The organism is Embleya sp. L77, assembly GCF_055557415.1.
Genome location: NZ_CM145709.1, coordinates 4,565,687 through 4,623,066, shown reverse-complemented (window position 1 = coordinate 4,623,066; position 57,380 = coordinate 4,565,687). Strand labels below are relative to the sequence as shown.

The following is a 57,380-nucleotide window of genomic DNA, read 5'->3' as shown; positions in this document are numbered from 1 at the left end:
TCTGCCGCGCGTCGCTGGCCGAGGCGTTCGACCACGAGGAGATCTTCGAGGTCACCCGGCAGGGCCTGGACCTGTTCCACGACCGGTTCGACTTCCCCTATCCGTTCGGGAAGTACGACCAGCTCTTCGTGCCCGAGTACAACCTCGGCGCGATGGAGAACCCGGGTGCGGTCACCTTCACCGAGGACTTCGTCTTCCGCTCCAAGGTCACCGACTCGGCGTACGAGAACCGCGCCAACGTGATCCTGCACGAGATGGCGCACATGTGGTTCGGCGACCTGGTCACCCCGCGCTGGTGGGACGACCTGTGGCTGAAGGAGTCCTTCGCGGACTTCATGGGCTCCTACTCGCAGGGCGCGGCGACCCGCTGGACCGACGCCTGGACCAGCTTCGCCGCCCGCCGCAAGGACTGGGCGTACCGCCAGGACCAGTTGCCCACCACCCACCCGATCGTGGCGGTGATCAACGACCTGGAGGACGCCAAGCTCAACTTCGACGGGATCACCTACGCCAAGGGCGCCTCGGTGCTCAAGCAACTGGTCGCCTACGTGGGTGAGGACGAGTTCTTCGCGGGTGCCAGGTCGTACTTCAGGAAGCACGCGTGGGGCAACACCACCCTCGCCGACTTCCTCTCCGCCCTGGAGGAGGCCTCCGGCCGCGACCTCAAGTCCTGGTCGGCGGACTGGCTGGAGACCTCCGGCGTGAACACGCTGCGACCGGCGATCGAGACCGACGCGGCCGGCGTGATCACCTCGTTCGCGGTGCTCCAGGAGGCCCCGCCCGCGTTCCCGACGCTGCGTCCGCACCGGATCGCGATCGGCCTGTACGACGGCGCCGAGCGGGTCGCCCGGGTCGAGGTGGACGTGGTCGGCGCCCGCACCGAGGTGCCCGAGCTGGTCGGCCGGGTGCGCACGCCGCTGATCCTGCTCAACGACGACGACCTCACCTACGCGAAGGTGCGCTTCGACCCGCGGTCCTGGCAGGCGGTGCTCGACTCGCTCGGCGAGCTGGACTCCTCGCTCGCCCGCGCGCTGTGCTGGGGCGCGGCGTGGGACATGACCCGGGACGGCGAACTGCCCGCGCGCGAGTACCTGGCCCTGGTGCTGCGGCACGCGGGTCGGGAGAGCGACGTGGGCGTGGTGCAAAAGCTCCAGGTACAGGTCAAGACCGGCCTGGACCGCTACACCGACCCGGCCTTCCGGTCCGAGGGCCTGCGACTGCTCGCGGCCGGCTCGCTGGCCGAGCTGCGGGCCGCGGCCCCGGGCGGCGACCACCAGCTGGCCTGGGCCCGCTGCCTGGCCTCGGCCTCCGCCACGGCCGAGGAACTCGCCTTCCTGCGCGACCTGTTGACCGGTGCCCAGGAGGTCGCCGGGCTGACCGTGGACACCGAGCTGCGCTGGGCGATGTTGCGCGCGCTGTGCACGGGCGGAGCCGCCGACGAGCCCGACATCACCGCCGAGCTGGAGCGCGACGGCACCGCGGCGGGTCGTCGGCACGCGATCGAGTGCCGCGCCGCGCGCCCCACGCCCGAGGCCAAGGCCGAGGCATGGCGCCTGGTGGTGGAGACCGACGAACTGCCCAACGCGATGCTCAACGCGGTCATCGCGGGCTTCTCCACACCCGGTCAGGAGGACCTGACCGACCCGTACACCGACCGCTACTTCGCCGCACTCGCACCGGTGTGGCGGGACCGCTCGATCGAGATCGCCCGCCGGATCGTGGTCGGCCTGTACCCGTCCGGTCGGATCGACGCGGACACGCTGCGTCGCACCGACGACTGGCTGGCCGCGACCGAGCCGGTGCCGGCGCTGCGCCGGCTGGTCCTGGAATGCCGCGACGACGTGGCCCGCGCGCTCCAGGCCCGCGCACGCGACCAGCGGAACTGACCCACCCTCCCGGACCCCGCCGCCATCGCGGGCGGGGTCCAAACCGTCGGCCGCCCTTCCCCGGCGGCGCCCATCCCACAAGGAGCGCAGCGTGCCCGGAACCAACCTGACGCGTGACGAAGCCCGCGAGCGGGCCCGGATCCTGTCCGTCGACTCGTACGACATCACCCTCGACCTGACCGGCACCGGTGCGACGTTCCCGTCCACGACCGTGCTGAAGTTCGGTTGTACCGAACCGGGCGCGACCACGTTCGTCGATCTGATCGCCCCCGAGGTGCACGAGATCACCCTCAACGGCAAGGCGCTCGACGTCGCCTCGGTGTACGCGGACAGCCGGATCGCGCTGACCGACCTCGCCGAGCACAACGAGCTGCGGGTGGTCGCGTCCTGCGCGTACATGAACACCGGCGAGGGCCTGCACCGCTTCGTCGACCCCGTCGACGGCAAGACCTACCTCTACACCCAGTTCGAGGTGGCCGACGCACGCCGGGTCTTCGCCAACTTCGAACAGCCGGACCTCAAGGCCACGTTCGCCTTCACAGTCAGTGCGCCCAGCGAGTGGCACGTGGTCTCCTGCTCGCCCACCCCCGAGCCCTCGGCCGGCGCCGACGGCACCTCGGTGTGGGCGTTCGAGCCGACGCCCAGGATCTCCACCTACATCACCGCGCTGGTGGCCGGCCACTACCACGCGGTGCAGGACAGCTACACCGCCGCGGACGGCACGGTCGTCCCGCTCGGTGTGTACTGCCGGTCCTCGCTCGCGCCGTTCCTGGACGCGGACAACATCCTCGACGTCACCAAGCAGGGCTTCGACTACTTCCTGAAGCAGTTCGACTTCGCGTACCCGTTCGCCAAGTACGACCAGCTCTTCGTGCCGGAGTACAACGCGGGCGCGATGGAGAACGCGGGCTGCGTGACGATCCTGGAGGACTACGTCTTCCGCTCGAAGGTCACCGACACGTCGTACGAGACGCGTGCGGAGACCATCCTGCACGAGCTCGCGCACATGTGGTTCGGCGACCTGGTCACCATGCAGTGGTGGGACGACCTGTGGCTGAACGAGTCGTTCGCCACCTACGCGTCGGTGCGCTGCCAGGCCGAGGTGACCCGCTGGTCGCACGCGTGGGCCACGTTCGGCAACCGGATGAAGACCTGGGCCTACCGGCAGGACCAACTGCCCTCCACGCACCCGATCTTCGCCGACATCCGGGACCTGGAGGACGTCGAGGTCAACTTCGACGGCATCACCTACGCCAAGGGCGCCTCGGTGCTCAAGCAATTGGTCGCCTACGTGGGCAGCGAGAACTTCTTCGCGGGCGTGCGGGCGTACTTCAAGAAGCACGCGTGGGGCAACAGCCGGCTGGCCGACCTGCTCGGCGCACTGGAGGAGACCTCCGGCCGGGACCTGAAGGCGTGGTCGCGCGAGTGGCTGGAGACCGCGGGCGTGAACACGCTGCGGCCCGCGATCGAGACCTCCTCGGACGGGGTGATCGCCTCCTTCGCGGTGCTCCAGGAGGCCCCCGAGGCGTGGCCGACGCTGCGCTCGCACCGGATCGCGATCGGCTTCTACAACCGCACCGACGCGGGCCTGGTCCGCACCCACCGGCTGGAGCTGGACATCACCGGCGCGCGGACCGAGGTCGCGGACCTGGTCGGGCTTGCCCGGCCGGACGTGGTGCTGCTCAACGACGACGACCTGACCTACACCAAGATCCGACTCGACCAGGACTCGCTCGCCTTCGTCACCGACGGGATCGGCGAGTTCGTCGACCCGCTGCCGCGGGCGCTGTGCTGGGCCGCGGCGTGGGACATGACGCGCGATGCGGAGATGGCGGCGAGCGACTACCTCAAGCTCGTGCTGGCCGGCGCGGGCGGCGAGAAGGACATCAACATCGTCCAGTCGCTGCAGCGGCAGGTCACCAGCGCGCTGGAGCTGTACAGCGACCCGGCGCACCGCGAGCGTTCGCTGGCCGAACTGGCCGTGGCGGCCGAGCGCTTCCTGCGCGCGGCCGAGCCGGGCAGCGACCACCAGCTGGCCTGGGTGCGCTGCCTGGCCTCGGTGGCGGCCCGGCCGGACCACCTGGCGATCCTGCGCGGTCTGCTCGACGGCTCGGAGCAGATCGAGGGCCTGGCCGTGGACGCGGACCTGCGCTGGGCGCTGCTGCTCCGGTTGTCCGCGACCGGGGTGGCCGGCGACGCCGACGTGGAAGCCGAACTGGAGCGCGACTCCACCGCGGCCGGCCGTCGGCACGCGGCGGCGGCTCGTGCGGCGCGGCCGACGGCCGCGGCCAAGGACGAGGCGTGGGCGTCGGTGGTGGAGTCCGACGCGCTGCCCAACGCGATCCAGGCGGCGGTGATCGGCGGCTTCGTCCAGCCGGCCCAGCGCGACCTGCTCGCGGCCTACACCGAGCGCTACTTCGCCGCGATCGCGGACGTCTGGGCGACCCGCACCAACGAGATCGCCCAGCAGATCGTGATCGGCCTGTACCCGACCCTCCAGGTCACCCAGGACACCCTGGACCGCACCGACGCGTGGCTCGCGAGCGCCGAGCACCCGGCGGGCCTGCGGCGCCTGGTGGTCGAGAGCCGGGACGGGGTGGCCCGAGCGCTTCGGGCCCAGGCGCGAGACGCGCGGTAGCGCGCGGGGTCGGCCGGCCCGCGGCCCGGCCGGCCCCGAACGCCGGACGGGCCGATCGGCCTCGGACACCGGCCGGGCCGTCGATCGGCCCGGCCGGTGATTCGAGCCACCGGCCGGTGTTCGAGGCCGCCGGTGGTGCCGAGGCCCCGGCCGGGAGACGGTTCGCACGGAAGGGTCAACCCGGTGCGTGGGTTCGTCCACCGGCCCGGTAGCGTGGGTTTCGTGGTGAACAGGAATGCACTTCGCGCCGGGGCCGTGTCGGCCGTTGTCACGCTCATGTCGCTGATCTCGGCGCCGGCCTTCGCGAACATCCGCGACGACGGCGACGACCCGGCTCCGAGCATCGGTATCGGCCAGACCCTCGGGATCTTCGTCGGCCTCCCGATCCTGGCCTTCGTGATCATCGCGGGTCTCGTGATGCTTCCGGACATCATCAAGAAGAAGCACTGACTTTCCCCGAAGCCGCCGACCGGGTCCACACCCGCTCGGCGGCTTCGGCGCGTCCCTCCGCCGACCTCGGCGCTACCGACCGCGGAAGGCCCTGGCCAGCGACACCGCACGCGGATTGACCGGCAGGTCCTCCAGGTAGACGTGCCGCCCCTCGGCGTCGGCGACCGGCAGCAGCCAGTTCGGATACTGGTTCCAGGTGCCGGGCAGGTTCTGCGGGCGACGATCGCCCACCCCGTCCGGCAGCCATACCCCGAGCATCCGGCACGGCGTCGCGGCGAGCAGCCGGTGCAGCGCCTCGACCGTCTCCCGCTCGCCCGCGCCGGGCCGCAGGTAGCCGCGCCGGCGCAGCAGTTCGAGCCACTGCTCGCGATCGGCGAGGTCCTCGGCCCGTTCGGTGTCCACGTCGCGCACCAGCAGGTTCAGCCGCTCCCACAGGTCGATGTGCTCACCCGCGAGCCGGGCCGCGGTGGGGGGCAGGTCGTGCGTGGTCACCGTGGCCAGCGAACCGGCCCGCCACTGCTCGGGCGGCAGCGGCCGGCCCTTGTCGTCGCGCTCGAACCACAACACCGACGTGCCCAAAATGCCGCGCTCGGCCAGGTAGACGCGCACCCACGGCTCCACCGTGCCCAGGTCCTCGCCGATCACCACCGCACCCGCCCGGTGCGCCTCCAGGGCCAGGATGCCGACCATCGCCTCGTGGTCGTAGCGCACGTACGCGCCTTCGGCGGGGCTGTTGCCCTTGGGCACCCACCAGAACCGGAACAGCCCGAGCACGTGGTCCACCCGCACCGCGCCGGCGTGCCGAAAGACCGCGCGCAGCAGCTCCCGGTACGGCGCGTAGCCCGTCTCGGCCAGCCGCAGCGGATGCCACGGCGGCTGGTTCCAGTCCTGTCCGATCTGGTTCATCGCGTCCGGCGGCGCGCCGCCCGTGGCGCCGAGCGCGAGCACCCGGCCGCCGCGCTCCGAGCCGAGCACCCACGCGTCCGCGCCGTCGGGGTGCACGCCGACCGCGAGGTCGTGCACGATGCCCACCGGCATGCCCGCGTGCGTCGCCGCGTCCTGCGCGGCCTGCAACTGGTCGGCCAGCACCCACTGGGTCCACCGGTGGAAGTCGAGCGCGCCTGCGAGCCGTTCGCGCTCGGCGGCGACCTCGGCCGAGTCCGGGTCGTGCAGTTGCGCGGGCCAGTTCCGCCAGGACGGGCCGTACTCCTCGACCAGCGCACACCACGTGGCGAAGTCGGTCAGCCACCGGCCCTCGTGCGCGACGAAGGCGCGGTAGTCCGCGTCCCGGCCCAGGCTGCGCGGCACCTTGTGGACCAGCGCGAGCGCCTGCCGTTTGGCCACCCGCACCGCGTCCCGATCCAGGTGCTCGGCGCCGTCGTGCCCGTCCCCCGCCGCGGCCCGAAGCTCCTCGGCGACCGCCCGCTCGACCGGGGTCAGGTAGGCGAACTCCGGGATGGCCTCGACCCGGACGTACATCGGGTCCGGAAAGCGCCGGCTGACCGGCAGATACGGCGACGCCTCCACCGGCGGCACCGGCGAGGCCGCATGCAGCGGGTTGACCAGCACGAAGCCGGCGCCCTGGGTACGCGCCGACCACACCGCCAGGTCGGCCAGGTCGGCCAGGTCGCCGATCCCCCACGAACGGCGTGAGGGCAGCGAATACAACTGCACCATGTACCCCCACGTGCGCTCCGCGGGCGTGGGCAGCACCGCCGGGGTGATCGCGACCGGGCACGACGCGCGGGTGCCCTCGCCGGTCGCGCCCGGCACCCCGCCCGAGCCCAGCGATTCCTCGGGTTCGGGCGAGCAGCGGGCGTGCAGGGTGTGCCAGCCCAGCGGCAGATCGGCGGGAATCCGGTGTGCGCCGACCGGGTCGCCGAGCGGCCCGAGGTCGGGTCCCGGGCCGAGGTCGCGGCGGATCCCGCCGTCCTCCAACTCGATCCACAACTCGACCCGATGGCCGGCCGGCACGTTGACGGTGAAGCCGGACGCCCGGCCCGAGCGCAGCACCAGCACCGGCGGCAACAGCCGGGTCCGGCGCAGTTCCTCGTGCGCGGCGAGCGCGGCCCGGGCGGCCTCGGGTGTCGACGCGTCCACGCCGAGTGCCCCGAGCACCGCCGTCACCGTCGCCGGGGCGGCATGCACGGGCTCGCCGCGCCACCCCCGATACTCCGTGGCCACTCCGAACGCGGAGGCGAGCCGGACCAATTCGGGAGACAACTGCGATACGCGTGGTTCCTCCATGCCCGCGAGCATCGCACCCGAACGGTCCCGGTGTCGGCGTGTCCGACCGACACGCGAGCAGGTGTGTCGGGTTCCGGACCGCTGCTCCGGAGAACCCGCCGAAACAAAAACGGCGACGGGCTCCCCGGAGGAATCCGCCGCCTTCTAGGCGCTCGCGACCTGCTCGAAATGGTCGAAGCCCGCCTCCTGCGCACCGTACGGCGCCAGGTATGGCTCCCAGCGTGGATCGCGGAACCCGGTGCCCAGGATCCGCCACGCCAGGCCGGTGGGTTGGGATGGGGTGCGCGGCATTCGCCAGCCCAGCTCGGCGATGTACCGGTCGCTCTTGACGTGATTGCAGCGACGACACGCCGAGACCACGTTGTCCCACGTGTGCTGCCCACCCCGGCTGCGCGGGACGACGTGGTCGACGCTGGTGGCGGCGCTTCCGCAGTAGACACAACGCCCTCCGTCGCGAGCGAACAGCGCACGACGGGTGAGCGGCACTTGGCCCCGAAAGGGGATACGGACGAAACGGGTCAGTCTGATCACACTGGGTACGGGAATCTCGGTGGTGGCGCTGTGCAGGATGGTGCCTGTTTCTTCCAGGCACATTGCCTTGTCGTTCAGCACGAGGATCAGTGCGCGGCGAACGGGCACCACGCACAGGGGCTCGTACGACGCGTTGAGGACCAGCGAATGCGGCACGTATGCCTCCCTGTGACGCCGACAGCGCGTGGCTCGCGCCGGGGACGATCGGCCTCCAGTGTCCATGCCGGGATACCCCCTGCGCTACCAGGAATCGACAAGGTCACAGAGCGTTCACCTGCACGAGTGGCCCCGCGTGGTCGACCGGTGACGGTGCGCACCGATGGGCTCGGGCGTCTAGGGTGCGCCCATGACGCGCTCTGTGCAGCCCGCGGAACACGCCCCCCACGAGACCCCGCGCGCCCCCGCCGCCGCCCGTGGCGACACGGTCGACGTGCTCTTCGGCCGCCCCGTGCCGGACCCCTATCGGGCCCTGGAGGACCCGGACGCGCCGGCCACCCGGGCCTGGTCCGCCGCGCAGGACGAGTGGTTCCACGCCCATGTGGACCATCTGGCCGGACGCGATCGGCTGCGCGCGCGACTGGCCGATCTGCTCGCCACCGGCCTGACCGGGCTGCCCTGCTGGCGCGGTGACCGGCACTTCCTGATTCGCCGCGACCCCGGTCGTGAGCACGCGGTGTTGTTCGTGGTCGAGCCGGACGGGGCCGAGCGCGCACTGGTGGATCCGGTCGCGATCGACCCGAGCGGCACCACCACGCTGGATCAGTGGATCCCCTCGGACGAGGGCGATCGGCTCGCCTACCTGCTTTCCACCGGTGGCGACGAGGAATCGCGCCTGTACGTGCTGGACGTGCGCACCGGCGAGCGCGTCGAGGGCCCGATCGAGCGGGTGCGCGACACCTCGATCGCCTGGTTGCCCGGCGGCGACGCGTTCTACCTGGTGCGCCGGCTGCCGCCGGAGGCGGTGCCCGCGGGCGAGGAACAACACCACCGCCGGGTGTATCTGCATCGGGTCGGCACCGACCCGGCGACGGACGTCGAGGTGTTCGGCGCGGGCAGCGAACCGGCCACCTACTTCGGCGTCGGAGTCAGCCGGGACGGCCACTGGCTCACCGTGTCCGCGTCCGCGGGCACCGCGCCGCGCAACGACCTGTGGCTGGCCGACCTGCGCGCGAGTGCGCCGGACCGGCCGCGGTTGCGCCCGGTGGCGGTGGGCCTGGATGCGCTCACCGGCGTGCGGGTGGGCCGGGACGGGCGGCTGTACGTGTTCACCGACCTGGACGCGCCACGCGGACGGCTGTGCGTGGCCGACCCGGCGGCGCCGGGGCCCGAGGGCTGGCGCGACCTGGTGCCCGAGGAGCCGGACGCGGTACTCACCGGCTACGCGATCCTGGACGGCCCGCACGCGCCGCGGCCGACGCTGCTGCTCACCCGGACCCGGCACGCGGTGGGCGAGCTGACCGCGTGCGACCTGGCCACCGGGGAGGTGCTGGCCCGGCCGGCGACGCCCGGCGGCTCGCCCGGTTCGATCGGCGGTCTGGCCGAGCACCCCGAGGGCGGGCACGAGGCGTGGTTCGGCTGGTCGGACTACACCGCGCCGTCGGCGGTGCTGCGCTACGACGCGCGCACCGGCGCGATCGAGACCTGGGCCGACGCACCCGGCACCGCACGGCTGCCGCGCGTGCACGTGCGCCAGGAGTCCTACCGCTCGGCGGACGGCACCACGGTCCGGATGTTCGTGATCGCGCCGACCGCCGAACCGGACCGGCCCAGGCCCGCCGTGTTGTACGGCTACGGCGGCTTCGGCATCGCGCTCGGCCCCGCCTACTCGGCGGGCGTGCTCGCGTGGGTGGAGGCCGGCGGCGTGTACGCGATCGCGAACCTGCGCGGCGGTTCGGAAGAGGGCGAGGAGTGGCATCGAGCGGGCATGCGCGGGCACAAGCAACGCGTGTTCGAGGATTTCCACGCCGCCGCGGAGCACCTGACCGCCCGGGGCTGGAGCACGCCCGAGCGGCTGGCCGCGTCCGGCGGCTCCAACGGCGGGCTGCTCGTGGGCGCCGCGCTGACCCAGCGGCCCGAGCTGTACGCGGCGGTGGCCTGCTCGATGCCGCTCCTGGACATGGTCCGCTACGAGCGGTTCGGGCTGGGCCGGTTGTGGTCCGACGAGTACGGCAGCGCCGAGGTGGCCGAGGAACTGGACTGGCTGCTGGGCTACTCGCCGTATCACCACGTGCGGGCGGGGGTGGCCTACCCGGCGGTGCTGTTCACCGTGTTCGACGGGGACAGCCGGGTGGACCCGCTGCACGCGCGCAAGATGTGCGCGGCCCTACAGGACGCGACTTCGAGCGGGCGCCCGGTGCTGCTGCGTGCCGAGGCCGAGGTCGGCCACGCGGCCCGCTCGGTGTCGCGCACCGTCGAACTCACCGTGGACACCCTGTCCTTCCTGGCCGACCGCACCGGGCTGGACCTGGCCACGCCGCACCTCGACGCGCTCGAAGGCGAGGACGGCGAGGACGGCGGCCACGACGAAGGTGGGGATCGGTGACATAGCGGTGATCAGCGACAGAAGGTACGAACCAGAGGTATCGCACGAGGCCCACCGCACTCGTGACTACTGTGGGGAACCGATCCCCCGCCGCAGGGGGAGGCTCCTCCGCTCGTCGTCCGAAAGGTCTCGTACGTGTCCGCGCCCGTCCCCGGAATCCTGCTGTCGTTCGACGTCGCCAAGGGCGACGGCAAGGTGTCGTCCTGGTTCGACCGACACGGCGAGGCCCTCGTGGTGACGCCGATCCGGATCCTCGTGATCATCCTGGTCGCGCTCATCCTGCGGGCGGTGACCCGGAAGCTGATCACGCAGTTGGTCGGCCGGATGGCCAACAGCGGCACGGACAGCAGCGGGCGGCCGGTGACCGGCTTCCTGCTGAACGCCGAACGGCGCCGTCAGCGCGCCGAGACGGTCGGTTCGGTGCTGCGCAGCACCGCCTCGTTCGTGATCCTGGGCATCGCCGGACTGATGGTGCTCGGCGAGTTCAAGGTCAATCTCGCCCCGCTGCTGGCCAGCGCGGGTATCGCCGGCATCGCGCTGGGCTTCGGCGCACGCAACCTGGTCACCGACTTCCTGTCCGGGATGTTCATGATCCTGGAGGACCAGTACGGCGTGGGCGACCTGGTCGACGCGGGTGCCGCGACCGGCACGGTGGTCGAGGTGGGCCTGCGGATCACCAAGCTGCGTGACGTGGACGGCACCGTCTGGTACATCCGCAACGGCGAGATCAAGCGGATCGGCAACAGGAGCCAGGGCTGGGGCACCGCCAAGGTGGACGTCCAGGTCGGCTACCACGAGGACCTGGACAAGGTGCGCGCGGTGATCGCCTCGACCGCCGAGGCGCTGGCCGAGATCGAGCCGTGGAACGAGCGCATGTGGGGTTCGGCGACCGTGGTCGGGATGGAATCGGTGACCCCGGACGCGGTGGTCCTCCAGGTGCAGATCAAGACCATGCCGGGTCAGGAGCTGCCGGTGGCGCGCGAGTTGCGCGGTCGACTCAAGCGGGCGTTCGACGACGCGGGCATCCGGATCAGCGAGCCGATCGCGAGCGCGACCGGGCCGGCCGGCGACGAGGGGCCCGCGCCGGCTCCGGCCGAGCCCGCACCGGTCCCGGTGAACCCGCCGCCGACCCCGCCGACACCGCAGGCCCCCGGGGCACCGGGCGTCTGAGTCGGGACCGAACGGGTCATCGCCGGGCGCGCCCGCACCGGATCCGTCCCGGGTGTCGCCGACACTGGGTCGGGTGGACTCTCCCCTGTGTCTGGTCACCGGTGCCACCGGCTACCTCGGCGGCCGGCTCGTACCCGAACTGCTCGCGGCCGGCTATCGCGTGCGCTGCATGGCCCGGACTCCGAACAAGCTGCGCGACCACCCGTGGGCGGACCGCGTCGAGATCGTCCGCGCCGACGCGCTCGACTCGGGCGAGGTCCGCCGCGCCCTCGACGGCGTGGACGTCGCCTACTACCTGATCCACGCACTCGGCAGCGGCCCGCGCTTCGCCGACACCGACCGCGAGACCGCACGCACCTTCGCCGCCGCGGCCGCGGACGCGGGCGTCGGCCGGCTGGTCTACCTGGGCGGTCTGGGCCCGGCCGCGGGCTCCACCGCGCGCGACTCCTCCCCACACCTGCGCTCGCGCGCCGAGGTCGGCGAGATCCTGCTCGCCAGTGCGGTGCCCACCGCCGTGCTGCGTGCCGCGGTGATCATCGGCTCGGGGTCGGCCTCCTTCGAGATGTTGCGCTACCTGACCGAGCGGCTGCCGGTGATGGTCACGCCCCGCTGGGTCACCTCGCGAATCCAGCCGATCGCGGTCCGGGACGTGCTGCACTACCTGGTGGGCTGCGTCGCGCTGCCCCCGGAGGTCGACCGCGCCTTCGACATCGGTGGACCCGACGTGCTCACCTACGAGCGGATGATGCAGCGCTACGCGGCGGTGGCGGGCCTGCGCCGGCGCCGAGTGCTGCCGGTACCGATGCTCACGCCGTCGTTGTCCAGCCACTGGGTGGGCCTGATCACCCCGGTGCCCGGCGGCCTGGCCCGACCGCTGGTGGAGTCGCTGCGCAGCGAGGTGGTCTGCCACGAGCACGACATCGCCCGCTGGATCCCGGACCCGCCGGAGGGCCTGACCGGCTTCGACCGCGCGCTCGAATTGGCCCTCAAGCGCATCCGGGAGACGGATGTGGCCACCCGCTGGTCCTCGGCCTCCCTGCCCGGCGCCCCCAGCGACCCGCTGCCCACCGACCCGGACTGGTCCGGCGGCTCGCTGTACGAGGACGTCCGCGAGGCGCAGCCGGCCGCGACCCCGGCGCAGGTGTGGCGGGTGATCGAGGGCATCGGCGGCGACAACGGCTGGCACTCGTGGCCGCTGGCCTGGTCGGTACGCGGCGCGCTGGACCGGATCATGGGCGGCGTCGGACTGCGCCGCGGCCGCCGGGACCCGCACCGCCTGCGGGTCGGCGACTCGCTCGACTTCTGGCGGGTCGAGGAGGTGGTGCCCGGCGAGCTGCTCCGGCTGCGCGCGGAAATGCGGCTGCCGGGCCTGGCCTGGCTGGAGTTCACCGTCTCGTCCGCGCACGGCAGGACGTACTACCGCCAACGGGCGCTGTTCCACCCGCGAGGGCTGCTCGGGCACGCGTACTGGTGGGCCGTGTTCCCCTTCCACGGCATCGTCTTCGGCGGCATGCGCCGGGGCATCACCCGAGCCGCGGAGCAATCGGGCTGAGCCGCTCGCTCGGCCGGCGGCCCGACTCGAACGATCGGGCCGAGCATCCCCGGGTCGACGGGCCATCTGGGAGGATGGGACGGTGACCCAGATGCGAGAGCCGGAACCGAGTCTCTACGAAGCCGTGGGCGGCGAGGAGACGTTCGTCAAGCTCGTGCACCGCTTCTACCAGGGCGTGCGCGAGGATCCTCTGCTGCGCCCGATGTATCCGGAGGAGGACCTCGCCGGGGCCGAGGACCGCCTGCGGATGTTCCTGGTGCAGTACTGGGGCGGGCCGCGCACCTACAGCGATCAGCGCGGACACCCTCGGCTGCGGATGCGGCACGCGCCGTTCGCGGTGACCGAGGAGGCCCGGGACGCCTGGCTGCGGCACATGCGCGCGGCGGTCGACGACATCGCGTTGCCCGCCGAGCAGGAGAACACCCTGTGGGACTACCTGGTCTACGCGGCGCAGTCGATGGTGAACCGACTCGACTGACGCGGCGGCGGCCACATCCGCGATCCGCCGGAGGCGGGAGCGAACTCGGCGTCACCGCGGCCGACTTGGGTCGGCGGGCTGCCGGCCGGCGTGCTCGGGTTCACCCGTGAGCCGCGGTGCGCATGCGTCGTGGACCCGACCGACGGCCCGGTGCCGATCCCGGTGCCCTCGGGCAGGCTGCTGCCGGCCTCGGGTCCGCTGGATCGGGTGGACCGGGTGGATCGGGTGGATCGGTCGAATACAGTCGCCGGCGATCGACTCGTCGTGCCGTCGGATACGACCGTGTGGTGGTCGAGCGGGGATCGGCTCAGCGGGTGAAGAGCAGGCCGGGGGCATCGGGGCGACGGACCGAGACCGAGCCGTAGCGGGCTTCGAGGCGCAGCCAGGCCCCGGCGGTCAGCACCTCGGCTCGGCCCTCGGGATCCGGCGGGCCGAGGAAGCCGAAGGATTGGGCGGCGTGTGCGGCCCGCAGCGGGAGTCGGCCCGGCAGCGGTCGGGTCCAGATCTCGGCGGCGATCCGGTCGAACTCCGCGCGCGGCATGCCGGGTTCGGTCCGGGAGCGGAACTCGGCGACGCCGGCGGCCACTTCCCGGCCGAGGTCGAGCACGCCCAGCTCGGCGACCCGTTCCCAGCCGGTGCGCGGCGGCAACATGCCGGCCCAGCCCGGACCGGTCACCGACGCCGGCAGGGTCACGCTCGCGTCGTCCGCGATCGCGTCCAGGAGCTGCCCGGCGGACACGGTCACGTCCGCGGTCGCGGGCACGGCCAACCCACTGGCCCGCAGCGTGATCACCCCCGACGCGGCCTCCCCGAACGGCGGGTGGCCGAACGTACCGAGCACCGACCCCTCGGCGCGCATCCGCACCACCGCGCGACGGTCGTAGCGCAGCAGTCGGGTCAGGTAGCCGCCCAGGTCCGCGGCGGCGGCCGCATCGGCGAGTCGCAGCACGGTCATGGCCGGACCGGCCGCCCCGCCGGCTCGTCCTGCGGCTCGACGAAGCGCTCCAGGTAGGCCCGCTCGTCCTCGTTCAGCCGCCGGGGACGCTGCTCGTCGAGCGAATACGGCACCAGCACGGACAGCGCCGTCGCGTACACCTGCTCGTCGTCCTTGATCTCGTAGGCCAGCGTGAATCGGGCGGCACCGATCCGGGTCACCCAGGTCTCCACCCGCACCGGCTCGGCGCGCCAGACCAGCGGTCGCTTGTAGTCGATCTCGTGCCGGGCGATCACCACGCCCTCGGAGAGCGTCTTGGCCCCCTCGCGCTGCCCGAGGGTGAACATCATGTCCACGCGCGCCTCCTCCAGGTAACGGAGGTACTGCACATTGTTGATGTGCCGGTAGGCGTCCATGTCGGACCACCGAAGCGTCGCCTGGTAGATGTGCCTGGCCACGTGCCCAGTCCTCTTCTCTGTTCCCCGTCGGTCTTCCCCGTCGATGCGACCGCGTGCCGCCGGGTGATGCCGGTGGCCTGCCGTATGCGGGCATACGACAGGCCACCGGTCACGCCGTGCCGACCGGGTCGGTCAGTTGCGCTTGAGCTTCTTGTACGTCGCCCGGTGCGGCCGGGCCGCGTCCGCGCCCAGGCGCTCGACCTTGTTCTTCTCGTACGACTCGAAGTTGCCCTCGAACCAGAACCACTTCGACTCGCCCTCGTAGGCGAGGATGTGCGTGGTCACCCGGTCCAGGAACCAGCGGTCGTGCGAGACGACCACGGCGCAGCCCGGGAACTCCAGGAGCGCGTTCTCCAGGCTGGACAGGGTCTCGACGTCGAGGTCGTTGGTCGGTTCGTCGAGCAGCAGCAGGTTGCCGCCCTGCTTGAGCGTCAACGCCAGGTTGAGCCGGTTGCGCTCACCGCCGGACAGCACGCCGGTCGGCTTCTGCTGGTCCGGGCCCTTGAACCCGAACGCGCTGACGTAGGCCCGCGACGGCACCTCGACGTTGCCGACCTTGATGTAGTCCAGGCCGTCGGAGACGACCTCCCACAGGTTCTTCTTCGGGTCCAGGCCGCCACGCGACTGGTCGACGTAGGAGACCTTGACCGTCTCGCCGACCTTGATGTTGCCCGCGTCCGGCGTCTCGGCGTCGATCAGCATCTTGAACAGCGTGGTCTTGCCCGCGCCGTTGGGACCGATGATGCCGACGATGCCGTTGCGCGGCAGCGTGAAGGACAGGTCGTCGATCAGCAGCTTCTCGTCGAAGCCCTTGGTGAGGTGGTCCACCTCGACCACGACGTTGCCCAGGCGCGGACCCGGCGGGATCTGGATCTCCTCGAAGTCCAGCTTCCGCATCTTGTCCGCCTCGGCGGCCATCTCCTCGTAGCGGGCCAGTCGCGCCTTGCTCTTGACCTGGCGGCCCTTCGCGTTGGAGCGGACCCATTCGAGCTCGTCCTTGAGGCGCTTCTGCCGCTTGGCGTCCTTCTGCCCTTCGACCTTCAGGCGGGTGGCCTTGGTGTCCAGGTAGGTGGAGTAGTTGCCCTCGTAGGGGTGCAGCCGACCGCGGTCGACCTCACAGATCCACTGGGCGACGTTGTTCAGGAAGTACCGGTCGTGAGTGACCGCGACGACGGTGCCGGCGTACTTCTCCAGGTGCTGCTCCAGCCACTGCACGCTCTCCGCGTCGAGGTGGTTGGTCGGCTCGTCCAGGAGGAGCAGGTCGGGCGCCTCCAGGAGCAGCTTGCACAGCGCCACGCGACGCTTCTCGCCACCGGAGAGGTTCACGATGGGCCAGTCGCCGGGCGGGCAGCCCAGCGCGTCCATGGCCTGTTCGAGCTGTGAGTCGAGCTCCCAGGCGTTGGCGTGGTCGAGCTGGTCCTGCAGCTCGCCCATCTCGGCCATCAGCTCGTCGGTGTAGTTGGTCGCCATCTCCTCGGCGATGGCGTTGAACCGGTCCAGCTTGCCCTTGATCTCCTTGACGCCGTCCTCGACGTTCTCCAGGACGGTCTTGGACTCGTCCAGCGGAGGTTCCTGGAGCAGGATGCCGACGGTGTAGCCGGGGGACAGAAAAGCGTCGCCGTTGGACGGCTGCTCCAGCCCGGCCATGATCTTCAGAACGGTCGACTTACCCGCGCCGTTCGGGCCGACGACGCCGATCTTGGCTCCCGGCAGGAAGCTGAGCGTCACGTCGTCGAGGATCACCTTGTCGCCGTGCGCTTTACGCGCCTTGCGCATGGTGTAGATGTACTCAGCCATGCGTCCAAGCCTATGGTCTGCCGAGCAGTGCCCGTGCATGGGTGCCCGGAGGGCGCGGGATTGGCCTGCTTGCAAGGTGCCCTGTGGGGGCCGGCGGATTGGCCTGCTTGCAAGGTGGCCGGCCGGCGCGTGATGACCTGTGTCGGCTCGACGGCCTGCGGCCCGCTTGTCCTCAAACGCCGGACGGGCTGGAGATGGCCGAGTTTTGGGCCTGGAGTGGCGCGATTCGGGCCTGGAGTGGGTGGTGCGGGCCTGGGGTGGCGCTATTCGGGCCCACGGGTGTGGTGCGGGCTTTGGGGTGGGGGTGACGTCGGGCCCCGGCGCACGTGGGGTGCGCCGGGGCCCGGCTGTCAGCGTGGTTCGAGCGGTGGTGCCTCTATCAGGCAGCGGCGCCGTTCGAGCCGTTGTTGCGGCGGCGCATGTAGAACACCAGACCGCCACCCGCGAGGAGGAGCGCACCGGCGCCGCCCAGGATCGCGGGGGTGTTGCTGCCGTCGCTACCGGTCGCGGCCAGGTCCGGACCCTTCGGGTTCACCGGAGCCGGCGTCCCACCGGTGCTGCCACCCGAGGTACCACCCGTCACACCTTCGGTGGCACCGGCGGTCTTGCAGTCGAGCGTGCCGGTGAACTCCTTGGCGGTCTTGCCGTCGGGGCCCAGGATGGTGATCTTGTACGCCTGGTCCTCGGCGACCTTGACGACCTGGTCGACCGACTTGCCGGGCTGGACGGTGGTTTCCTTGCCGTCGAGCTTGAACTTGTACGACTCGTCGCCGCTGTTCTTGACGGTGACCTTCACGCCGCCGTCGACGCAGTCCTTGGTGGCGTTGATCTCCGGGAGCGGGCCCTTGCCGGGGTTGCCCCACTTGGCGATCGCCTTGTCGGAGGTCTGCACCTTCTGCTTGTCCGCGACGATCAGCAGCTGGCTGGTCGACCCGTCCTTGTTGACGCCCTGGAAGACCCGACCCGCCTGCACGGTCGACTCGCCGGAGACCTCGAGGGACTGGCTGCCCGCCTTGGTGGCCTTGGAGGCGTCCACGTAGAGCTTGTCGCCGTTGCCGACCTTGGCGACCGGCTTGCCGTCGGCGTCCACCAGGGTGGCCTTGGCGTCGGTGTCGCCGGCGAGCAGCTTGGCGTTGATCGACTTGCCCTCGGCGTTGGTCTTGACCTCGAACGGGCCGATGCCGGGCTTGTCGTTGATCTTGCCGGCCTTCTCGCCCGGGGTCACCGAGAGCGAGACGGGGGGCTCGGTGACGTCGCCCTTGTTGGCGTCGCCGACCAGGTACTTGTAGAGCTTGACGACATCGCCGTCGTTCTTGTCTTTGCCGTCCTTGTCTTTGCCGTCGTCCAGGTTCTGGCCGTCGGTGAAGTGCCAGATGGCGGCCTGCGTGGCGGCGGCGGCCTCGCCCTCGGTCAGCTCCGCCGTGCCGACCGCCTTGCGCACGCCCGCCAGGTCCACGGTCGGGAAGGAGTTCAGCAGAACCCACTTGACCTTGGCCTTGTCGGCCTTCGTGCCGAAGGAGGTCTCCTTCCAGCCCGACTCGTCGTACTTCGCCTCGTCGTGCACCAGGGTGTGGAAGTCGATGCAGTAGGTGCGCAGGATCTTGCCGTCGACCTCGAGCTTCAGGATCGAGGCGCGCTGCGAATCCGCCTTGCCCTTCAGGTAGATGTTGGCACCGACATCGCCGCCCTTGTAGACGCCCTTGGCGCCTTCCGCACTGGCCGCACCCGCGAAACCGATCACGCCGGCCGCCGCCAAGCCGCCGGCAATGACCATGGCCGACAAGCGGGTGGCCGTCCGTCCCGGTGTACGGAACATGTGGTGGTCCCCTCGAAAAATGTAAGCCGACTCGCGCGGCGCATGGTTCCCCCGAGCGGGGCGCGAGTAAAGAACCGTTGAATGGTATGAGCAGCCGGGCCACCTCTCGCGACCCGGGGTAGTCATTTGTTTCACGTTCTTTACCTCGGGAGAAGATCCACGTCGAGGATGTCTTTTCGGATATCGCGAAGTCGACATGTCTTCGACGGATATAGCCGCCTATGGGGCGCGGCAAGCCGCATAAGCGCCGATCATGGCGATCTCATTCACTATTGATTTGTCAAGGTGCAAATCTGCGCGAATCGGTCCTACGGTGATCAATGCCTTGACTCGGGCGCTATTCACCTCCAAGATCCGACTCTTTACGACCCTCCATCCCGACGGTTGAGCGACATGCGGCTATTGGCCCGATTGGGACGCATCGTACCGCCGTCGGCGTCGTCACAATTCTGTTTCAGATTCGTCCCAGAAATCGACTTGAATTATCGCCGGTATCGCCAATGAATGGCTTTCGCGAACACGCGATCGGCCGTTCGCGCAATTCATGCGGCCTCCTCTTCGCCGACGGATCCGATGTCGGCCCCGATCGCGAGGGCGCCCTGTTCGGCCATCGGCCCGGCCACCCCGTCGCCCGCCACGACGGACAGGCGCGCCGGCCGACCCACCCGGCGGAACTCCGCGACCCCCCGGGCCAGGTCGTGTCCCACCGAGGAGGCGTCGATCTCGGTGACGGTCCACCACCTCCCCTCCCGCTCCCACTCGCGCACCCGCAGCCGTCCGGTCACCACCAGCGGGTCGCCCTTGTCGATCGAACTCGTCACGTTTTCCGCCAGCCCGCGAAAGCACACGATCGTGTAGAAGGACGCGTCCCCCGAGACCCACGTGCCCGTCTCACGGTCGAAGCGCCTGGGCGACACGGCCATCCGAAAGCGCGCCAAGGGCACGCCGGCCTGGGTCATCTGGACCCGGACATCGCTCGCGGCGTTGCCGACCACCGTCACGTACGTGTCCACGCTTGCCTCCGTGTGTCTCCGGCGTGCCCCGCAACATCGCCGTCCGCCCTCGACGATCCGGCATCCGGCGGTCGCCCGGCGAAGGCATCGGCGGGCTGTGCACAACTCGGTCCCTGTGCATCACGCGAGGTCGCCCACGTGAGGGACGCCCCGGCCGTCCGTCACTCACGTGGGTGACCTTCCCGCCGCCCCCCTCACCCACGTAGGCGACCCCCGGCCGCGCCCCGCACTCCCTCACCCCCGCCGCATCGGCTCCCGAGCCGCCACGAAATACGCGTGCGCCTCCCGATACCGCGCCAACTCCGCCTCCGCCGGCCCCACCACCAACCGATCCGCCGCCTCCGCCACCCGCGCCCGCAGCACCGCCGCCACCTCCGCCGTCCGCCGCTCCACGGCCGATCCCGTCACCCGCCGCCCGAACCACACCCCCGCCATCCCCACGACCAGCCCCGCCACCACCACCCACCACGGCCCCGGCACCCCGAACCAACGCACCACCGGCACCCCCGTCCAGGCCAGTCCGACCCCCACCAACCCGGCCGGCACCGCAACCACCCCGACCCACTGCGCACCCACCGCCGCCCGCGCCGCGACCGTCGGCGCCGCGGCCTCCGGCACCGCACCCGCGGGCATCGCGTCCAACTCGTCCGGCAATCCCCGCAGTCCCTCGGCCAGCACCCGATGCACCCCGCCGGCCCAGTGCGCCGGCAAGCCCCGCGTCAGCCTCGTCCCCGCCTGCCGGATCGCCTGCTCGGCGCGATGCGCCTGCACCGGCTCGGGCCGCACCCCAGGCCGCCGTACCCGACGCCCCGACAGCGGCCCCCGCGGAGTCCGCAGCCCCGCGCCCGCGGCCGCCGCGACGACCCCCACCCCCGCCGCGTCGCACAGACCGTCCACCAGTACACCGCGGTCCTCGGCGGTGAACGCGTCCCCGCCCGGCACCACCCCGGCGAAATAGGGATCCAGGCGTTCGGTCAGCGCATCCAGGTCCGCGGCCAGCCTGATCACCGACGCCTCGCCGGACCCGGCCGCGGCCACCACCACCCGGCGCAGTTCGGCGATCCCCAGCCCGGTCTCCGGCGACGTCGCCAACACCCGTACACCGGCGAGCCCTTCCGCCGCCAGCAGCGCCCGCACATCGGTCAGGCACGCCGCGAGGTCCCCGGCCGGCAACCGGTCCGCGTGGTTGAGCACGACCGTCATGCTGTGGCCGTGGTGCCGCAACGGCCGCAGATAGCGGTCGTGCACGATCGCGTCCGCGTACTTCTGCGGATCGAGCACCCACACGATGTGGTCGGCGACCGCCACCACCGCGTCCACCTCCGCCCGGTGCGCGAGGTCGAGCGAGTCGTGGTCGGGCAGATCGAGCAGGACCAGACCGGAGGGCATCCCGCCGCCTCGGCGCGCGTCCAGCGATCCGTGCCGGGCCACCCGGCGCACCGGTTCGATGCCGAGCAGGTCCAGCAACGGCGCCGCGCCCTCGGGGTCCCACGCGCACGCCAGGGTGGTTCGGGTGGTCGGCCGCCGCGCGCCGGTATCCGCCAGCCGCAGCCCGGTGAGCACATTGAACAACGACGACTTGCCGCCGCCGGTGGCACCCGCGAGCGCGACCACGGTGTGCCAGGTGGCGGTACCCAGCCGGGTCTCGGCGTGGCCGAGCAGGTCGTGGATCAAGGCGAGATCGGCGTCGGGCAGCCGATCCCGGGCCAGCGTCGCGGTGCGATCGAGCGCGGCCAACCGAGCCATCAGCCGCCCGTACTCCTCGGTCCCACTCGCATGCCGGGCCCGTCGCACGGCGAACCGATCGACATACTGCCCACCGGCGGTCATCCGCGCGTCCACAACACGTCGCACCACACGCCACACACCCGGGAACGCGCGCCGGCGAACCCACCGCACCCCACATCACCCCGGGCCCGACACGACACAGCCATCTCGCCCCGGCCCCCGGGCCCCACGCGCACCCGTCCACCGCCCGCGCCGCGACCCCTCCCCCGCCCGTCGGGCAAGGCGCGCTCCGCGCCGCCCGCGCCCGTGGCCCGCGCGCTCACGCGCTCCTCCGCACCGTGTCGAGCGCCTCGATCAACCCCGTCCCGTCCTGCGCGGGCAGCGGGGTCATCGCCGCCACCCGGCGTGCCCGCTCGCCATCCAGTGCCGTCGCGACGACGCCGCGCAGTCGCCGGTGGACGTCCAGGATCAGTCGCGCGGCCGGCTCGGATCCGATCCGGGTGCCGAGCCGGCCGGCCGCCTCCCGACCGATGCCGGGCCCCGACACGGGGCCGCCGACCGCCGCGATCAACGCGAGCGGCTCGGCATCGCCCGGCCAGCCGAGCGGTTCCGGCGCCGACCGGCGCACCGCGCCCGGCGGCAGGCATCCCGCCGAGCGCTCGGCGCCCCGCGCGAACGCGTCCGCCACCAACGCGTCCAGGCTCTCCCGGACCGCCCGCGCGGCTGCCGCGACGTCACCGTCGGACCAACGCCCCGCCGCCGCGCCGCACAACAACGACCCGTCGTCGAGCGCCCGGAGCGCCCACTGCGAGGTCGCCGCGTAGGCCGTGTCCACACAGGCCCGCGCCCGATCGACCGCCTCGTACTGTCGTCCCGCCGCCTGCGCGAGCGGCGGCACCCGCCGATCCAGGCTGTGCAGCAGCCCGCCGAAGGTGCGCCGGACCACCGCGGCCCGCGCGTCGGGATCCGCGCCGCGCTCCGCGAGCCAGGTGCGAATCGGCACCACGTTGCGCTCGGGCAGCCCGTCCCCCGGCTCGGTCTCCACGATCGGATACAGCGGCACGTCGCCCAGCCCCGCCTGCCGCAACAGCCGCACGAGGTCGGCCCGGACCCCGTCGAGCACCTCCGCCGGCACCCGGTTCAGCACGATCGCCAGACGCGTGTTGCGCTCGCGTGCGAGCCGGAGCAGATGCCACGGCGCGGCGTCCGCGTAGCGCGACGCGGTGGTGACGAAGATCCACAGGTCGGCGGCGCCGAGCAGACGGACCGCCACCCGCCGGTTGTCGGCGGAGACCGAGTCGATGTCCGGTACGTCGAGCAGCGCCATCCCGGGCGGCACCCGCTCGTCCAACCGCAGCCCGATCCCGGCTTCCGCGGCGAACCAGTGCCGATCCCCCGAGCGGCACACCAGCACCGGCACCCGCGTGGTCGGCCGCAGCGGCCCGGCCGGCGTGACCTCGCGCCCGACCAACGCGTTCACCAGGGTGGACCGGCCCGCACCGGTGGACCCGCCGACCACCGCCAGCAGCGGCGCACGCGGCACCGCGAGGCGGGGCAGCAGGTAGTCGTCGAGCTGTTCGATCAACTCGCGGCGGGCCAGCCGCGCCTGCACGGCGCCGGGCAGGTCGAGCGGGAAGCACGTCGCCGCGACCCTGTCCCGTAGGTCGGCGAGGGCTGCGGACAAGGTGTCGCTTCCCATGATCACCACGGGCGACCACTGCCCGAATTGTCCGCATTCCCAACGCACCGCCGCCGTTACAGCGTGACGGTCACTCCGTCGGCGGAGGATCGCTGCGCCGCCTCGATCGTCTCCAGTACGGCCAGCGCCTCGTCGAACGACACCGGCGGCTCACCCTCGTCGCGCACCGCACGCGCGAACGCGGCGTAGTAGTCCTGGTAGGCGCCCGGCTCGGTCTCCACCGGCACGGTGTCGCCGGGCGTACCGAGCACTCCCCACGCCGCCGGCGGCTCGGTCCCCCACCCGGGCGTACCGACGTCGGCCCCGGCGCGCAGCAGTTCCTCCTGCGGGTCCATCCCGAACTTCACGTACGACGCCTTCGACCCGAGCACCCGAACACGCGGTCCGAGGTCGGCCGCCGTCGCGCTCATCCACAGGTGCGACCGCACGCCACCCGCGTGGGTGAGTGCCACGAAGCTGTCGTCGTCCACGAGCGCCCCCGGCCGCCGGGTGCCCAACTCCGCGTACACGTGCGTGGGTCGCCCGAACAGCGCGACCGCCTGATCGATCAGGTGCGTCCCCAGGTCGTACAGGATCCCGCCCAGCGCCGCCGGATCGGCCTGCTCCTTCCACACGGAGGTCCGCACCTGTGGACGCCACCGCTCGAACCGCGACTCGAACCGGTACACCTCGCCGAGTCGCCCCTCCTCGACCAGACGCCGCACGGTCCGGAAGTCACCGTCGAACCGACGGTTCTGGTAGACCCCCAGCCTGCGATGGTGGCGGGTCGCCGTCGAAACGAGCTCCCGACCCTCGGCAACGGTCCCGGCGAACGGCTTGTCCACCACCACATGCAGCCCGGCTTCCAACGCACGGGTCGCCAGCGGGACATGGAAGCGGTTCGGCACGGTGATCACCACGAGGTCGAAGTCACCCGCGCGAGCGAACATCTCGTCGGTCGTCCCGATCACCTCGGCCTGCGGATGCCGCTTGCGCACCTGCGCCCCGCGCTCGGGATTCCCGGTCACCACGGCAACCAGTTCCAGCCCGTCCACGGCCTCGATGACCGGCGCGTGGAAGGCCGAGCCCCCCACGCCATAGCCGACAAGTACAGTCCTTGTGGGACCCACTGCGCCTCCCTCTGCCCGTTTCGGCCCTTCTCTGATCACATTCTGGCCGCCAACTGCGTCTGATCAGGTAACGGTGACCACGGGAACGCCGGTGAGGCATGCACACGGCCCTATTCTGTTGTGCCGCGACCGGATCCGGTGCAAGATCCTGATTCGCCCACGCCCTCGTAGCTCAGTGGACAGAGCAGGTGCCTTCTAAGCACTTGGTCGCAGGTTCGAGTCCTGCCGGGGGCACCGCCACGCCGCCGTCCGCCGCCCGCACCCCCGGGCGGCGTCCGCGCAGGTCAGCGCAGGTGTGCACGTGCAGGCCCGGCGGCCGTACCGGTGGGCCGTCGGGTGCTCGCGGGACGGTCGGCACCCGACCGTGACCGGGCTTGCGCAGGCGGTGACGGCGCGCCGCCTTGTCGTCGCCCGGATCCGCGATGTGCCCCCTTCGTGTCGTTTGCGCAATGGGATGTGCCGGCCGGAAACATACGGGTCCCGCGGCACGGAGGGCCGGGCTCGGAAGCATGGAGGAGCCGGCTCGCAAGGTCGCCGCTCGGCCGGTTGCGCGAGCCGGGCGGGACCGGGGCGGGACGGTCGTGGGGTTCGGCGGTGGTCTCCTCGGTGGTGCTCGGTCGTGGCGGTCGGCGGTCATCGGCCGGTCTTCGGGTCCCGGACGAGGCACGCGATCCTGCGGTCGTCGAGTGCCGCGCGGATGCCTTCGCTGTCGAGCCATCGGCCGAGGCGGGTGTGCAGCTCGGCGACCTGGTCGATGGTGAGGCCGGTGACCGGTGTCGGGTCCAGGCACAGCTTCGGCTCGGGTGGCGCGGCGGTGGGGACCAGGTCGGGGCGACGGCGGATGAGGTCGTCGAGCAGGACGCCGCGGTGGTGCTCCTCGACGTGGGCGACCAGGCCCGGTTCGTCGGCGACGGGGTCGACGAGGATGCGCAGCAGCAGGCCGTGGCCGTCGCGCACGAGGCGGGCCCGCCCCGGCTTCGGGCCTTGGCTGCGCCGGGGCCGGAGCAGCGTCTCGGCGAGTGTGGCCACCTCGGCGTCGGTCAGGTGGGCGGCTGCGCGGTCGAGTTGCACGGCCGGGGGATGGAGCCCGGCGGAGACGACGAGGAGACGCCACGGTCGCGGGTGGTGGACGGGCACGAGGTGAATGGTCCAGGCGGGCAACGTCACGGTCGCGACGACCGCCTCGGATTCGGTCACGAGGACTCCATGGTGCGTGTGTGGGGTGGTTGCTGCGGACGGGGGCGGTGCCGCCGCCGGGACGGCACGGGGGAGACCTCCTCCGACCCCTGCCGCCCCCGCCCCGCGGGTGACCCGGTCCGACCGTGTGGGCAATGACCGTCGGACCGGGGCGGTGGCCGCTCGGCACGGCGCGGTTCGGCGACGCCGAGCGGTGGTCGAGCGATCAGGCGTTGCGACGCATGATCGGGCTGCTGCCTTGCTGGATCAGGTAGGCGCCGAGTTGGCGGTACAGGGCTGCGCCCTCGGCGTCGGTGATATCGGGCAGCTCGCGGCCGGGGATCTGTATCCGCACCGGCTCGGAGGCGTTCCCGCTGGGTACAACACGCACGATGTCGTCGAGGGTCGTCTCGTCGCTCATCTCGCTCCCTGTGTCGTGGTCCGACCAGCATGTCGCGAGCATGGCGACGGACCGGGTACGCCTCGTACCCGGTCCGCCAATGCTCGGCAAATCTGTTGTGGTCAGACCCCGATACGACGCGCCATCCGCATTACCGGCTCGCGTGAGGCAAGAAGGTTCCGCCGTTTCGCGGTGGTGACCATGTCACGGACGAGTGGATGCGCGTGCACATACTCGGGCGCGATCCGGTCTGCGTCCAAGAGCGCGCGCATGCTCGCCTCGTCGTCCGAATCCTGAGCATGGGCACGGCCGATGTCGATGTACCGGCGCGCCCTTCGTTCCTTCGGAAGACGAGACAGGTCAATGCCTCGCGCCGCCTCCAACGCCGCGCGGCCGTCGCCGAGTTCGAGCCTGGCCGAGACTCCGAGGAGCGCAACGTTGCCGGGGCCGAACGCGGTCTGGAAGTCGTCCCGCTCTCCCGTTCGCGCCGCTGCCCTTCGGGCCTCGGCCAAGTGGCTTTCGGCGTCCCGCCGTTCGCACCATTGCGCCGCGCCGACTGCCGCGACCAGGTGCAGTGTGCCCCACAGGGACCATGCGGCCATGTCATCGCCAAGCATGCCGTCGAGTTGGTCGAGAGCCGTTCGGATGATGGCGCTTGCCTCGGAGGTGGCGCCTGCCGACATGCACACCTCGGCCTGGGTCCACGCGGCTGCGAGCGACAACAACGGGCTTCCGGCCTCGGCTGCGGCATCGGCCGCCTGCCGAGCCGCAACGGTGGCAAGGTCGATCGCACCGAGCTTCTTGGCCATCATCGCCGCATCGGCGAGTCCTGCCGAGAGGAACCCGGAAGCGGCGAGTCGATCGTCTCCCTCCAGACCCGCAGCCGCCGTCGATGCATCGTCGATCAACGCCGGTAGGAGAAGGCCCAGTTCGCCGAACCGGGCATTCGCCCGGTATCGATGTGCGGTCAGGGTGTCGATGTGGATATCCGCGAGATCCCGCGGAACCCCGGTCACCTGGCCGAGTTGATGCCGAAGGAGCGCACGCCGCAGCGTTGGCATCGCATCGAGGCCCCGAGGTCCGTCGTCGTCGCCGGCCTTCCGCGGCGGCGTGCCGACGAGATCGAGCAGCGAGACGCCGAGCAGGTCGGCGATCGTCAGGATCGTGCTGAATCGGTCGAGTTGCCGGCGCCCGTCCTCGACGCTACGCATCCAGTCGGGTGATCTGTCGAGGGCCGCCGCCATCGCGCGACGGTCGATGCCTCGCTCTTTGCGGAGCGCTTTCACACGCTGTCCGATGCTGAGATCGTGGTCGTCAACCACGGTTCTTCACCTGCCTGCCTGTCGAGCAGGAGCCTCCGGAGGCATGGCCTGCCAGTTGGAAGGTTGCCTTCGTCACGGTACGCCGAGCAGGGATACATCCGGCCTGGCGTAAGCCCTTCGGCCTGCCCTGCGCCGATCTTTTGCCGGTGGATGGGCGATCGGGTACACCCGGTACCAAGGCGCGAGGGTCGATGTTGGTGATTTGCGACCGGCCGTCGTCGCGGATAACCGGTGGACACCACCCGGCGGCAGATGCCCCCAGAGATCAGGCCGACTGCCTGGAGACGATGTCCGAGCGGAGCCGGCGGCGGAGGGAACGCGAGGTGACACCCGTGAGGGTCGCGGGGGACCTTGGGCATCACCGCCGGCCTCCGGTCCCCGACCGCGGATCGGGCGGCCGTACGACCGTGATGGTCGTTCGGCCGCCCGAGGGTGGTGCTGTCGGGCCCGATGTGGAGTCGGGCCCGGGGTCGGTCAGGATTCGCGGCGTGCGCCCGCCGACGGCACCGCCTGGAAGAACCGCGGTGCGGTGAAGCCGCGGGCCGCGAAGGCCTTTTCGACCGCCTCCTCGACCGCCGCGCAGCGGTCCGCGTCGACCAGCGCGATGGCCGAGCCGCCGAAGCCGCCGCCGACCAGCCGGGCGCCCAGCGCGCCCGCCGCCAGCGCGGTGTCCACGGCGGTGTCCAGTTCGGCGCAGGAAATCGTGTAGTCGTCCCGCATCGACGCATGCGACGCGGTCAACTCGGGCCCGATCGCCCGGACATCGCCGGCCTCCAACGCCTCGACCACACGCAGCACACGCGCGTTCTCGGTGAGCACGTGCCGCACCCGACGGCGCAACGGCCCGTCCGGCAGCGCCGCGAGGGCCGCGTCCGGATCGGCCACCTCGCGCAGCGACGGCACCCCGAGCAGTCGCGCCGCCTCCTCGCAGGAGGCCCGGCGCTCCGCGTACCCGCCGTCCACGAGCGCGTGCCGGGCCCGGGTGTCGATCACCAGCAGCCGCAACCCCGCGCTCGCGCAGTCGAACGGGACGTGACTGCCGGTCAGGTCGCGGCAATCGAGGAAGAACGCGTGGCCCGCGACGCAGCCGAGCGAGGCCATCTGGTCCAGCATGCCGACCGGGACGCCCACGAAGTCGGTCTCCACGCGCTGCGCGATCCGGGCCGACTCGACGCGATCCAGGCCCAGTTCGTACAGGTCGTCGAGCGCCAGCACGACCGCGCAGGACAGTGCCGCCGACGAGGACAGCCCCGCTCCCACCGGCACGTCGCTGTCGATCCTGATGTCGGCTCCGCCGATCTCGTGCCCTGCCGCGCGCAGCGCCCACACCACACCCGCCGGGTACGCGGCCCATCCGTCCGGTACGCCGGGCGCCAGGTCGGCGATCGCCAGGTCGACCGATTCGCTCCCGGCGTGCCCGGATGCCAGCCGCAGCCGGCCGTCCGTACGCCGCCCGACGGCGGCACGCGCGGTGTGCGGGATCGCGATCGGCAATACGAACCCGTTGTTGTAGTCGGTGTGTTCGCCGATCACGTTGACCCGGCCCGGCGCCGCCCAGACGCCTTCGACGCGGAACTCGCTCACCACGCCGCCTCGCCGTCCCGCAGGAACGTCCACGCGTCCGCCACGATGTCCTCCAGCGAGGTCCGGGTCGGCCGCCAGCCCAGCACGTCGCGCGCCCGGTCGGCGGCGGCCACCAGCACCGGCGGATCGCCCGCCCGGCGCGGCGCCTCGTGCGCCGGTACCGCGCAGCCGGTCACCGTGCGGACCGCGTCCACCACGTCCCGGACCGAGAAGCCGGTCCCGTTGCCGAGGTTGCAGATCAGGTGCCCGGTCGCGGCGCCGCCCTCGCCGGTCGCGGCGAGCGCGAGCAGGTGCGCGTCGGCCAGGTCGGCGACGTGGATGTAGTCGCGCACGCACGTCCCGTCCGGCGTCGGGTAGTCGGTGCCGTATAGCGCGACCGAGCCGCGGGTGCCGTTGGGCACCTGGAGGGCCAGCGGGATCAGGTGGGTCTCGGTCGCATGCCGCTCGCCGTACCGGCCGTACGCGCCCGCGACGTTGAAGTAGCGCAGACTCACCGCCCGCAGGCCGTACGCGGCGCAGTACGAGGTGATCAGGTGATCGACCGTCAGTTTCGAGGCGCCGTACGGGTTCGTCGGCGCGCACGGCGCGTCCTCGGTGATCGGCGAGACCTCGGGAGCGCCGTAGACGGCCGCGGTGGAGGAGAACACGAAGCGGGTGACGCCGTGCGTACGCAGCGCGTCCAGCAGCGCGAGCGAGCCGCCCACATTGTTGTGCCAGTACCCGGCCGGCCCGGTGACGGACTCGCCGACCAGGGAGGACGCGGCGAAGTGCAGGACCGCGTCGAACGACGGGTCCAGGTGCCGGGCGGCGTCCTGGACCCGGCCCTCGACGAACACCGCCTTGTCCGGGACCGCGTCGCGATGCCCGGTGGACAGGTCGTCGAGCACCACCACGTCGTGCCCGGCCGCGACCAGGTGGGCGGCGACGACGCTGCCCACGTAGCCCGCGCCGCCGGTGACCATGAGCCTCATTCGCCGACCTCCCGCAGTCGTGCCGCCGCGGTCTCCGGCGGTACGTCGCTGATGAACACACCCATCCCCGATTCGCTCCCGGCAAGGTACTTCAGCTTGCCCGGTGCCCGTCGAATCGAGAAAAGCTCCAGGTGGAGCGCGAAGTCGACCCGGCCCGAGCGGACCGGTGCCTGCTGCCATGCGGCGATGTACGGCGCGGGCTCGCCGTCGAAGAGGCGGTCGAAGCGGCCGAGCAGATCCAGGTACATCGGGCCGAACTCGGCGCGCGCGGCCTCCTCCAGCGCGAGCAGGTCCGGCACGCGGCGGTTCGGGTACAGGTGCACCTCGTACGGCCAGCGCGCGGCGGCGGGCACGAACGCGGTCCAGTGCTCGCCCTCGGCCACGATCCGCGATCCGTCGGCCCGCTCCGCGGCGAGCACGTCCTCGAACAGGTTGCGACCGGTGCGGTGCCGGTGCGCGGCCGTGCTCGCGATCATCGTGGCCGTGCGCGGGGTGACGAACGGGTAGGCGTAGATCTGCCCGTGCGAGTGCGGCAGCGTGACGCCGATCTCCCGGCCGCGGTTCTCGAAGCAGTACACCTGCTCGACGCCGGGCAACGCGGACAATTCGGCGGTGCGGTCGGTCCACGCGTCCAGTACCAGGCGCGCCCGCTCGGGGGTGAGGTCCTTGAAGGACGCGTCGTGCTCGGGGGTGAAGCACATCACCTCGCACCGTCCGCCGGACGGCCGGCTCGGGAACGGGTCGTGGTCCCAGCCGGGCTCGGGCCGCCCGGCCGCGGCACCGCCGGCGACGGGATTCGAGGGGTCCTGGCCTGCCTGGGCTGCCTGGGCTGCCTGGCCGGAGGTCGAGGACCCGGACATCGACGGGAAGCGGTTCTCGAAGACGACGACCTCGTAGTCGGCTTCGGCGACCTCGGTGGCCCGCTCGGGCGTGGACGGGCACAGCGGGCACGCGTCGGCGGCGGGCAGGTGGGTCCTGGTCTGCCGGTGCGAGGCGACCACGACCCACTCGTCGAGCAGTCGGTCGTAGCGCATCTCGGAGCCGCTGACCACGGGGGCGAGATCACGCGTGTCGACGGCGGTGCGGACCGCGTCGTCCCGCGTGTCGTAGTAGACGATCTCGCGACCGTCGGCCATGACGGCCTGCGTCTTCTTCATGTATTCAATCTTGCAAAGCTTTCCAAAACTTGTCAATGAGAAAGTCATGACAGCCAGGATGCTTGCCGTTGTCGCGATCCCGCCGCCATCCGCCCGGCCCCACCTGCGGTTTGACAAGTTTCGGAAGGTGTCCGCAAGATGGCGCCCATGCCTGACGACGACACCGACGGTCTGCCCGCCGAAGGCCGCCGCGCCCGGATGGCCGCGACGATCGCGGATCGAGGCTTCGCCAAGGTCACCGACCTGGCCGAGGCGTTCGGCATCTCGCGCGTGACGGTCCGGGCCGACCTGGAGGTGTTGGAGCGCCAGGGCCGGCTGCGCCGGGTCCGCGGCGGCGCCATGTTCACCGGCCGCGATCCCCGGGTCGAGCCGTCCTTCGAGGAGGCGCTGACCTCGGCATCACCCGCGAAGACGCTGATCGGGCAGGCCGCCGCGGCGCTGGTGTCGCCGGCCGAGAGCGTGGTCCTGGACGTGGGTACGACCACCACGTTCGTGGCCCGGGCCCTGGTGGACCGCGACGACCTGCGCGACCTCGTGGTGTTCACCAACGGGCTGACCATCGCCCTGGAGCTGGAGCGGGCCATCCCCCGGTTCTCGGTCGTGGTCACCGGCGGCACCCTGCGGCCGTTGCAGCACTCCCTGATCAATCCGCTCGGCGACCACATCCTGGAGCGCATCCACGCCGACACGGTCTTCCTCGGCTGCAACGGCGTGCACCCCACGGGCGGCATCACCAACGTGAACCTGCCCGAGGCCGAGGCCAAGCGGGCGATGTTGCGGGCGGCCGGGCGTCGGGTCGTGGTCGCCGACGGGTCGAAACTGGGCCGGGTCGAACTCGCCGAGGTGTGCCCGCTGGCGGACATCGACCTGCTGATCACCAGCGGACCGGCCGACCCGGACACGCTCGACGCGCTGCGCGACGTGGGGCTGGAGATCCTGGTCGCCGAGTAGCGGCCGAAGCAACGGGCGGCGCCGCGGGCTCCGGGCGACTCGGTCGGCCGACCTCACCCGGGCCGACCTCGCGCGGATCGGCCCGACCCGAACCGCCTCGACCGCCGACCCGCGTCGGGCCGATCCGCGCCCGGCTGACCCGTGCTTGCGGCGACCCGCGCAGCCCCCTCGCTCGGCCGCCGAATCGACCATGGTTAGGCTGCCCTTGCGAACGGTTCACCCGGCTTCGACCGATTCCGGGTGTCGCAAGAGGGAATCCGGTGCGAATCCGGAACTGCCCCGCAGCGGTAAGTGGGAACGAAAGTCGCCATCACGCACTGGGCCCGGTGATACGGGATCCGGGAAGCGGCGACCGGTAGGAAATCCGGCCACACCCGTGGCGATCGGAACCCGCCCACGAGTCCGAAGACCTGCCGTCGCCCGCGTTCGCCTCGCGCACGCGGACTTCCGGGACCTCGCGGGCGGGTCCGTCGGACGACGGCGCCGCACGGTGTCCGGCGCCGCGCTCCCTCCCGAGTTCCCCGACGAGGACTCGCAAGGGAGAGCTTCGACGATGCCGACACGAATGTTGACACGGACCCCGAAACCGGGGCGGATACCGACACCGAAACCGGGGCGGACACCTGGGCGGATACGGACACCGATACGTGGGCGGATGCCGACGCCGATGGCCCGCACCCGCCCGTGGGCCGCCGCAGTCGCCGCACTCGCGCTGTTCGCGACCGCATGCGGCGGTGCGGTGCAGGACAAGAAGCCGAGCACGCCCGCGCCCGTCGCCTACAAGCCGTACACCGACGCGGACAACTGCGGCGTCACCACGACCTACGACCGGCCGCCGCAACGCGCCGCCACGCTGACCTCCAACGCCACCGAGCTGATGCTCGAACTGGGCCTGGCCGACCGGATGGTGGGCACCGCGTACCTCAAGGGCCGCACCATCGGCGACAGGTACAAGGACGCGTACGCGCGCATCCCGGTGCTCGCCGACGCGCAGCCCTCACTGGAGAAACTGCTCGAAGCCACACCCGACTTCGTCTACTCGGGCTACCCCGACGGCTTCTCGGAGTCGTCCGGCCACACCCGCGCCCGGCTCGGCGAAGTGAACGTCAGGACCCACCTCAACCCCGAGGGCTGCGCCAAGGCGCCGGTCACCTTCGACCGGCTCTACGACGAACTCCGCTCCATCGGCGGCATCTTCGGCGTCCCCGAGCGTGCCGAACGCTCGGTCGCCGAACTGCGCCGACGGCTCGACGCGGTCACCGCGCGGCTCGCGGGCACGACGCCGGTCAAGGTGTTCGTGTACAACTCGGGCGCCGACGCCGCGCAGACCACGGGCGGCAACTCGATGCTCGACGAGATCATCACCCGCGCCGGCGGCACCAACGTGTTCGCCGATCTGAACGAGCGCTGGACCAAGGTCTCCTGGGAGCAGGTCGCCGAACGCAAGCCGGACGTGGTGCTGATCTACGACTACGTGACGCCGTCGGTGGACGCCAAGATCACCACGCTCAGGGCCGTTCCCGTACTCGCCGACGTACCCGCACTGCGCGCGAACGCCTTTCCGGTGATCTCGCTGTCCGTCGCCCAGCCCGGACCGCGCTCCGTGGACGCGGTCGAGGAACTCGCGAAGCAGCTGCACCCCGACCGGTCATGACGATCGATCAGGACCCGACGACGGTACGGGTCGCCATCCTGCGCGGCGGCGGCCCGCCGGCGGTGCCGGACCCGCGCCGCCCGGTCCACGTGCCGGGCGGCCGGGTACGGCTCCCGCTGGTGGTCGGCGCCCTGCTCGTGGCGCTGTTCGCGGCGGCGACGGCCGGGCTGCTGGTGGGATCGGTGCCCGTGCCGTGGTCGGAGACGTGGCGCATCCTCGCGCACCGGATCGGCGGCGACGCGTGGGTGCAACCGTCCTGGAGCCGTGCCCACGACCTGATCATCGCCGACACCCGACTGCCCAGGGTGTTGCTCGCGGCGGTCGTCGGCGCGACGCTGGCCGTGGTGGGCATGGTGATCCAGGCGATCGTGCGCAACCCGCTGGCCGGGCCGGACGTGCTCGGCGTCTCCGCCGGCGCGGCCGGCGGCGCGGTCCTGGTGATGCGCTGGGGCGTGGCGTCGGTCGGCGGCCTGTCGCTCGGCGCGCTCACCCTCAACGCGGCCGCGTTCGCCGGCGGCCTGCTCACCCTGCTCGTGGTGTTCTCGGTGGCCCGCTCCGGCGGCCGGGTCACCGCGGTACGGCTGGTCCTGGCCGGGGTCGCGGTCAGCGCCGTGTTGTCCTCGCTGACCAGCCTGCTCGTGCTCACCTCACCGGATCCGCAACTCGCCGCCCAGGTGCTGTTCTGGACGCTGGGCGGCTTCGGCTCGGCCCGCTGGACGCTGCTGCTCGTACCGGCCCTCGCGCTCGCGATCGGCCTGGTCGTACTGCTCCTCCAGGCGCGCAACCTCAACCTGCTCCTGGCCGGCGAGGAGAGCGCCGCCGCGCTCGGCCTGGACGTCCAGCGGTTCCGACAGGGGATGTTCCTGCTCGCCGCGGTGCTCACCGGGGTCGTGGTCGCGGTCAGCGGGGTGATCGGCTTCGTCGGCCTGATGTTGCCGCACGTGGTCCGGCTGCTGGTCGGCGCCGACCATCGGCGGGCGCTGCCGGTGGCCGCGCTGCTCGGCGCGGTGTTCGCGATCTGCGCGGACCTGGTGGCGCGTACGGTGCTCGCCCCGCAGGAGTTGCCGGTGGGCATCGTGACCTCGCTGGTGGGCGGCCCGTTCTTCGTCTGGCTGCTGCGCCGGGACGCGCGCCGGGAAGCGGGCGCGCGATGAGCGGACCCGCAGCGCGCCTGGTCCTGGACGAGGTCACCTTCGCCATCGGCGACCGAACTCTGGTGGACGCGGTGTCGCTGACCGTGCGGCCCGGCGAGGTGGTCGGCCTGCTCGGTCCCAACGGCAGTGGCAAATCGACCCTGTTGCGCAGCGTGTACCGGGTGAACCGACCGACCTCGGGCCGGGTGCTCCTGGACGACGCGGACGTGTGGACCCATTCGGCGCGCTGGGCCGCGCGGCGGATCGGCACGGTGCTCCAGGACATGCCGACCGACTTCCCGCTGACCGTGCGGGACGTGGTCGCGATGGGCCGCTCGGCACACAAGGGCCTGCTCGATCCGGACGACGCGGCCGACCGGGCGATCGTGACGGCCGCGGTCGAGCTGCTCGAACTCGCCGACCTGACCGAGCGGCCGTTCGCGCTGCTCTCCGGCGGTGAGCGGCAACGGGCGCTGGTGGCACGGGCGTTGGTGCAGCAGCCGGGCCTGCTGGTGATGGACGAGCCGACCAACCACCTCGACATCCACCACCAGCTCGGGTTGTTGCGGTTGGTCCGCCGACTGGGCGTGAGTGTGCTGGTGGCACTGCACGACCTCAACCTGGCGGCGATGTTCTGCGACCGGATCTGCCTGCTGGCCGACGGCCGGCAGGTGGCGAGCGGCACACCGGCGGAGGTCCTGACGGCGCCGACGATCGAGCGGGTGTACCGCATCGACACGGAGATCCGGACGCACCCGCGGACGGGGACGCCGTTGGTGGTGGTGCTGTAGGGACGGGCGCGCATCGAGCGGGTGCGCCGGGTACGCATCGGCGCTGCTTCGGCACCGCTCCGGTGGGCCGACGCGGACGTGCGGAAAGTGAGTACTTGTACGGATGCCCGCGTCGGACCCGCCGCCTAGCGTGACCCGCATGACCTACCCGCCTCCCACCTCGGGCAGCAACGGCGACGGCTTCGCCCGTGCGGCGGCGTTCGTCGTCGGCCTGTTCGCGTTCGTCGTGGTCGCCGTGACCGACCTGTTCGTCCTGATCGGCTTCGGCGGCGCCACCGAATCCTGCGCCAACCAGGCGTGCCGCGACTGGTACGAAACCCGACTGCCCTGGGTCTTCGGCCTGTTCGCGATCAGCTTCGTGACCGCCCTGATCGCGCTGGTGCGGCCCTCCCGCCGACCCGGCGGCCGCCGCGCCACGATCACCCTCCCCTTGGTCCTCGCCGCCATCGCCCTCCAGGCCACCGCGTTCGCCCTGAGCCAGAACGGCCCGGCGGCCTGACGCGGGCTATCCGGCGGCCAGCAGCGGTCGGACCTCCCGGGCCGTGCGGCGCATCGCGGGCAGCAGTTCGGCCGCGGACAGCCGAGCGGGCTGGGTGTGGCACAGGAGATCGGTGGCGTGGGGGTAGCCGGGGTCGGCCAGCAGGGAACGGGCCACGGATTCCGGGGTACCGGTGTACATGTTGCCGATTGCCAGGTAGTCGGCCGGCGTGAAATCGACCGGGAAGCGGCCGGCGGCGTGGGCCTGGGTGATCCACGGGAGCAGGTGCTCGGCCAGGGCGTCCGGCGGGCCGGGGTGGACCGGGCGGGACAGGGCCACCCTGCCCGGGGTGTGGCGGGCCAGGTGTTCCGCCGCCTCGCGGTCGCCCGGCAGCGGGCCGGCGGGGCCACTGGAGCGGCGGCCGGAGAGAATGCCGAGGTCGCGGTCGACCGCCCAGGCGATGCCGTCCGGGCTGCCGGTGCCGAGCCATATCCGGTCGCGCAGCGTGGGTGCGGGTGGGACCAGGTCGGCGCCGGTCAACAGGTCGAGCACGCTGTCCACGGTCTCCCGGAGGCGGGCGTGGCGGCTCTCGTGCGCGATGCCGAACCGTTCGGATGTGGCCGGGTCGGAGCCCGCGCCCAGGCCCAGTTCGAGCCGGCCGCCGCTGAGCGTGTCCAGTACGGCGGCGTCCTCGGCGAGGCGGATCGGGTGCTCGGTCGGGCCCACCACGACCGCCGTGCCCAGGCGGATCCGGGTGGTGCGTTCGGCGATCGCGGCGAGCAGTACGAACGGTGACGGCGACAACGCGCCCTGTGCACCCAGGTGGTGCTGTGCGACCCAGAACGAGTCGTAGCCGAACTCCTCGGCGGCCACCGCGAGTTCGATGGTCTCCCGGTAGACCGTACGGGCGCCGCCGGCGCCGGCCACATGGGTGAGGAAGCCGAGCCGCACGCGTGTCGTCCCTCCGGGCCGGGAGAAGTCCCGGGGGAATTCGCGGGATCGTCCGTTTCCTGCCGATCCTAGAACCCACCCTCGGACCGGCCCGCGCGGGGCCGGACACACGGCCCCGGACACACGTCCCCGGTCGCGCAGCGCCGGATACGCAGGTCCGGACGCGCAGCCCCGGCCACGCGGCGCCGAATGCGCCCTCTCCCGGTCCGCGTACCGTTGGCGCCATGAGCAATCTCGATACCCGACCGACCCTGACCACGTGCGGAGGCCGAGCCGATGTGCCCGGCCAACCCGTCCGCGAGTTGCTGAAGTCGCGCGATGTACAGCTGGGCGAGAGCACCATGGTCCGCCGGTTGTTGCCGAGCCTGGGTCGACGGATGATCGGCGCGTGGTGCTTCGTGGACCACTACGGGCCGGACGACATCGCGGACGAGCCCGGCATGCAGGTGCCGCCGCATCCGCACCTGGGACTCCAGACGGTGAGTTGGCTGCGCGAGGGCAGCGTGCTCCACCGGGACAGCCTGGGCAGCCTCGCCACCGTGCGGCCGGGCGAACTGGGGCTGATGACCTCGGGCCGGGCGATCTCGCACTCCGAGGAGTCGCCGCGCGAGCACGCCCGGTTGTTGCACGGCGCGCAGTTGTGGGTCGCGCTGCCGGACGCGCACCGGCACGTGGACCCGCACTTCGAGCACCACGCCGAACTGCCCTTGGTCACCGGCGGTGGACTGACCGCGACGGTGATCATGGGCACGCTGGACGGGTCCACCTCGCCGGGCACCGCCTACAGCCCACTCGTCGGCGCGGATCTGACCCTGGCGCCGGGCACCGATGTCCGGCCGCCGCTGGAGCCGGACTTCGAGTACGCGGTGATGTCGATGTCGGGCGAGGCCGAGGTGGACGGCGTGCCGCTCACCCCCGGCGGGTTGCTGTATCTGGGCTGCGGGCGGACCTCGCTGTCGATCCGGTCGGCGAACGGGGCCGATCTGATGCTGCTCGGCGGCGAGCCGTTCGCCGAGGAGATCGTGATGTGGTGGAACTTCGTCGCGCGCACCGGCGAGGAGATCACCGCCGCGCGCACGGCGTGGGCGGATGCGTCCGACTTCGGCACGGTGACCGGCTACGACGGGCCTCGGATGGACGCGCCGGCCTTGCCGTCCGTACCCCTGCGGGCCCGGGGCCGGGTGCGCTGAGTCGAGGGCGGGGCGGCGCCGGGCGCACCGAGCCGAAGCGGAGGCCGAGGCCGGGGTCGGCCCTCGATCGCGAGATCGCGAGATCGGCACTCGTCCGGGACGATCCCGCCCCGGGCCGCGCCGCCCACCCGGATCAGCCCGTCGGCGTGGCAAACACCCCCGCCGGGAACGCGCCATTGGCCAGTGCCGTACCGGTCAACATCGCGGCCAGGTCGGTGAGGCGGGCCGTGGCGGTGTCGCCGAGGTGGTCGAACGGGGCGCGGCCGAGGCGGTCGGTGTGTTCCTCGACGGAGCGCCGCAGCGCCCGGCCCGCGTCGGTGAGGGCGCCGGTCGGGTCGACCAGGCCGCGGCCGGCCAGCCGGTCGCGGGCCGCCTCCCACTGCTCGGCGGTCCAGCCGCGGCTGCCCACCGCGAACTCCGGGACGAACCCGCGTCCGGTCGCGGTGTGCGTGAACAGCGCCTCGATGCCGTCCAGTTCGGCCTCGACCAGGGCCATCAGATGCCCGTCGCCACGATATTCCCGGATCAGCGTGGCGGCGTGCCACAGCGCCTGGTGCGGGTGTTCCGCCGGGTCGGGCGGGTCGAGTTCGGCGTATGCCGCGTACAGCACCCGGCCCTCCGGCCTGCCCGCCCGCGCGCAGGACAGGGCCAGGTCGGCCGCCTCGCGCAATTCCGCCGAGCGGATCACGTCCTCGCCCAGGATCCGACGCAGCGCCCGGTCGACCACCCGCATCCGGGCCGCGTGCACCGCCTCCGGGGCAGCCAGTTCCCAGGCGGCCGGGATGTGCCTGCCGATCAGGTCCGGGCCGAAGTTGTAGAAGGTCGCCCGCACGGTGGCCGCGCCGACCGCTCCCATCGGCGCGGCCCGGGACGCGAAGTAGCCCATCCGCCCCTTCTTCAGCCCGATGGCGGCGAACTCGACGTCGCCTTCGGGCGCGAAGTAGACGAGCGAATGCAGCGGGTTCAGTACGTTGTGGCAGCGCCTGCCGGTGCGAGCGTCCATGCCCCGACCGTAACCATCAGCGGATGCTCGCGACAGTACGCCGGGCCGCCTCCACGATCTCGTCCAGGTGACCCCCGTGCGCGCCGTGCCAGTACACCCGGTCGCACGCAAGGCAGCGGGCGAACGAGTCCACCTTGTCCAGCGTGCCCGCCTCGACCTCGGACTCGACCTCCTCGCGCGTCGCCGCCCGCAGCTCGCCGTTGCACGCCGTACAGCGCGTCCAGGGCGCGAGCGGCAGCGCGAACCGGCGCAGCAGGTCGTCGAGTTGGCCGTCCGCGCGGATCCCGTAGACGTATGCGCCGAACCACAGGTTCTTGCGCCGGAGCAGGCCACGGTCCTGGGTGAGCAGCACCCGGCGTTCGGCGTTGGCCTGGATCACCAGGGTCGGGTCGTCGCAGTCGTTGTGGTAGGCCGTATCGATCCCGACCAGGCGCATCCGGCGGGCCAGTGCGCCCAGGTGCACGTCGAGCAGGAAACGCGGCGGCGTGTCGGCGTACTCCGGGATGGCCTGCGGGCGCCGGATCGGCAGCACGTCCACCACCTCGCCGCCGACCGGTCGGTGTCCCGGCCCGACCTCCCGGCCGTTCACCAGCAGGCCGCCGACCTCGGGCAGCGGCGGTCCGGCCGACTCCACCAGGTGTCCGATCGTCGAATCACCGTCGGCGGGGATGCTCACCGGCAGGCCGCGCAGCCTCGGCGGCAGGAACTGTTGCAACTCGGCGGGGATCTGAAGCAGCACATCCGATCGATTCACCCGGTCAGCATCCCATCGGGGACCCGCGCCGCGCCCGGAGTTTCCGGGCCCGTCGATCACGGGGCGGGGCCGGCCCGCCGATCCCGGGAAACGCCGAGCACGCCCCGTCGGGTGTCGAATCGGCCGGGTCCGGGGCGACGGAATATCCGCACGCCCGGGCGCCTTGAAGCAGCATCGGGACAAGACTTCGAAACTCCGGGAGGCGTGCATGGCTCGCAACGAGCTTCGTCCGATCGTGAAGCTTCGGTCCACGGCCGGGACCGGTTTCACCTATGTGACCAGAAAGAACCGGCGCAACGATCCGGACCGGATGACGCTGCGCAAGTACGACCCGGCCGCCGGAAAGCACGTGCTCTTCCGTGAGGAACGCTAAGCGGACCGAGAAACGGTCGATAAGCGGACCGATGAACCGAGCCGCACGAACGATGAGGCGAGAGACGGACGGGCAGTAGGGCACCCGTGAAACGGGCACCCGTGAAACGCGACGGACACACCGCCGCCGAACCGCCCGAACCACCGGGGCCGCGCACCGAAAATGGTACGCGGCCCCTGGTCGTGCCCGATTCGCTACCCGCGCGCCCCCGGTTCGCCCCTCGCGTGCGGACCGCCTTCCACCAGGTCGTCCCACAGGCCCAGGGTGCGCAGCACCTCCGCCCCCCGCGGCCCGGAGGCGGCAAGGCCGGCGACGATCGACTTCCGCAGTTGATTGCGCTCGAAGTCATCGGCGCCGCCGAGCAAGGCAAGCAATTCCGTGCTCAAGGTGAGATCCGCGCCCGCGGCCGAGTCGTGGCGGTCAAGATGATCCACCACCGCCTTGATCTGATCGGGAAATCGGGTCAGCCAGTACGCGACCAGCGCCTCCGGACCCTCTCGAATCAGCGCCCGGTGAAATTCCAACCGCATCCGGGTGAGCCGCTGTTGCTCCTTTTCCAGCGGCACCGCCCAGCGCGCCTGGTCCAGCGCCGCGCGGACACTGTCCGGAATTCCCTCGGCGTGCAGGAACGCACCCACCGGGCGATAGCTGAGCCCGTATTCCGCCAGCACCATCGGGTGGGCCAATGCGGCGTCGAGTTCGTCCTGGAGTCGACCCTCGTCGGCGTCGTGCACTCCGGCCGTCGCCTTGCGGATGCGATTCTCCACGTCGCGGCAAATGAAGGAGAAGGCGTCGACGGGGCGATGCAGCGCAACCGCCTTGGCGTCGTGTACCCACCAGTGCAGCTGCACCTGCACTCGACAAACGCGCTCCCCGTCCGGTCCGACCCGCAGTTCGAAGTCACGGATGTCGGCGAACTCGCGCGCCGCCACCCACCACAGCTCGGGGGCCCTGCGCACCTCCGCGAAGGTCGGCGTCGGGCGCGCGCTCGACGGCACCACCAGCACGTGATCGGCATGCAGCCCCAGCCGATGGCGAAGCCAGGTCAGGCCGCGCGAGCCGGTGGCGGGCCGGACCAGGAAGGTGTGGTGGTCGGTCATGCGCTTGCTCCCCCGTTCGTCGGGACCGGCGGCTCCTCGAACGCGTTGATGGCGGGTTCGAGCACCGCGATGTCGATCACGTCGCCGTTGGGCAGGCCCTCGTGGGCCAGCCGGGTCAGGTCGTACGCGAGGCGTTCCAGGCCGTAGCCGCGCCCGGGCCGAAACAGCAGCGCGAAGGTCTCCCGCAGGGCCGCGGCGCGCTCCCGGTCACCGCGGGTGGAGCCGAGGAGCGTGGTGAACATCCGGGCCACCACGGCGTATCCGTCCCGATCGCGGACCGCGAGCCGGATCACCGCGAGGAACCGCTCACCGGTCAGCAGTTCGCCGTCGGCGTCCTCGCCGACCAGCGCGGCCGCCATCTCGGCGGCGGCCGTCGCCTCTTCCCAGTCCTCCACCCGCTCCAGCACCGACTCCGCGCGCATGCCGTCCCGGCACAGCGCCACGATCCCCTCCCGAGCCGCCGCCGCCACCGCACGATCCCCGGTCCGGGCGAGGCGGAGCAGGTCGGTCAACGTGCGGCCGGGATAGACCGACGCCAGCCCCGGGTACGCCCGGGCCGCCATCAGCCGCAGCCCCGAGCGGGTGGTGTCCCGGCTCCAACTCGTCAGCAGGTGCTGCACCTGGGTGGCCACGACCGCGTCCTGAGCCGCCGTCTTCAACGCCGGCACCGCCATCGCGCGCTTGGCGTCGTCGTCCCGGACCCAGCGCAGCACCGGCGCCAACGGCCGGTGCCCGCGGCCGGTGGCGATGAAGTCGCCGGCCGCCCGGGCGGCGACCCGGTGGACGTCCAGCGGATGCCGTGGGGTCGCGGCCAACCAGTCCAGGAGCGGGTCGCGCAGGTCCGGATACACGTCCCAGATGTGCGCCCGCACCGACGCCGCCCAGTGCGGCCGGTTGAAGCCGACCACGTCGAGCCGGTAGCGGGCGCCGCCCCGGGTCGCGTCGGCGGGCGCCGAGGTCGCGTTGATCGACTCCAGCCGGGCCGCGCGGTCCCGAGGCGGCCAGCCGTCGAGCGGTTCGCCGTCCGCGATCGGCAGGTGCTCGGCCAACGTCTCGCGCAGCGCCGTCGCCCGCTCGGTGACGATGCCGTAGTCCTGCCCCTCGAAGACCGCCGCCGCGATCATCAGCGCCCAGTCCGCGCGCCCGGGATTGGCGCGCAGCCAGCCGGCCACGGCCGCGTGGTCGCGATCGCGCAGCGCGGTCAACACCTCGGTCCTGGTGAACCTGCCGTCGGCCAGATCGGCCAGGTCGCCGGCGATGGTCGCGGCCCGGTCCGGCCGGCCGCCGTCGGCGCGCACCAGTTCGGCGATGTCCTCGTCGACCAGGTCCAGATGCCGGCGCTCCCAATCCCGACCCAGGTGGTGGGCGAGGTGGCTGTGCAGCACCTGGAGCGGATCGGGCCGTTCGCACGGCACGTGCCAGGGCGCCCAGAGCGCGAGCACCGGCGCGGTGGCGACCGCCGTCACCACCAGCACGCTGTCCCGCTCGGCCAGACGGCGGCGCAACATTTCGAGGTCGTGGCGGGTGTAGCCGGCCAGCAGGTCCGCGGCGGCGGAGTCGATCACGTAGCCCCGGCCGCGCTGGATCCGGCGGGTCATCAGGTCCTCTTCGGGGTCGAGCGCGATCACCTTCTCGACGTACTGGTCCTGCATCAGGTGCAGGGCCAGCGTGCGCTTTCCCGACTCCGCCTCGCCGGTCAGCAGGATCAGATGCCGCGCCATCATGCTGCGGGCGCGCAGGTATCCCTTCGGCGGCACGAACGTGCGGCAGACCAGATCGCTCTCCTCCTTCCAGATCGGACCCTCCCGCGCCTGCCGCGGCCGGCTCGCGGTGCCGGGGCCGCCGGCGGCGGTCATGTCCCCGAACATCCGCGATCCGAAGACGTGGTTCCCGGTCGTGCCGTTGAAGTTGACGATCACCGTCGTGGCCGCGTCCAGGAGCGCGAACTCCTCGTCGGCCCACGCTTCGTCGCTCTGCTCCGGGTCGAACTGCCGCCGATCCCCGCCGACTTCGTCGCCCTCGCGCGGTGGTCCGCCGTCGCCCGAGGCGACCGGGTCGAGCGGTCGCTCGTCGGAGACGCCCATCTCACACACTCCGCGGCGGTCCGCCGAAGCGCGGCTCATGCTTGTCCCGGTCCGGAGCGGCCTGCGCGAACGCCTCCGGAGGCGCCGCGCCGACGGCCTCGCGAACCTTGGGTGACGGCACGTCCCGGTGGTGCATGAACTTCTCGGCGTCCACGGCGAACAACGCCCGGATCGACGGCACATCGGACACGGATTCCCCCTCGGTGAGTGTGTGACCACGCTGGGCTCGACTGGTCCACCGTGCCGCAGCACCTGCTGCGGCGCGGCGTACTTTTGCCCTCCGCTCAGGATTCGCCGGCTCGATCCGCCGCCAGGAGAGCCAACAATTCGGCATCTACGCTGACGAATCGGCGCGCGACGTCGTCGGAGCCCGCGCCCACCTCGCGCAACCGGACCACGGACTCGACCGCCGGCGCGGCCGTGGCCGAGGCCCCGAGTCGGGCGGCTCGGTCGCGGCGGGCGGCTCGGAAATGGTTCGACAACGGCCCGGTGGCTGTGGCGATAGTCGCGGGTGTCGAACCGCCTTCGGCTGCCCTCGTGGGCAAGCCGCACCTACCTGCTGCAGACCGGGGCCACCTTCATCACCGGCCTGGGCAATTCCGGATCGTTGATCGCGGCGGCGTTCGCGGTGCTGGCCGCCGGTGGCAGCGGGACCGGCGTCGGGTTCGTGGCCGCCGCGCGGACCCTGCCGCTGGTGGGGTTCCTGTTGCTGGGCGGGGTGATCGCGGATCGTTTCCCCAGGCATCACGTCATGGTGCTCGCCAACGTCGCGAATGCGCTGTCCCAGGGGGCCTTCGGGATCTATGTGCTCACCGGCGGCACCGAACTGTGGGTGATGATGGTGCTCTCCGGCATCGGCGGTGCTGCGCACGCGCTGTATCTGCCCGCCGCGCAGGGATTGTTGTTCGCCTCGATGGAGGCCGAGCACGCCGGTCCGGCGCTGGCCGCGTACCGGGTCGCGGTGAGCAGTTCGCAGATCGGCGGGGCAGCCCTCGGCGGGGTGCTGATCACCGCGATCGGGCCCGGGGCGGTGCTCGTGCTGGACGCCGTCGGCTTCGTACTGGCCGCCCTGCTCCGCACCTTCATGCGGCTGCCCGCGGCCCAGCCGGCCGAGGACGATCCGATGCTGCGCCAACTCGCGGACGGCTGGCGGGTGTTCGTGGCCCGACGCTGGTTGTGGGGGATCGTCCTGCAGTTCGCGCTGCTCAACGGCATGATGACGGCCGGCGAGACGGTGTACGGGCCACTGGTGGCCGAGGAGCACTGGGGTGCGGCCTGGCCGTGGGGCGTGGCGCTGAGCGCGCTGGGCGTGGGCACCCTGCTCGGCGGCCTCGTCCTGGTCCGCTACCGGCCACGCCGGCTGCTCCGGGCGGGCAACTGGGGGTTGCTGCCGCTCGCGCTCACCTTCGCCGCACTCGCGGTTCCCACGCCGTGGCCGCTGCTCGCCCTGTCGATGTTCGTGTGCGGTGTGGGCATGGAGGTGTTCGGCGTGTGCTGGATACTCACCCTGCGCCAGGAGATCCCGCCCGAGTACGTGGCCCGCGTCTCCGCATACGACTGGCTCGGCTCGATGGCCCTGGCCCCGGCGTGCACCGCCCTGGCGGGCCCCGCGGGCAGCGCCTTCGGCAACGCGAACATGTTGTGGGCCTGCGCCGCGGCGTGCGTCGTGCTCATCCTGGGCGCGTTCGTGATCCCCGAGGTCAGGACGCTGTCCTGGGCGCCGACCGATCAGCGGGTCACCGAGCCGGCGGCCGAGGCCGAGGTGTCCTGAGCCGGCGCCCGCAGCACGACGTCGGCGCCCGGTCACGACCGCCCGACCCTCCCGGTGCACGAACCGGTGTCGGCGGCGCCCCCGGCACTACGCTCGCGGGCATGGTGATCACCATCGATCCGACCTCCGCCGTCGCGCCGTTCGAACAAATCCGGGCCCAGTTGGCCGATCAGGCCCGGGCCGGCACGCTGCCTGCCGGCACCCGGCTGCCCACCGTGCGCGGGCTGGCCGGCGAACTCGGACTCGCGCCCAACACCGTCGCCCGCGCCTACCGAGAGTTGGAGGCGGACGGTGTGATCGAGACCCGGGGTCGCTCCGGGAGCTTCGTCGCCGCCGTCGGCGACACCACACAGCGGGCCGCGAGCGAGGCCGCCCTCGAATACGCGCACCGCGCGCACCGGCTCGGCCTGACCCGCGACGAGGCGATCACGACCGCGCTCGCCGCGTTCGACGCGGTCTACGAGGGCTAGGGTCCGTCTTCCATCCCGCGCCGAGCACCGCGCGGGATCGAAGCCGGGCCCCGGGCCTGTGGTGCCGTCCGAACCCGAGCCGATGACGCCGAACCGGGCCCGGTCGAGCCGTCGAACGCCTGTCCCGCCCGGGCGCCCGGCCCCGCGCGGCGACCCGGAACGGTCACCGTATGTCGCCGGCCGGCACCGGGCGGGCCGGGAAACCGCTACCCGAAAACCTCTGTACGGACGGCCCGAGGCACCGGATCATCGAAATCATGTCGATGCCTCGCCAGACGCCCCGCCCACCGGATGGGGCGCCGAGTTCAGCCGGTGACGACCCCTCAATGCTGCTGCCCTTCGTATTCGGGCTCGATGACGCGGACACCCCGTACGACGCCGTGGACGGACTCGCCCTCGCCGCCTTCCTGACCGGCGCCCAGCCGTGGGCCCGGACCACCCGCCTGGACCGGGTCAAACCCGGCGCCCGACTCGTGCCCCGCGGTGCCAGGGTGGTGCGCGCCGTCGAGGAGGACGACCGCTCCTCCCAACTCGCCGTCGGCGACGGCTGGACCCTGCGCTCGGTCCGCTGGCGCAGCGGCGGCGGCGAGGTGACCGTGACCGCCGTCGACGAGAAGGTCGGCCGCGCGGTGTTGAAGAAGGCGGTCAAGGGTGCGGTGGCCGATCCGCCGCCCAAGGACGAGGCCGTCGCGATGGGCTTTTGGTACTTCTCCGCCCGGCGCGGGCCGTATCGCACCACCAGGGCGATCACCGCCGCGCCGTGGGAGGACATCCGCCGCAACTACACCGCGCCGACCGCCGGCGCCTTCGATCGGCTGATGAAGATCACTCCGGACGACGTGTCCGGCCGGCTGATCCTGCTGCACGGCCCGCCCGGCACCGGCAAGACGACGGCGCTGCGTGCGCTGGCCCGCTCGTGGCAGGACTGGTGCCGGATGGACTGCGTGCTCGACCCGGAGGCGCTGTTCGGTGACACCGGCTATCTGATGGACGTCGCGATCGGGCGCGGCGACGAGGACGAGGAGTCGCACGACAAGTCCAAGAAGCAGCGGTGGCGGCTGCTGGTCCTGGAGGACTGCGACGAACTGATCCGGGGCGAGGCCAAGCGCTCGGCCGGTCAGGCGTTGTCCCGGTTGCTGAACCTGACCGACGGGCTGCTCGGGCAGGGCCGCAACGTGATGGTCGCGATCACCACCAACGAGAACCTCGGCCGGTTGCATCCGGCGGTGGTCCGCCCGGGTCGGTGCCTGGCCCAGATCGACGTCGGCCCGCTGGACTTCACCGAGGCGCGCGAGTGGCTGGGCACCGCCGACGGCATCGGCACCCAGGCCACCCTCGCCGAGTTGTACGCGCTGCGCAACGGCGCGGCACCGGTGGAGGTCGAACGACCGCAGCACGGCGGCGAGGGGTTGTACCTGTAGCGCGCCCGACCCGTCGCCCGCCCGAGCCGCGGCGCACCCGCGCCCGAACGCGCCCGCTCTCGGAGCCCACCGACGGCCTCCGAGAGCGGGCGAGCCGATCCCGGGCCCTGTCCGGCGGATCTCGGCGGGCCGCGCGGATCCGCCGGGCAGGCCCTAGACGTCCAGGTCCACCACGACCGGCGCGTGGTCGCTGGTGCCCTTGCCCTTGCGGGCCTCGCGGTCGACGTACGCGTCGGTGACCGAGGTGGTGAACGGCGCGTTGCCGTAGACCAAGTCGATCCGCATGCCCTTGTTCTTCGGGAAGCCCAGTTCGCGGTAGTCCCAGTAGGTGAACGGGACGTCGTACTTGAGCGCCCGGGGCATCACCTCGCGCAGCCCGACCCCCTCCAGCGCGGTGACCGCGTCCCGCTCGGCCTGCGTCACGTGCGTGGAGTTCTCGCCGAACAGCGAGATGTCCCACACGTCCCGGTCGGTGGGCGCGACGTTGAAGTCGCCGAGCACGGCGAAGGGTCGCGGGCCCGCCGCATCCGTGGCGACCGCGGCGCGCAGCGCGGTCAGCCACTCCAGCTTGTAGGCGTAGTGCGGGTTGTCCACCTCGCGGCCGTTGGGCACGTAGACCGACCACACGCGCACGCCGCCGCAGGTCGCGGAGACCGCCCGGGCCTCGTGCGGCCCGTCCACCTCCGGGAAGCCCGGCCCCGCCTCCAGGCCGAGGGTGACGTCCGCCAGGCCGACCTTGGACAACACCGCGACGCCGTTCCAGCGCCCGCCGGCGTTGACGGCCGACTCGTAGCCGATCTCCTGAAGCTCCTTGGTCGGGTATGCCTCGGCCGTGGACTTGAGCTCCTGTAGGCACACCACATCGGGCGCGGCCCGCTCCAGCCACTCGAGGAGCTTGGGCAGCCGGGCCCCGATCGAGTTGATGTTCCAGGTGGCGACCCTCATGCGAACCTTCCAGAGCGGACGACGGCTTTCGGACCCGCCGGATCGACCGGACGCGTCCGCAGTCATTCTCCCTCGTCGGGGTGACACGACCGGTGCGCACCGGGCGGGTCGGATGCGGTAGGCATGGGGGATGGACACCACTCCCCCGACCCGTTCCGACCTCGCCGACCTGACCGCCGCGCTCGTCGCGTTCTCCGCGGAGCGGCACTGGCAGCCCTTCCACACGCCGAAGAACCTGGTGATGGCGCTGAGCGTGGAGGCGGCGGAGTTGGTGGAGATCTTCCAGTGGCTGACCCCGGAGCAGGCCGCCGACGTGATGTCGGACCCGGCGCGCGGCGAGCACGTCCGGGAGGAGATCGCGGACGTGCTGGCCTACCTGCTCGGGCTCGCGGACCGGCTCGGCATCGACCCGGCGCAGGCGCTGCGGGACAAGATGGTCAAGAACGCGATCAAGTACCCGCCGGGCGCCCCGGGGCTGTAGGGCGGGTCTTCGAGGCCGTGCGGCGGATCTTCGATGCTCCGCCCGGTGCCGCTAGGACCGGCGCAGCCGGATCCAGCGCCGTGCACGGCCGATCCCGTGCGCGGCGCGTGGCTCGTGTCCGCCCGGCTTCGCGCCGACCGCGACCACGAGTCGGGTCTGGGTGCGCGGGGCGTCGGGTTCGTACGGCAGGGCGCCGAGGTCGCCGGGCAGCCCGTCGACCGCGGACCGGGCGCCTTCGATCGGCTCCGGTGTGCCTGCCCGCGGCTCCCGGATCGCACCGATTGCGGCGGTCTCGGCGAGCGCGCCGATCCGGCAGCCCTCGGCCGGGTCCGGTGTGCCCGCCCGCTGCTCCGGGATCCTGCCGATCCCGGCGGTTTCGGTGACGTGGTCGACGTCGACGTGTGGCATTTCGATCTCAGGCATCGCGTACTCCCCCGGAACATGCGTCCACGGCGCGGCGGTCCCGCCGCACCTCGGCCGGCGTGCCCTCCGCAACCACGCGGCCGGATTCCAACACGGTGACCCGATCGCACAATGCGTCGACGAAGTCGATCTTGTGGTCCACCACCAACAGCCCCACACCGTCCGCCGCGACGCCGCGCAGGAGCAGCAGCAGGGTGTCCGTCTCGCGCTCGTTCAATCCGGCGCTCGGCTCGTCCAGGATCAGCACCCGAGGCACCGCCACCATCCCGCGCGCGATGTCCAGCAACCGCCGTTCGCCGTAGGTCAGTACGTCCGCACCGCGTTCGGATCGACCCCGCGCGCCGGCCCGATCCGGGGTGACCCGGGTGCCGAACTGCCGTTCCTGCTCGACCCGCGCCATCAGCGGGCGGGACAACCAGGCCGCGAGCAGACCTCGATGCCGGATGTCCGAGCCGGCGAGCACGACGTTGTCCGCGCCGGAGAGCGCACGAACCGGTTGCGGGGTCTGGAACATCCGGACCAGGCCGGCCCGGCGCGAGCGTTCGGGACTGCCCAGGCGGACCGGCAGCCCGGCCACGAACAGGTCGCCGGTGGCCGGCACCACTCCGGTGATCGCGTTCAGCAGGGTGGTCTTGCCGCTGCCGTGCGGGCCGATCACGCCGACCGCCTCGCCGCGATCCACCCGCACGGACACCTCGTCCACGGCGCGGACCCCGGCGAAGTCCACCCGGATGTCCCGGGCCCGCAGGACGGGTTGGCGGACCTGATCGGAAGCGGTGGCCGGGATCGGTTCGGGTCCGGACGCGTACAGCCGTACCGGGTCAGGCATGGTCGCCCTCCTTCGAATGACCCGGCTCGCGCGCGTGCACGACGGCCGTTCGCGCACGCGTGGCCGGGTCGCTCGAACCCGCGGGCACCGCTTCCCCGAGCGGATCCGCGTACGCCGCGGCGATCGCGGCCGCGGCGAGCCTTGCCTCGGGCCGCCGACCGCACGGCCGTCCGGGCCCCGGGCCGGGGCGCGCATGCGGGCGCGCCCCGGCCTCGGACCCTTCCCCCGGGCGGTGCGCGGGACCGGACGCCATACCTGACACGGCGTCACCCCCCGCCCGCGCACCACCCGTATCGGGGGCCGAACCGGAAGCCGGATCGATGGGCGAACAGGGCTCCCCCGCCCCGTCCGACCACGACCCGGATGTATCCGGGGCGGCCCCCGCGCCCCGGTCGGACGCCGACTCCCCTCCTGACCCGGCGTCACCTCCCGGCCACGACACGTTTTCTGTACCGGTTTGGTTCATCTCGTCCCGCCCGATCCGGTCGCCCGGGTCGGGAACAGCCCCTGCGGGCGCGCCACGAACACGGGAATCGGAACCGGACGCGTCGACATCCCCGGGGTGTCACGCAACCGGCGGCCGGTCCACGGGAGTTCCCCCGGGCCGGTGGCCGGGCAGCCGATCGCCGGGTGGGCGACGGCGGCAAGCGGCGCGACGAGGCGGGCCATGAGTCAGGACACGCCTGGTGCGGACGCCGGGAGTTCGGCCGATGCGCTGCCGCGGGCGCCGATCGACGGCGCGGTGCGGGCGGACCGGATCGAGCCGCCCGTACGGGGATTGCCCCCGACGGGTCGCCGAGGTGTTCGCCCTGCCCTCGCGGTGCATGTCGTGTGCACGGCATGCGCCGTGCGTGTCGTCCAACGAGCCATGGGAGCCAACGCCTCTCGCGTCGTCTCCCCGCCCGGCCATCCCCCACGGAGTCCCGGATGCGGCACAAGCTAGACCGCAACCCCCGTCGCCGGCAAGGGTCTTGACAGCGCTTCGGGAACTGGCGTAGAAGGTTCAGCACAATCTAACAAATGTTAGATAGGCAGTCAGGTTCTTCCTTAGGTTCTCCCTGAAGGCAATCCCCCACAGATCAACGGCAACCGCTCCACCTGCGGTTAGGCTGCACAGCACCAAGGCAGCCTCATCCACCCGCCGGACCGAGAACGGGCGCTCATGGCACGCAGGAAGACGGAACCCGAAGCACTTCCGCGCCGGGAGGTGATCCTGTCCGAGGCCGCAACACTCTTCGCTCGCAAGGGTGTTGTCGCGTCGACGGTCCGTGAGATAGCCGATGCGTCGGGCATCCTCGCGGGCAGCATCTATCACTGGTTCGGTTCCAAAGAGGACCTGGTCGACGAGATCCTCACCGCCGCGATGCGCGACCTGTCCACCTGGTATGACGAGGCGTTCGCCGATGCGCAAACGTCGAGCGACCGGCTGCGCGGGCTCGTGCATGCCGCGTTCCGCACCATCGAGCACCACCCCGACGCGGCGACGATGTACGTCCGGGACTACGCGTACCTGGCCACGCTGCCGCGCTTCGCGCATCTGGCGATGGACGGTATGCGCGTCCGCGACCTGTGGCTGAACACCCTCCGCGAGGGGATCGAGTCCGGGGAGTTCCGCGCCGACCTGGACCCGGAGCTGGTCTACCGCTATCTCGCCTATCCGCTGTGGCTGACGGCCGGCTGGAAGTCCGGCGTCGACCGCACCCTGCCCGAATTGGAAGCCCAATTCACGGCGCTCGTACTGGAAGGCGTCACCCCCCGGAACTGACGAGGCGAAGGCCGCCGGCCACGCCGGCGGGAGTGGGGTACTTCGAGCGCTCGCGAAAGGACCACACGATGCACGTCGACGGTTTCGTCGCGCCCGGATTCGCGCCCGTACAGGCCGCGTTCGAGGAGAACTTCGCGCTCCGCGGCGAGGTGGGCGCCGCGCTGGCGGTCCACCTGCACGGGGCGCCCGTGGTGGACCTGTGGGGCGGACTGGCCGAACCGGACGCGGGGCGCAGTTGGGAGCCGGACACCGTACAGGTGGTCTGGTCGGTCACCAAGGGCCTGGTGGCGACGTGCCTGGCGGTGCTGATCGACCGGGGGCTGCTCGATCCCGCGCTGCCGGTATGCCGCTACTGGCCGGAGTTCGCGGCGGCCGGCAAGCGCGACGTGACGGTGGCCCAACTGCTCTCGCACCAGGCCGGGTTGCCGTTCCTGGACGAGCCGATCACGCTCGCCCAGGTGGCCGTGCCGGACGCGCTGGCGGATGCGTTGGCCGCCCAGCGGCCCGCGTGGGAACCCGGTGCGGCGCACGGCTATCACGCGGTGACCTGGGGCTTCTACGCGGGCGAGCTGATCCGCCGGGTGGACGGTCGCACGGTGGGCACGTTCCTGGCCGAGGAGGTGGCCGGCCCGCTCGGCGTGGATGCGCACATCGGCCTGCCCGCGACCGTGGTGCCCAGGCTCGCGCACCTGACCACCCTCGCACCGACGGATCCCGCGCTGCTCGACCTCGGCTCCGACCTCGGCCGGGCGATGCTCGCGCTGCCCGAACTAGCCGCTCCCGGCGCGGATCACGACCCGGACGTACTCGCCTGGGAGGTGCCCTCCGGGCTCGGTGTCACCAACGCCCGGGCGCTGGCCCGGGTGTACGCGATGCTCGCCGGGGGCGGCACGCTGGACGGCGTGCGATTGCTCTCGCCCGCGACCGTCACCGAGGTGACCCGCACGGTGGTCGAGGGCCCGGACCGGATCCTGGGCGAACACACCGCGTTCAGCCTCGGGTTCATGAAGCCGGAGACCGCGTTCTTCGCCGTCTCCACCGACTCCGCCGCATTCGGCCACCCGGGCAGCGGCGGCCCGTTGGCCTTCGCCGACCCGGCATCGGGGCTGGCCTTCGCATACGTGACGAACGGCCAGTCCCCCCTGCACACGGACATGCGGGCACTCGGCCTGATCGACGCGGTACGGGGCTGCCTGGAGCGGTAGCGACGAGCGGGCGCGAGCGCGGCCGGGCGGGCGGAGCGGAGATGCCGCGCTGCCCGGCCGGCGGCGTACGTGTGTCGGCACTTCACGTGCGACGCGCCGGTGACCAACCCGGAGCACCTGGCCGAACAGGTGCCGGCCAAGGCGGTGGCCCGAGCCTGAGCCCGCCGCACGCCGGGTCACTCGTCCGCCGCGCGGCCGGGTCGGGCCGGTCGCTGCGGGGCGGTTGCGTGTGGGGTGGCGGACGCGTAGCGGCCGTGCAACCCGGGCGCGTAGCGGACGTGCATCCCGAGCGCGTAGCGGACGGCCCGACCGTCACCGCGGAGCGGGCATGCGACCCGGCGCGCAACCGGCTCGTCCGCCGCGCGGCCGGGTCGGGCCGGGCGCTGCGGGGCGGTTGCTCGTGTGGTGTGGGGTGGCGGGCGCGTAGCGGACGTGCAACCCGGACGCGTAGCGGCCGTGCAACCCGGACGCGTAGCGGCCGTGCAACCCGGACGCGTAGCGGCCGTGCAACCCGGACGCGTAGCGGCCGTGCAACCCGGACGCGTAGCGGCCGTGCAACCCGGACGCGTAGCGGCCGTGCAACCCGGGCGCGTAGCGGACGGCTCGACCGTGACCGCGGAGCGGGCATGCGACCCGGCGCGCAGACCGGTTCGTCCGCCGCGCGGCCGGTTGCTACGCGGCCGAGGTGCCGGTGAGCGGCGGAACGCACGAGCGAAATGGGGCTGCTTACCCGCGCAACCCAACGGGCGGGAGCGGTGCGCTCGGGAGCGGTGCGCTCGGGAGCGGTGCGCCCGAGCGCGGTGCGCCCGGGAGCGGCAAGCGCTCACCTCAGGGGCGGTCGCGGCGGCCGGCGGCGAGGGTCAGGCCGCCGACGAGCAGCAGGGCGCCGGCCGCCAGGCTCAGCGGCAACAGCGGGGCGGAGCCGGTGTTCGCGACGTGGTCGGTGATGGCTCGGCGGGCGATCACGGCGGGCCCGTCGTGGACCGCCCGCTTGGCGGCGGCGCCGCGGTCCTTGGCCGCGGCGTCACGCGGGCCGGGAGCGCCGGGCCGACGCGGGAGCTTGCCGGGGAACGACGGGGCGCGACCGTCCGCCCGCCGTCGATGCGGTCCGGCTCCGGCCCGATCGGCCCCGGGTCGGGTGGGCGCGCCGGGCGACACCGCCGGCGCGGCGCCCGGCTCGGCGCTGCGGGCGGCATCCGGCAGGCCGGGGCAGTCCGGCCGGCTCGGAGCGCCGCCGAGGGTGCGGGTGCGGTCGCGCAGAAGCGAGGTGAGGTCCGCCTCGTCCGGATCCGTCGCGCTCGAAAGCCTCGGGTCGGGACAGGGCTCCGCAGGGATCGCGTCCATCCCGGGCAGCCGCACGCCCGGCCGGAGCGGCCGGCTCGACGGCAGCGGTGGCAGCGACGGCAACGGGGGCGGGATCGGCCGGCGAAGCGCCTCGGCCGAACTGCGGCCGACCGCCGGCGCGGGTCCGGTGAGCGGCACCGCGGCCCCGACCGGGACCGCGACCGCGCCGAGCACGGCCACGCCGAGCGCGACCACCAGCGACGCCGCCCGCCGGTTTCCGTGTCTGCTCACCCGACCACGCTAGGTCGCCCCGCCCGTCCCCGACGCTCGCCGCGCGTACCGTTCCCTCGTTCGGCCCAACAGCCATCACCCACACGGGAAGTCCCGCACCGCGACACCGGCGTGCGTCGGCGGCGGCGACCCGTGGCGACCCGTGACGCAAGGCCACCGATCACCCGCACCACGACCGCCCGTCGCCCGGCGCGGTGACCGCGCCCACCCTTTGCCCACCGGTCGCCCGCCGCCCGACCCCGGACATCCTCCGGGCGGCCCGGCGCAGGGTCGGTGCCCAACCGCGCGGGAGCATCGGACGGCGGAGTGATCGACATCGGCAAAAAAGACAGCCTTCCTTACCTTGTAACGGCGTCACGATTCGAGCGACAATCCCGGGACACCGGGACCGGAACCGGAGCCGAACCCCGATCCGGACCCGCGTCCGGACCGCGTCCGGATTCGTGCCGCTCCGAGGGGGTCTTCGCCATGCGCGTCTTCGACGCCGACAACCACTACTACGAGGCCATTGACGCCTTCACCCGACACCTGGATCCGAGGCTGGGCGGGCAGGTCATCCAGTGGTGCGAGATCAACGGCCGCAAGTACCACGTGATCGGCGGCACGGTGAACCACGCCGTGGTCAACCCGACCTTCGACCCGATCGCCAAGGCCGGCGCGATGGCCGAGTACTTCCGGGGCAACCCCTCCGGACGCAATCCGCTGGAGTACCTGCGCGAGCGCGAGCCGATCCGCCCCGAATACCGCGACCGGGACGCGCGGCTGGCGGTGATGGACAGTCAGGGGCTGGACGGGATCTGGCTGTTCCCGACGCTGGGGATGGTCTACGAGGCGGCGCTCGCGCACGATCCCGCGGCGGTCGGGCAGTTGTACTCGTCGTTCAACCGCTGGCTGGAGGAGGACTGGGGGTACGCCTACCGGGACCGGATCTTCGCCGCGCCCTACATCGCGCTCGCCGACCCGCGGACCGCCCTCGCCGACCTGGATCGCGCGCTGGCGGGCGGCGCCCGGATCGTCTGCATGCGCCCGGCCGCGCCGAACACGGCGGACGGCCCGTACCCGCCCGGGCACCCGGTCTTCGACCCGTTCTGGGCCCGGGTGAACGAGGCCGGCGTGCCGGTGATCGTGCACGCGGGCGACAGCGGCTACTCGGCCAACGGCTACAGCCGCAAGCAGGGCCTGCGCACCGACTTCAAGGGGGGAGGCGGTCCATCGGTGACCATGCTGTGGACGATGGAGCGGCCGATCTTCGACTTCCTCGCGTCGTTGATCCTGGACCGCCTCTTCCAGCGTTTCCCGAACGTGCGCGTGGTCTCGGTGGAGAACGGCTCCGAGTTTCTCGGCGACCTGTTCCGCAAGCTGCGTTCGGTCGGCCGCAAGATCCCCGGCCTGTTCCCCGAGGACCCGGTGGAGACCTTCAGGCGGCACGTCTGGATCAACCCGTTCTGGGAGGACGACCTGACCGAGGTGGTCGACCTGATGGGCCCCGGCCGCGTCGTCTTCGGCTCCGACTGGCCGCACATCGAGGGCCTCCCGCACCCGAGGGACTACGAAAGCGAACTCGAGCCCTTCGACGAACGCACCAAAGCCATGATCATGGGCGAAAACGCCAGGGAACTGAACACCCCGCGTCCGATCTGAGCCCGGCACCATCACGCAACGAAACACCTTCCCGGTTTGTCACATATCGGGAAGGTGATTCTCGCGCCTCGGTAGGGTGGTGGGCGTTCGCAGGCATCCACAGGAGGCATCGAGATGGGCAACGCCCCCCGGTCCACCGACTCCGTTATCGCTGCCCTCTTCGAGTCGATAGAGGCACCGGAAACCGTCCAGGTGGAGCTGATCGGAGGCCGCATCGTGATGTCACCCACTCCGGTCAGCGGACATGGCGGGTTGCTGCGCCGACTGTTCTCGAGGTTCCTGGAACCGAACCTCCCCGAAGGCATGGACGTTCCGATGTCTCCCGTCACCATCATGCTTCCTGGCATCGGTGGCGACGGATACGTCCCCGACATGGTTGTCTTCGACGAAGACGCAAACTGGGACTTCGATGACTGGAGGCTTCCCGCCGACGTCGTCCATCTCGTCGTCGAGGTCGTCTCCGCCGGTCGCGAAAATCAACACGACGACCGTGAGGTCAAGCCCTTCGGCTACGCCTCCGGGCCGATCCCGCTCTACCTGTTGATCGACCCGCTCCGACAGGAAGTCACCCTCTTCGCATCCCCGTCGGACGGCAAGTACCAGGAGCGGCACACCGTCCCCTTCGGTGGCCGCATTCCCGTGCCCGACCCCTTCGACGCCGTCCTGGACACATCGATCTTCTTTCGCTGAGCCCGCCGGGTGGTCAGACCAGGACGGCCTGGCCGCCCGGGCCCTCCTCGGTGATGTCGAGGACCGTCGGTGGGCGGCGGGTCGCGGGGGCGGGCGGGAGCAGGGCGGAGGGGTCGAGGGTGGGGGCTTCGGCGGCCCGGGTGCGGAGCGTGGTCTGCTCCTCGGACAGGTCGGCGAGCAGGCCCAACACGTGCAGCAGGTCGATCAGTTCGCTGGTCAGATCGGTCGACCAGGTGCGCCCGCGGATGCGTTCCAGGCCCTCGCCCGGGGGCTCGGTGCGGGCCGCGATCCACGGTTCGAGGATGCCCAGGTCCCACACCTCGCGCGGGACGGGCCCGATCCGGCCGGTGCCCAGCAGCAGCGAACGGCTCTCCTCGTCGTAGGTCGCGCCGATCGGCCGGGCCGGCACCGGTTCGCGAACGAACGGGCGCCGGCCGCCCGGCAGTCGGGGTTTGCCCTCGCCGGGGCGGCCGAACCGCGCGCCGAACGTGTACAGGGCGATCAGTCGGCGGCCGAGCTCGACGCCCGCCGTCCACAGCCGCGGGTCGGCGGTCAGCGGCACCCGCGCCGGATCCACCGTCACCGCCACGATCCAGGCGAACAGGTCCTCGGCCGCGACCGGGACGGCGAGCCGAGCCGCGAGCAATTCCACCAGTCCGGGCGCCAGGTTGGGCTCGCGGCCCGCCGGGTCCCGATACAGCGGCGCGACCCGCCCGCCGCGACCGCCGTGGTGGGCCGCATCCGGCAACAGGGCGCTGCACAACAGCGGCCAGGGGTCCCCCGCTTGACGTTGCGTCAGGTAGACCTGCCGGTCCCCGCGCACCCGCCACAACTCGGGCCGGGCGAAGTCCACCACACGGTGGTCGGCGACCAACCACTGCCGATCGAACGGCCGCCGGGCGACCCGCACCAGCCGAGGCGTCGCACCGACCTCACGCGCCAGCGGCCCGGCCGGCGCGTCACACCCGGGCAGCGGCGCGGGCCGGGACGTCTCGTTCCGCGAACGGGTCGGCTGCAACAGGGCGTTCCGCTCCTCGGCGGCGG

General features: G+C 72.1%; 50 protein-coding genes, 1 tRNA gene and 1 riboswitch (2 of these 52 running past the window's edge). Of the genes, 23 read left to right on the top strand and 28 right to left on the bottom strand.

Annotation, left to right across the window (positions count from 1 at the left end; genetic code table 11):
* From pepN (ACZOOI_RS19845) to ACZOOI_RS19835, 3 genes are all read left to right on the top strand, one after another.
* Nucleotides 1–1,886, top strand: the 3' portion of a protein-coding gene (pepN, locus tag ACZOOI_RS19845) for an aminopeptidase N (protein WP_465277114.1). The gene continues 658 nt to the left of window position 1, outside the view; 1,886 of the gene's 2,544 nt are visible here — the last part of the coding sequence; its start codon lies beyond the left edge, outside the window; it ends in the stop codon at nt 1,884–1,886.
* Between the two features lie 91 nt (nt 1,887–1,977).
* Nucleotides 1,978–4,524: an aminopeptidase N gene (gene pepN / locus ACZOOI_RS19840; RefSeq protein ID WP_465277113.1), complete on the top strand. Its 2,547-nt coding sequence runs from the start codon at nt 1,978–1,980 to the stop codon at nt 4,522–4,524.
* Nucleotides 4,525–4,746: 222 nt separating this feature from the next.
* The gene (locus ACZOOI_RS19835) at nt 4,747–4,974 is read left to right on the top strand and encodes a hypothetical protein (RefSeq protein WP_465281339.1); all 228 of its coding nucleotides are present in this window, start codon (nt 4,747–4,749) and stop codon (nt 4,972–4,974) included.
* 72 nt (nt 4,975–5,046) lie between these two features.
* Here ACZOOI_RS19835 and malQ read toward each other — a convergent pair whose 3' ends face one another.
* A complete protein-coding gene (gene malQ / locus ACZOOI_RS19830) occupies nt 5,047–7,221 on the bottom strand; it encodes a 4-alpha-glucanotransferase (RefSeq protein ID WP_465277112.1) in 2,175 nt (724 codons plus the stop codon).
* 144 nt (nt 7,222–7,365) lie between these two features.
* Nucleotides 7,366–7,908 carry an HNH endonuclease gene (locus ACZOOI_RS19825; protein ID WP_465277111.1) on the bottom strand — a complete coding sequence of 181 codons (543 nt, stop codon included), beginning with the start codon at nt 7,906–7,908 and terminating at the stop codon, nt 7,366–7,368.
* Nucleotides 7,909–8,098: 190 nt separating this feature from the next.
* Between ACZOOI_RS19825 and ACZOOI_RS19820 the strand changes: the two genes are divergently transcribed.
* The 4 genes from ACZOOI_RS19820 (at nt 8,099) to ACZOOI_RS19805 (ending at nt 13,494) form a co-directional block, all read left to right on the top strand.
* Entirely contained in the window at nt 8,099–10,294 is a 2,196-nt protein-coding gene (locus ACZOOI_RS19820; protein ID WP_465277110.1) for a prolyl oligopeptidase family serine peptidase, read from the top strand.
* 135 nt (nt 10,295–10,429) lie between these two features.
* Nucleotides 10,430–11,464 carry a mechanosensitive ion channel family protein gene (locus ACZOOI_RS19815; protein ID WP_465277109.1) on the top strand — a complete coding sequence of 345 codons (1,035 nt, stop codon included), beginning with the start codon at nt 10,430–10,432 and terminating at the stop codon, nt 11,462–11,464.
* A gap of 73 nt (nt 11,465–11,537) precedes the next feature.
* Nucleotides 11,538–13,016, top strand: a complete 1,479-nt coding sequence (locus ACZOOI_RS19810) for an SDR family oxidoreductase (RefSeq protein WP_465277108.1) — start codon at nt 11,538–11,540, stop codon at nt 13,014–13,016.
* Between the two features lie 91 nt (nt 13,017–13,107).
* Complete coding sequence (locus ACZOOI_RS19805) at nt 13,108–13,494, top strand: globin (protein ID WP_391583084.1); 387 nt, start codon at nt 13,108–13,110, stop codon at nt 13,492–13,494.
* A gap of 307 nt (nt 13,495–13,801) precedes the next feature.
* On the opposite strand, the gene ACZOOI_RS19800 is transcribed toward ACZOOI_RS19805, so the two are convergent.
* From ACZOOI_RS19800 to ACZOOI_RS19765, 8 genes are all read right to left on the bottom strand, one after another.
* On the bottom strand, nt 13,802–14,449 hold the full coding sequence (locus ACZOOI_RS19800) for a DUF8185 domain-containing protein (RefSeq protein WP_465277107.1): 648 nt from the start codon (nt 14,447–14,449) through the stop codon (nt 13,802–13,804).
* Nucleotides 14,446–14,886 (bottom strand): acyl-CoA thioesterase, encoded by a 441-nt coding sequence (locus ACZOOI_RS19795; RefSeq protein WP_391582940.1) that lies wholly within the window; start codon nt 14,884–14,886, stop codon nt 14,446–14,448. The genes ACZOOI_RS19800 and ACZOOI_RS19795 overlap by 4 nt, the downstream gene beginning before the upstream one ends.
* A 132-nt stretch (nt 14,887–15,018) precedes the next feature.
* Entirely contained in the window at nt 15,019–16,683 is a 1,665-nt protein-coding gene (gene ettA, locus ACZOOI_RS19790) for an energy-dependent translational throttle protein EttA (RefSeq protein WP_391582941.1), read from the bottom strand.
* Nucleotides 16,684–17,062: 379 nt separating this feature from the next.
* Nucleotides 17,063–18,499, bottom strand: a complete 1,437-nt coding sequence (locus ACZOOI_RS19785; RefSeq protein WP_465277106.1) for a thioester domain-containing protein — start codon at nt 18,497–18,499, stop codon at nt 17,063–17,065.
* A 542-nt stretch (nt 18,500–19,041) separates the two neighbouring features.
* A complete protein-coding gene (locus tag ACZOOI_RS19780) occupies nt 19,042–19,512 on the bottom strand; it encodes a single-stranded DNA-binding protein (protein ID WP_465277105.1) in 471 nt (156 codons plus the stop codon).
* 234 nt (nt 19,513–19,746) lie between these two features.
* Nucleotides 19,747–21,369 carry a GTPase gene (locus ACZOOI_RS19775; RefSeq protein ID WP_465277104.1) on the bottom strand — a complete coding sequence of 541 codons (1,623 nt, stop codon included), beginning with the start codon at nt 21,367–21,369 and terminating at the stop codon, nt 19,747–19,749.
* 190 nt (nt 21,370–21,559) lie between these two features.
* Entirely contained in the window at nt 21,560–22,939 is a 1,380-nt protein-coding gene (locus ACZOOI_RS19770) for a GTPase domain-containing protein (RefSeq protein ID WP_465277103.1), read from the bottom strand.
* A gap of 56 nt (nt 22,940–22,995) precedes the next feature.
* Nucleotides 22,996–24,048 (bottom strand): Gfo/Idh/MocA family oxidoreductase, encoded by a 1,053-nt coding sequence (locus ACZOOI_RS19765; protein ID WP_465277102.1) that lies wholly within the window; start codon nt 24,046–24,048, stop codon nt 22,996–22,998.
* Nucleotides 24,049–24,209: 161 nt separating this feature from the next.
* On the opposite strand from ACZOOI_RS19765, the gene ACZOOI_RS19760 reads away from it, so the two are divergent.
* Nucleotides 24,210–24,282 (top strand) — tRNA-Arg (locus ACZOOI_RS19760).
* Nucleotides 24,283–24,681: 399 nt separating this feature from the next.
* On the opposite strand, the gene ACZOOI_RS19755 is transcribed toward ACZOOI_RS19760, so the two are convergent.
* The 6 genes from ACZOOI_RS19755 to galT form a co-directional block, all read right to left on the bottom strand.
* The gene (locus ACZOOI_RS19755) at nt 24,682–25,245 is read right to left on the bottom strand and encodes a hypothetical protein (RefSeq protein WP_465277101.1); all 564 of its coding nucleotides are present in this window, start codon (nt 25,243–25,245) and stop codon (nt 24,682–24,684) included.
* 205 nt (nt 25,246–25,450) lie between these two features.
* Nucleotides 25,451–25,645: a hypothetical protein gene (locus tag ACZOOI_RS19750; RefSeq protein WP_465277100.1), complete on the bottom strand. Its 195-nt coding sequence runs from the start codon at nt 25,643–25,645 to the stop codon at nt 25,451–25,453.
* A 101-nt stretch (nt 25,646–25,746) separates the two neighbouring features.
* Entirely contained in the window at nt 25,747–26,946 is a 1,200-nt protein-coding gene (locus tag ACZOOI_RS19745) for a helix-turn-helix domain-containing protein (RefSeq protein WP_465277099.1), read from the bottom strand.
* A gap of 474 nt (nt 26,947–27,420) precedes the next feature.
* Entirely contained in the window at nt 27,421–28,533 is a 1,113-nt protein-coding gene (gene galK, locus ACZOOI_RS19740; protein ID WP_465281241.1) for a galactokinase, read from the bottom strand.
* Nucleotides 28,527–29,492 (bottom strand): UDP-glucose 4-epimerase GalE, encoded by a 966-nt coding sequence (galE, locus tag ACZOOI_RS19735; protein WP_465281240.1) that lies wholly within the window; start codon nt 29,490–29,492, stop codon nt 28,527–28,529. The genes galK and galE overlap by 7 nt, the downstream gene beginning before the upstream one ends.
* A gap of 5 nt (nt 29,493–29,497) precedes the next feature.
* Nucleotides 29,498–30,658, bottom strand: coding sequence for a galactose-1-phosphate uridylyltransferase (gene galT / locus ACZOOI_RS19730; protein ID WP_465277098.1), 1,161 nt, complete (start codon nt 30,656–30,658; stop codon nt 29,498–29,500).
* Between the two features lie 147 nt (nt 30,659–30,805).
* Here galT and ACZOOI_RS19725 point away from each other — a divergent pair, with 147 nt between their 5' ends.
* From ACZOOI_RS19725 to ACZOOI_RS19705, 5 genes are all read left to right on the top strand, one after another.
* On the top strand, nt 30,806–31,609 hold the full coding sequence (locus ACZOOI_RS19725) for a DeoR/GlpR family DNA-binding transcription regulator (protein ID WP_465277097.1): 804 nt from the start codon (nt 30,806–30,808) through the stop codon (nt 31,607–31,609).
* Nucleotides 31,610–31,803: 194 nt separating this feature from the next.
* Nucleotides 31,804–32,041: riboswitch (cobalamin riboswitch) on the top strand.
* Nucleotides 32,042–32,276: 235 nt separating this feature from the next.
* Complete coding sequence (locus ACZOOI_RS19720; protein ID WP_465277096.1) at nt 32,277–33,263, top strand: ABC transporter substrate-binding protein; 987 nt, start codon at nt 32,277–32,279, stop codon at nt 33,261–33,263.
* A complete protein-coding gene (locus tag ACZOOI_RS19715) occupies nt 33,260–34,417 on the top strand; it encodes a FecCD family ABC transporter permease (protein WP_465277095.1) in 1,158 nt (385 codons plus the stop codon). The genes ACZOOI_RS19720 and ACZOOI_RS19715 overlap by 4 nt, the downstream gene beginning before the upstream one ends.
* Nucleotides 34,414–35,187 carry an ABC transporter ATP-binding protein gene (locus tag ACZOOI_RS19710; RefSeq protein WP_465277094.1) on the top strand — a complete coding sequence of 258 codons (774 nt, stop codon included), beginning with the start codon at nt 34,414–34,416 and terminating at the stop codon, nt 35,185–35,187. Before ACZOOI_RS19715 ends, ACZOOI_RS19710 begins: the two co-directional genes overlap by 4 nt.
* A gap of 139 nt (nt 35,188–35,326) precedes the next feature.
* A complete protein-coding gene (locus tag ACZOOI_RS19705) occupies nt 35,327–35,686 on the top strand; it encodes a hypothetical protein (protein WP_465277093.1) in 360 nt (119 codons plus the stop codon).
* A gap of 6 nt (nt 35,687–35,692) precedes the next feature.
* On the opposite strand, the gene ACZOOI_RS19700 is transcribed toward ACZOOI_RS19705, so the two are convergent.
* Nucleotides 35,693–36,616, bottom strand: a complete 924-nt coding sequence (locus tag ACZOOI_RS19700; RefSeq protein WP_465277092.1) for an LLM class flavin-dependent oxidoreductase — start codon at nt 36,614–36,616, stop codon at nt 35,693–35,695.
* Between the two features lie 224 nt (nt 36,617–36,840).
* Between ACZOOI_RS19700 and ACZOOI_RS19695 the strand changes: the two genes are divergently transcribed.
* Nucleotides 36,841–37,806, top strand: a complete 966-nt coding sequence (locus ACZOOI_RS19695) for a pirin family protein (RefSeq protein WP_465277091.1) — start codon at nt 36,841–36,843, stop codon at nt 37,804–37,806.
* A gap of 133 nt (nt 37,807–37,939) precedes the next feature.
* On the opposite strand, the gene ACZOOI_RS19690 is transcribed toward ACZOOI_RS19695, so the two are convergent.
* A complete protein-coding gene (locus ACZOOI_RS19690) occupies nt 37,940–38,809 on the bottom strand; it encodes an SCO6745 family protein (protein ID WP_465277090.1) in 870 nt (289 codons plus the stop codon).
* A gap of 16 nt (nt 38,810–38,825) precedes the next feature.
* A complete protein-coding gene (locus tag ACZOOI_RS19685; RefSeq protein ID WP_465277089.1) occupies nt 38,826–39,563 on the bottom strand; it encodes a Mut7-C RNAse domain-containing protein in 738 nt (245 codons plus the stop codon).
* A 208-nt stretch (nt 39,564–39,771) separates the two neighbouring features.
* Here ACZOOI_RS19685 and rpmG point away from each other — a divergent pair, with 208 nt between their 5' ends.
* Nucleotides 39,772–39,936 (top strand): 50S ribosomal protein L33, encoded by a 165-nt coding sequence (gene rpmG, locus ACZOOI_RS19680; RefSeq protein ID WP_020550670.1) that lies wholly within the window; start codon nt 39,772–39,774, stop codon nt 39,934–39,936.
* A gap of 194 nt (nt 39,937–40,130) precedes the next feature.
* Here rpmG and ACZOOI_RS19675 read toward each other — a convergent pair whose 3' ends face one another.
* From ACZOOI_RS19675 to ACZOOI_RS19665, 3 genes are read right to left on the bottom strand one after another with little or no spacing between them, the layout of a single operon-like run.
* Nucleotides 40,131–41,036 carry a hypothetical protein gene (locus ACZOOI_RS19675; RefSeq protein ID WP_465277088.1) on the bottom strand — a complete coding sequence of 302 codons (906 nt, stop codon included), beginning with the start codon at nt 41,034–41,036 and terminating at the stop codon, nt 40,131–40,133.
* The gene (locus ACZOOI_RS19670; RefSeq protein WP_465277087.1) at nt 41,033–43,120 is read right to left on the bottom strand and encodes a hypothetical protein; all 2,088 of its coding nucleotides are present in this window, start codon (nt 43,118–43,120) and stop codon (nt 41,033–41,035) included. Before ACZOOI_RS19670 ends, ACZOOI_RS19675 begins: the two co-directional genes overlap by 4 nt.
* A 1-nt stretch (nt 43,121) precedes the next feature.
* Nucleotides 43,122–43,310 (bottom strand): hypothetical protein, encoded by a 189-nt coding sequence (locus tag ACZOOI_RS19665; RefSeq protein ID WP_465277086.1) that lies wholly within the window; start codon nt 43,308–43,310, stop codon nt 43,122–43,124.
* Nucleotides 43,311–43,631: 321 nt separating this feature from the next.
* On the opposite strand from ACZOOI_RS19665, the gene ACZOOI_RS19660 reads away from it, so the two are divergent.
* The 3 genes from ACZOOI_RS19660 to ACZOOI_RS19650 all read left to right on the top strand — a co-directional run bounded on the left by ACZOOI_RS19660 (nt 43,632) and on the right by ACZOOI_RS19650 (nt 46,782).
* Nucleotides 43,632–44,891, top strand: a complete 1,260-nt coding sequence (locus tag ACZOOI_RS19660) for an MFS transporter (protein WP_465277085.1) — start codon at nt 43,632–43,634, stop codon at nt 44,889–44,891.
* Nucleotides 44,892–44,992: 101 nt separating this feature from the next.
* Nucleotides 44,993–45,361, top strand: coding sequence for a GntR family transcriptional regulator (locus ACZOOI_RS19655; RefSeq protein WP_465277084.1), 369 nt, complete (start codon nt 44,993–44,995; stop codon nt 45,359–45,361).
* A 263-nt stretch (nt 45,362–45,624) separates the two neighbouring features.
* On the top strand, nt 45,625–46,782 hold the full coding sequence (locus ACZOOI_RS19650) for a DUF5925 domain-containing protein (protein WP_465281239.1): 1,158 nt from the start codon (nt 45,625–45,627) through the stop codon (nt 46,780–46,782).
* 153 nt (nt 46,783–46,935) lie between these two features.
* Here the strand turns inward: ACZOOI_RS19650 and ACZOOI_RS19645 are convergent, their stop codons facing one another.
* Nucleotides 46,936–47,727, bottom strand: a complete 792-nt coding sequence (locus tag ACZOOI_RS19645; RefSeq protein ID WP_465277083.1) for an exodeoxyribonuclease III — start codon at nt 47,725–47,727, stop codon at nt 46,936–46,938.
* A gap of 130 nt (nt 47,728–47,857) precedes the next feature.
* On the opposite strand from ACZOOI_RS19645, the gene ACZOOI_RS19640 reads away from it, so the two are divergent.
* The gene (locus ACZOOI_RS19640; RefSeq protein WP_465277082.1) at nt 47,858–48,208 is read left to right on the top strand and encodes a nucleotide pyrophosphohydrolase; all 351 of its coding nucleotides are present in this window, start codon (nt 47,858–47,860) and stop codon (nt 48,206–48,208) included.
* Nucleotides 48,209–48,259: 51 nt separating this feature from the next.
* Here ACZOOI_RS19640 and ACZOOI_RS19635 read toward each other — a convergent pair whose 3' ends face one another.
* On the bottom strand, nt 48,260–48,631 hold the full coding sequence (locus tag ACZOOI_RS19635; RefSeq protein WP_465277081.1) for a hypothetical protein: 372 nt from the start codon (nt 48,629–48,631) through the stop codon (nt 48,260–48,262).
* A complete protein-coding gene (locus ACZOOI_RS19630) occupies nt 48,624–49,460 on the bottom strand; it encodes an ABC transporter ATP-binding protein (protein ID WP_465277080.1) in 837 nt (278 codons plus the stop codon). Before ACZOOI_RS19630 ends, ACZOOI_RS19635 begins: the two co-directional genes overlap by 8 nt.
* Before the next feature lie 1,162 nt (nt 49,461–50,622).
* Here ACZOOI_RS19630 and ACZOOI_RS19625 point away from each other — a divergent pair.
* Together ACZOOI_RS19625 and ACZOOI_RS19620 are read left to right on the top strand one after the other, a co-directional pair.
* Nucleotides 50,623–51,225: a TetR/AcrR family transcriptional regulator gene (locus ACZOOI_RS19625; RefSeq protein ID WP_391582966.1), complete on the top strand. Its 603-nt coding sequence runs from the start codon at nt 50,623–50,625 to the stop codon at nt 51,223–51,225.
* Between the two features lie 68 nt (nt 51,226–51,293).
* Nucleotides 51,294–52,430: a serine hydrolase domain-containing protein gene (locus tag ACZOOI_RS19620; RefSeq protein WP_465277079.1), complete on the top strand. Its 1,137-nt coding sequence runs from the start codon at nt 51,294–51,296 to the stop codon at nt 52,428–52,430.
* Nucleotides 52,431–52,742: 312 nt separating this feature from the next.
* Here the strand turns inward: ACZOOI_RS19620 and ACZOOI_RS19615 are convergent, their stop codons facing one another.
* Nucleotides 52,743–53,012, bottom strand: coding sequence for a hypothetical protein (locus tag ACZOOI_RS19615; protein WP_465277078.1), 270 nt, complete (start codon nt 53,010–53,012; stop codon nt 52,743–52,745).
* Nucleotides 53,013–53,258: 246 nt separating this feature from the next.
* Nucleotides 53,259–54,005 carry a hypothetical protein gene (locus tag ACZOOI_RS19610; protein ID WP_465277077.1) on the bottom strand — a complete coding sequence of 249 codons (747 nt, stop codon included), beginning with the start codon at nt 54,003–54,005 and terminating at the stop codon, nt 53,259–53,261.
* Between the two features lie 468 nt (nt 54,006–54,473).
* Between ACZOOI_RS19610 and ACZOOI_RS19605 the strand changes: the two genes are divergently transcribed.
* Together ACZOOI_RS19605 and ACZOOI_RS19600 are read left to right on the top strand one after the other, a co-directional pair.
* Nucleotides 54,474–55,646, top strand: coding sequence for an amidohydrolase family protein (locus ACZOOI_RS19605; RefSeq protein ID WP_465277076.1), 1,173 nt, complete (start codon nt 54,474–54,476; stop codon nt 55,644–55,646).
* Nucleotides 55,647–55,760: 114 nt separating this feature from the next.
* Nucleotides 55,761–56,336 carry a Uma2 family endonuclease gene (locus ACZOOI_RS19600; RefSeq protein ID WP_465277075.1) on the top strand — a complete coding sequence of 192 codons (576 nt, stop codon included), beginning with the start codon at nt 55,761–55,763 and terminating at the stop codon, nt 56,334–56,336.
* A 13-nt stretch (nt 56,337–56,349) separates the two neighbouring features.
* Here ACZOOI_RS19600 and ACZOOI_RS19595 read toward each other — a convergent pair whose 3' ends face one another.
* Nucleotides 56,350–57,380, bottom strand: partial view of a type ISP restriction/modification enzyme gene (locus ACZOOI_RS19595; protein WP_465277074.1) — the 3' portion only. 142 nt of this gene lie beyond the right edge of the window; 1,031 of the gene's 1,173 nt are visible here — the last part of the coding sequence; its start codon lies beyond the right edge, outside the window; its stop codon occupies nt 56,350–56,352.

Coding starts and splice junctions, on each gene's coding strand:
- malQ (WP_465277112.1), bottom strand. CDS start 7,221: ATGGAGGAACCACGCGTATCGCAGTTGTCTCCCGAATTGGTCCGGCTC.
- ACZOOI_RS19820 (WP_465277110.1), top strand. CDS start 8,099: ATGACGCGCTCTGTGCAGCCCGCGGAACACGCCCCCCACGAGACCCCG.
- ACZOOI_RS19805 (WP_391583084.1), top strand. CDS start 13,108: ATGCGAGAGCCGGAACCGAGTCTCTACGAAGCCGTGGGCGGCGAGGAG.
- ACZOOI_RS19800 (WP_465277107.1), bottom strand. CDS start 14,449: ATGACCGTGCTGCGACTCGCCGATGCGGCCGCCGCCGCGGACCTGGGC.
- ettA (WP_391582941.1), bottom strand. CDS start 16,683: ATGGCTGAGTACATCTACACCATGCGCAAGGCGCGTAAAGCGCACGGC.
- ACZOOI_RS19785 (WP_465277106.1), bottom strand. CDS start 18,499: ATGTTCCGTACACCGGGACGGACGGCCACCCGCTTGTCGGCCATGGTC.
- ACZOOI_RS19770 (WP_465277103.1), bottom strand. CDS start 22,939: ATGGGAAGCGACACCTTGTCCGCAGCCCTCGCCGACCTACGGGACAGG.
- ACZOOI_RS19750 (WP_465277100.1), bottom strand. CDS start 25,645: ATGAGCGACGAGACGACCCTCGACGACATCGTGCGTGTTGTACCCAGC.
- galE (WP_465281240.1), bottom strand. CDS start 29,492: ATGGTCACCGGCGGCGCGGGCTACGTGGGCAGCGTCGTCGCCGCCCAC.
- galT (WP_465277098.1), bottom strand. CDS start 30,658: ATGAAGAAGACGCAGGCCGTCATGGCCGACGGTCGCGAGATCGTCTAC.
- ACZOOI_RS19725 (WP_465277097.1), top strand. CDS start 30,806: ATGCCTGACGACGACACCGACGGTCTGCCCGCCGAAGGCCGCCGCGCC.
- ACZOOI_RS19720 (WP_465277096.1), top strand. CDS start 32,277: ATGGCCCGCACCCGCCCGTGGGCCGCCGCAGTCGCCGCACTCGCGCTG.
- ACZOOI_RS19715 (WP_465277095.1), top strand. CDS start 33,260: ATGACGATCGATCAGGACCCGACGACGGTACGGGTCGCCATCCTGCGC.
- ACZOOI_RS19710 (WP_465277094.1), top strand. CDS start 34,414: ATGAGCGGACCCGCAGCGCGCCTGGTCCTGGACGAGGTCACCTTCGCC.
- ACZOOI_RS19705 (WP_465277093.1), top strand. CDS start 35,327: ATGACCTACCCGCCTCCCACCTCGGGCAGCAACGGCGACGGCTTCGCC.
- ACZOOI_RS19695 (WP_465277091.1), top strand. CDS start 36,841: ATGAGCAATCTCGATACCCGACCGACCCTGACCACGTGCGGAGGCCGA.
- ACZOOI_RS19690 (WP_465277090.1), bottom strand. CDS start 38,809: ATGGACGCTCGCACCGGCAGGCGCTGCCACAACGTACTGAACCCGCTG.
- rpmG (WP_020550670.1), top strand. CDS start 39,772: ATGGCTCGCAACGAGCTTCGTCCGATCGTGAAGCTTCGGTCCACGGCC.
- ACZOOI_RS19675 (WP_465277088.1), bottom strand. CDS start 41,036: ATGACCGACCACCACACCTTCCTGGTCCGGCCCGCCACCGGCTCGCGC.
- ACZOOI_RS19670 (WP_465277087.1), bottom strand. CDS start 43,120: ATGGGCGTCTCCGACGAGCGACCGCTCGACCCGGTCGCCTCGGGCGAC.
- ACZOOI_RS19655 (WP_465277084.1), top strand. CDS start 44,993: ATGGTGATCACCATCGATCCGACCTCCGCCGTCGCGCCGTTCGAACAA.
- ACZOOI_RS19650 (WP_465281239.1), top strand. CDS start 45,625: ATGCCTCGCCAGACGCCCCGCCCACCGGATGGGGCGCCGAGTTCAGCC.
- ACZOOI_RS19645 (WP_465277083.1), bottom strand. CDS start 47,727: ATGAGGGTCGCCACCTGGAACATCAACTCGATCGGGGCCCGGCTGCCC.
- ACZOOI_RS19640 (WP_465277082.1), top strand. CDS start 47,858: ATGGACACCACTCCCCCGACCCGTTCCGACCTCGCCGACCTGACCGCC.
- ACZOOI_RS19635 (WP_465277081.1), bottom strand. CDS start 48,631: ATGCCTGAGATCGAAATGCCACACGTCGACGTCGACCACGTCACCGAA.
- ACZOOI_RS19630 (WP_465277080.1), bottom strand. CDS start 49,460: ATGCCTGACCCGGTACGGCTGTACGCGTCCGGACCCGAACCGATCCCG.
- ACZOOI_RS19625 (WP_391582966.1), top strand. CDS start 50,623: ATGGCACGCAGGAAGACGGAACCCGAAGCACTTCCGCGCCGGGAGGTG.
- ACZOOI_RS19620 (WP_465277079.1), top strand. CDS start 51,294: ATGCACGTCGACGGTTTCGTCGCGCCCGGATTCGCGCCCGTACAGGCC.
- ACZOOI_RS19605 (WP_465277076.1), top strand. CDS start 54,474: ATGCGCGTCTTCGACGCCGACAACCACTACTACGAGGCCATTGACGCC.
- ACZOOI_RS19600 (WP_465277075.1), top strand. CDS start 55,761: ATGGGCAACGCCCCCCGGTCCACCGACTCCGTTATCGCTGCCCTCTTC.